Below are 42,150 nucleotides of genomic sequence, written 5' to 3'. Positions count from 1 at the left end.
TATTTTGGAAAATCCGGCATTCATGCCTTTTAATTCCGGTATGCGATGAAAAAGCGATGAGTTTATTTTTTTCCTAAAAAAACAAGAAAAAGTCATACATAATAAGGTCATTTATTGGTGAGTGCAAAATTGATCTTATTTTTTGTATTGAGAGTTTTTAGAGGTTCCCTAATGTATATATTAGAGAGAAATGAAATTATAGTTATTCATGAGAAGAGGTTTAAGGTCGTTTTACCCTTAGTAAAGGGGTACTGCTATGCAACTTAATAACTGTAACATTAACTTGCTGATTTTTATAATGACGCAAATCTGCCTCACCTTTTGTCTGCCACTCAGCCAAATTTTCGACTCAGTACAAAGAGAGCATCTGAAGAATTTTTTGCGGTTGATTCCTTTATTAACGGTATGGATGAGGGTATAGAGATTTTCACTATACCTTTTGCTTTCATATTTACAGGGTTACTTAATGTAACTGAGTGCGTATTTAATTGATTGATTTTTATGATGATCAAAAATCTTGACCATCTATAGGCGGTGGAAAATGGCGCGAAGAAAACAAAAGAACGCACTATCGATAGTCGTCATGGTCACAGGGAAATCTTTTTACTGGCAGAGCTATCAGTTCTATCACTCAATAACTATCCTACTGCTATATTTCCAGCATCTTGGAGTGGTTGGCCGCACCGCGTTCTGTCCAGAGCGTAAACTGACTTGTATGTTTACTAACCAACCCAAAACTATTGGGTAGCCTTTTAAGTTCTTGTTAACTGAACCTCTTAAAGAGGGGCAGTCCCTCTCTCTGTGACGATGGCAAAGTAATGCCGGCGTCTCTGGATGTGCCCGATGTGAACAAGATTACCGGATGTGATCTGGGCTTAACCCACTTTCTTATTCGCTCAGATGGCAGGAAGCTGGCAAATTCCTGCTATCTAATCCGTGCCAGCAACAATCTACGGCGCAAGCAAAAAGCACTTTCCCGAAAGCGAAAAGGGAGTAAAAATCGGGATAAATTGCGTTTAATTGTTGCTAATTGCCATGAAAAAGTTACTAACGCCCGTGCAGATTTCCAGCACAAATTGTCCCGACAACTCATTGACGAAAACCAAGTGGTGATAGTCGAGACCCTGAAAGCGAGCAATATGCTCAAAAACCGCAGATTGGCACGTCATATTGCTGATGCCGGATGGAACCGCTTTGTGACGAAGCTCGAATACAAAGCCAAAGCAGTGGCCTGTGAAGTGGGAAGCCTAGCCCGATAGAGGGTGTCGTAAAAGGGTTGAGGTCATTTTTTCAACGTATCAAATTGAACCCATATCCCCTTTTTTAGTGCCTGTTATTTGTACGAATAACAGGCTGAAAATCACCCATAATATCAGAGCCACTGCTCTTGGTAAGTTATAGGCCATTGCATGCAAGGTAAATTCCAGCTTTACTGCTGACAATCCCTTACGCCGAAAGCGTTCCAGCCCCTGAATTCCCCGCAATGCTGAAAATACCGGTTCGACTATGCTCTTTCGTTGACTCAATATCTGTTTTGACTCAGGGTTAGCCATATGTCAACGAAGTTCATCCCGCTTTTCATCTTCCGGATAGCGTTTTATTTTTCTCCCACCTTTGGCCTGTGTACATTGGACTTTTTGCCTGCATGGGACGCAATTGGCACGGCCATAAACCCAATAGCCTCGCGTTTTTTCCGATGTGGCCACGGTGCTTTTCAGGGATGATTGATGGTGGGCAGGACAGGTATCACTGTCTTGCTCAGCATTATAGATAAATAACGATTTGGGGTGGATTTTTCGGGGTTCTGTCGGTTGGTGTTTTCAGAGCAAAACATCCGGTTTTGATATTTTTGTGTCTCCGCAATCACCGCGTCATGGAAATAACCGGCATCCAATAACGATTTGTCCGGGTGATATCCCGATAAATTAAAATTCTGCGCCAATAAATCCGCGATAACCTGTGTTTCACTGGACGGATCTGCGGTCTTGGCGACGATAATACGCCCAGTGTTGACTAAAACAGACGGTTTATAGGCAGTTGAAAATCCCTTTCCCCGCTAGAGTTTCTGGACGACCGCGTCGATAGGGCGGGGAGCAGTCACCGATGTAATTGGCACAATAGTTCTATATTATTATTCAAGGCAGTTCCCCAATCTTTGCTTCTACAACTACTCCGATAATATGCACATGGTTATTCAGGGGAATCATATTATATTGGGTATTCAATGGCTTTAAAAAAGTATCATATCCCTCAGTGATCAATTGTTTGAAAGTGGGTTCTTTTTCACCATCAAGTTTTGCTACGACCAAGTTATTGGTTATAGGTTTCACTTCTGGGTCAACTAAAATGATCATGCCTTGTGGTACGCTTAATCCATTTGGCGACACCATCGAATCTCCTTTGACTTCCAACCAAAAAGCACGTTGTGAACATTCGATAGAAGCTTCGTAACTCTTTTCGATGTCGTTTGTATGATATTTAGGCGTTGGCTCTTCGCACCAATGATCTACATTTACCCATTCGAGTAGTGGATATTGTTTTTGAGGATTTGAATGAGCTGAAAATGCAACATTATCCCCATAAAGAACAGCTACGAGTTTCCTTGCCTGTTTATCCAGTGATGGACTGAAATCTGCAATTCTGACGCCCAATTTTTGGGCAAAATAGGTTGCCATCTCTAAATTAAGGGCATTGATGCCATTGAGATAGTGTGAAATCGCACTTTGAGTCTTGCCAATTTCTTCTGCAAGTATTTCTTGAGAGATGCCAAGTTGTTTTTTCTTAGACTCAAAGAGTGCTTTTAAGCGTGCGGCATCTGCAAGCTGTTCTGCTGTGAGTTTCTTTTTCATGAACTCATTTTAATACCAATGCTATTGAAATGATAAATACTAAAAGTATTGAAATATTTAGTACTTTAGATATTATTTTGAAATAGACAGGAGGAACGGTATGGAAAAAATTCCATTATCAGAATATGTAAAATTAAATGGCCAGGCCAAAACAGCACTTTTGGTTGGTGTTCATCAAACGGCGATTAGTAAGGCATTGCGAGCTGGGCGTAAAATATTTTTGATTCGTCAAGAAGATGGAACTTATAAAGCGGAAGAATGCCGTCCATTTCCGAGTCAAAAGCCGGCTGCACTACAGGAGAAAAAAATATCAAAAGTATAATTAATTCGTCTAAATTATAGGTTGGGCTTAGTTATTTCGCTGATTTTATTAAGATGTTTTTTGTGTATATTGCTCAGGAGAGAACATGAATTCTAACATTCGTCATTATTTCAGAGTGATAGGGAGTATTCTTGATATCATGCCCGCAAACGATTATCGCGATACTTTAAATATTGACTCAACCAGTGTAGATTTAATCGAGGATCAGGTGGTTTCTTGCTGTTCATCCTTCCCATCCCCTGATGCCTTAAAAAACTATGAGGCCATTCTACCTGGTTGTGCAGAAAGAATATTTTCTTTCAGAGAAAAAGAGCAGGCTTTTCGCCATGAAAAACAGAAAAAAGCAGTTGATGGCCTGATAAGCCGGGACAAAAGAGGGCAATGGATGGGCTTTTCTATCACCATGTTCATCTTAATTATTGCTACTGTTTTTGCATTGAAAGGAGAAATGTTATTTGCTGGCACTTTAATCACTGTCGATTTGGTCGGATTGGTTGCCGTTTTTGTTATTGGACGAAGAGCAAATATCAAATGATTTCAAGATAATATGATAATTTATTCAGAAAACATGTAATTATTTTTATTTGCCATTTTTTATGTTTGTTACTTTTATTCAAACTTATATTTTAAGTTCTTATTCCATATCAATAAAACTGCTGGGATATTCATCGACAAATATAAAAAAAATTGTATGATAGGAGCGTATTTATGTATTTAAGATAAATTAGCGCCTTATAGAGAGTTAATATGGATATTAAAACACTATGTGATTTATACCAATCAGGAAAAAAGCTGAAATATCTTTTTTTCTGGGGGCATAAAACCAATCATGCCAACCACATAACCAAGTCTTGTTTAAGCCAGTGGTATCCAGTTCAATTTACTGTTCATGATGTAAAATATGCAAGTGCAGAGCACTATATGATGGCAGGAAAGGCTCGCTTGTTTAATGATCTCGACACTCTGGAAAAAATTATCAATGCTAAAAATCCAGGTGCAGCGAAAGCATATGGCCGAGAAATCCGTGGTTTTAACCAATCGATTTGGGATGAACATCGATTGAAAATAGTGATTGAGGGTAACCTGGCAAAATTTTCCCAGAATAAACCACTGGCAGAATTTTTATTAAATACTGGGGATAAGATATTAGTTGAGGCTAGCCCTGTTGACCGTATCTGGGGAATCGGTCTGGCAGAAGATACGCCCAATATACAGAATCCCCTGATGTGGGATGGCCTGAATTTATTAGGATTTGCGTTGATGGCTGTACGTGAAAAATTGAAAACATAAGATAAACGGTAGAGTCCAACTGGATGGGCTCTATCGCCTTATATCTTTCATTCTGATTTTTTCCTTTAACTTCAGTTAAATGGCGCTGGCCCTCTTAGATATTCCCTCATTGACTGTCGTGTTGTAATTTTATATCTAACCAATAATTATAATTTAATCAATCTATTCTGTTATAGAAAAATAAATCAATAGTTATTACTCTGTATTTAATGAGTATCTTTCATTTTATCTTCTTTTCTCTTTGTAAAATAATATTGTCAAGGAGTTATGATATCGATAGAACAACTTAGTCCATTTCCTGTTAACATGAAGCGTCTCATTTATATAACTAGAGGAACTTGATTTTGTTTAATTCAGTTTTATTTCCTGTGATTAAAAGACCTGAAGCTGGAATGCAGTTGATATTTCTACACCATGCCGGAGGCTCTTGTTTTTCTTATGTGGAATTGGCTCGCAAATTGCCGGAATTTATTGAGGTCTATTGTCTTGAGCTTGCAGGAAGAGGAACACGTGCTTCTGTGTCTTTTCAAACAGATGCTGAAAGTGTACTGTCCGATATCCTTGCTTCGATAAAGCATTTGAGGCTAGGAGAGGATAAACCTTTACTTTTATTCGGACACAGTATGGGAGCAGAACTTGCCTATCAACTTGCTCATCGGCTTGAAAATGAAGCACCCGAAAGAAAGTTATCTCTTGTTATTTCAGCCCGAGGCTGCGCTGATCCTGAGGATTTGAAAAATAAGTCACATGAGGAATATTCTGATAATTATGTATTGAACATACTTGAACAATGCGGGGGAACGCCTTCAGACGTCTTAGCTGACCCTGAATTACGTAGCTACTTAATTGAAATAATGAGGAATGATCTGATTTTACTGGATTCTTTGTCTAAATTTCCCAAAGTAAAACTAAATGCTCAAATTTACGTAATAGGAGGCCGTCAAGATAAAAGAGTGCCTATTTCCCGATTAGCGGAATGGGAGCGGGTATTGCCTGCACCAATAAAACAACAGATTTTTACGGGAGGGCATTTTTACTTGTTTAATAATGATGAAGTGATCTCTTGGCTTGGAAAACAAGCCAGAGAGCTGGTAAGACAAGATTAGGCCTGTTACTTCTGATATTGTCTTAGGGTTAATGTTTAATTGATATTATTAATTTATCCGGTGATGCCAAACAAGGAAGTGGTCACAATGTCAAGGTTAAAACAGTCAATTTATCAGTCAGGTTTATCGCTTTGAATATCAGTGTCTTTGGTACACTTTCTTTTGGGAATATGTTGAGCGGTTTGTGTTTATTTTGATCAATTGTAAAAAGGAATAGTATTGACTTATATCAGTCACAACTTCTTAATAATAAGCTGTTTTATCTCCATTAATGGATGAATTTTTCAGTAAGGTAAGGTCAATGACAATAGCAACGACGAGCAGTCACGATTTGTTTACTGGCAAAAAAATAATTATTGTTCATGGACATACAGCATCACCTTCATCACATTGGTTTTCTTGGTTAAAGGAAACGTTAACTGAACAAGGTGCAGAAGTGAGTGTACCTGCGATGCCTGAATCATCAGCACCTCAACCTGAAGCATGGGCTGATATGTTGATGGATATCGTGCCAATGGCAGATAAGGATACGATTTTTATTGGTCATAGTCTCGGTTGTATCACTATATTGCGGCATTTGGAGGCGATAAGAGCGATATCCCCTTATGTTGGTGGATATATTTTGGTTTCTGGATTTGATTCTCCTCAAACCACTTTACCAGAGTTGAATTCTTTTACTGCCGAGCCATTGGATTATGCTTTTTTACGTGGAATGACAGAACACCGTGTTTCGATCATTTCTTCTAATGATGAAATTGTTTCACCGCAGTCATCCCATGCTTTGGCTCATTCGTTGCAGACTAAAGTGATTAATGTTGATAATAGTGGTCATTTTCTTGATAGAGATGGTTTCACTCGCCTGTTACCGGTTTATGATGCTCTAAAAATCATGGTATCAGATTCAGAATAGAAAGATGATGTTTCTCTGAACCTCCGGTTTATTAGTTTTAATCTGGGGGTTAGGTGTTTGTACATATTAAATATAAAAGACCAATGAGTTATTTTAAATAGAGAAGGGTGATTATAGAGTTTGACTATGATTTAAAATAGAGACAATATGAAAATATGTTTTGGAGAAGTGGTATTCTTCTTGAATTTGATTTTTGTTGTTTTAGTGTCTTATGTGGAAATAAAAATATATCTTATATAAGGAGTCAATTATGGCACCAAGGCATTCATCCTCTGTTTCCGATGCTAATAATACTGATTTAATTAATGTGGATTTTGAATATAAAGTAGGAAAATACACATCTAAAGATTTTAAATCTGATTGGGGAATCTCACCTACTTCATCATCTGGGCTTAATCAAGGTCGGTTAAATATTGTTATTGATCCGCAAGATGATCGGAACAAAGTATTAGAACTGACTTATCTTGCCAATACGGTTGGTTCTAAGGCCGGAACCTCATTCAATGCACCAATAAAAGGTAAGTATGAAGCATTATGGTTGCAATATGATGTAATGTTCAGTAAGGATTTTATGTGGATTAAAGGCGGGAAATTGCCGGGTTTGTCTGGCGGAGATCATCCTTCAGGATGCGTCGATAATGATAGTTTTGATGGTTTTAGTAGTCGCTTAATGTGGAGAAAAGAAGGGGAGTTATTTGGTTATCTTTATTATCCAGAAAAAGAATCCCAGTGTGGTGATTACGTGAAATTAAATACCTCTTTAAAGAAAGGAATTTGGTATACACTGACACAATATGTCAAGCTGAATAGTATCGGCAAACGTGATGGTATCTATATACAATATGTTGATAATAAGGAAGTGTTAAGACTGGATGATATTAAATTGAGAAACGAGAATAATGTTTTTATTGATGCGATAAAATGGAGTTCATTTTTTGGTGGCTCTACGTTGGATTGGGCACCACCAGTAGAACAATATGCTTATTTTGATAATTTTATTGTTAGTCTTGAAAAACCTAATAATGTTGAATAAAGCAATAAATAAGAAGATGCAAAATAAGTTTTATATTCTGATAATGTGTAAAAATAGGCTTATATTTTTTGGCTCACATGCCAGAGTATGTGAGCTGTTTGATATTTTTATTTGATGGTGAAAGATTTGATTTATTATTTGGAGAGTTTACACTATCCGTCTAAAATGAATTTTGCCGCCTGCATCCGAAATTAAAAGTAGAAATGCGGTTAGAGAACCATTGTGTTGATTTGGTTAATGAAGGCATCGATTTGGCAATTCGTACTGGCACGATATCAAATTCTAGTTTGATAGCCAGACCCATTTTGAATTCACGCTGAGTAATTGTCTGTTCTCCTGCTTATCTGGAAAAACATCCTCAACCACAGTCTGCGAAAGACCTTCTCGACCATAATGCCTGGCCTATACCCATCAAGAAAGTGATATTAGGTGGGATTGCGATGGTGCCGCGTGTCATTTAATCCCTAAAAATTATAATGTTAATTGAACATATTATGGCCTCTTATAAAAAGATCAGCCATTATTTCTAAAATCTTTCTCTGTTGAGTGGTTAATAACTGACAGAGATTATGTCATTTTTAGATATAGTCTATTGAAATTTCATGCCTAATTAATGTGAGGTATACGCTGCTTTATCTTAAATTTTTTTATATCTAACTGATTTTTAATGATTTAATCTTTTCGCTCAATGCAATTAAGGAACTGCCGATTTATATGATTTCTAGTTGTTAAAAGATCACAGCGTAGGAGCTTAGGAAAAGTTGTGATTATAATGGCATTGTTATGAAGAATTAACCTTTCAGCTACATTTCTTATTCTATAAAAATAGTTACCTGAGGATCCTATGCCCTTATTTTTCAGCATTGCTCCGATTGTCCTGTTGATTTGGATGATGACCAAACGTAAAGGTATTCCATCCTACATTGCTTTATCCCTGACAGCGATAATTGTTTATTTCATACAATTATTTTGGTTTGAAGCTCAACCTATCTTATTGAATGCCAATACTATTACAGCGTTGGTCTCTGTTTTTACACCTATTACGATTATTTTAGGTGCAATTTTGCTGAATAAATTGATGCAAATCAGTGGCGCTGAAGATGTTGTACGCAATTGGCTGGAAAATATCACTCCTAACCCCGTCGCTCAATTAATGATTATTGGTTGGGCTTTCGCTTTTATGATTGAAGGAGCCAGTGGTTTTGGTACTCCGGCTGCGATTGCTGCCCCCATATTGGTCGGTTTGGGGTTTAATCCATTGCGGGTTGCCTTGCTGGCTTTGGTGATGAACTCTGTACCTGTTTCTTTCGGGGCGGTAGGAACACCAACTTGGTTCGGTTTTGCCAATCTGGGGCTGACTGATGATAATTTTTTTGAAATCAGTAAATTGACCGCACTTATTCATTTTGTTGCCGGTTTTGTTATCCCGTTGTTGGCACTACGATTTATTGTATCGTGGCAAGAAATTCGTCAAAACATGCTGTTTATCTTCTTAAGTGTCCTGAGTTGTACAGTACCTTATCTGTTGCTGGCTCAGGTTAATTATGAATTCCCGGCCCTGGTCGGCGGAGCTATTGGGTTGGCTCTGTCGGTATTACTGGCTCGCATGGGTATCGGTATAAAACGCTACGAAAGAAAAAGTTCCGGGCAGGCTGTGCCTTTCAACAAGGTTGTCAAAGCCATGATGCCGACTTTGTTATTAATTATGATCCTGATTATTACCCGCATTCACCAATTAGGGATCAAAACATTGCTGAATAATGCTGAGGCCAATTGGCAATTTAATTTAGGTTGGTTAGGTGATTTAAGTATCAGTAAATCTTTAATTGTAAGTTGGCAACACGTGTTAGGAACATCTGCTTCCGCCAGCTATAAGACGTTATATGTACCGGCAATTATCCCATTTCTGTTGGTGGTATTGGTATGTATTCCCCTTTTTCGACTTAATTGCCACCAGGTCAGGCAGATGTTCTGTGAAACAGTCTCACGTATTTTTAAGCCATTTATTGCGTTGTTTGGTGCGTTAGTGATGGTCAATATGATGATGTTAGGGAATGAAAATGCACCTGTCATTATTATTGGTAAAGCATTAGCCACAATGACCGGGGAGAGTTGGCTTCTGTTCTCTTCATTTCTGGGAGCATTGGGTTCATTTTTCTCAGGTTCTAATACGGTTTCTAATCTGACATTTGGCGGGATTCAGCATTCCATTGCGTTGAGCAATGGGATGAATGTCAATTTGATGTTGGCACTGCAATCTGTTGGCGGTGCTATGGGCAACATGGTTTGTTTAAACAATATCATTGCTGTTTGCTCTATTTTGGGGATAGCGAATGCAGAAGGCCAGATTATGAAGAAGACGATTATACCTATGCTGGTCTATGGGGGAATTGCGGCTGTAATGGCTATAATTCTGGCATCTTAAAAAATGTGCGAATAACTTTTCAACATTAAGGTACATATTATGATTATTTCCGCTTCAACTGACTATCGGGCTGCAGCACAGGATAAGTTACCGCCTTTTCTGTTTCATTATATTGATGGCGGAGCTTATGCAGAGCATACCCTTAAACGCAATACCACTGATTTATCCGATATTGAATTACGCCAGCGAGTATTGAAAGACATGTCTGAATTAAGTCTGGAAACCAGCTTATTCGGGGAAAAGGTGTCAATGCCGGTGGCGCTTGCTCCTGTGGGATTAACGGGGATGTATGCACGTCGTGGTGAAGTACAAGCTGCACGTGCTGCGGCAAAAAAAGGAATTCCATTTACTTTATCAACGGTATCAGTATGTCCGATTGAAGAAGTTGCGCCAGCGATTGATCGTCCAATATGGTTTCAGCTCTATGTTCTGAAAGATCGTGGCTTTATGCGCAATGTGTTAGAACGGGCGCAGGCCGCGGGAGTCAAGAATCTGGTTTTTACTGTGGATATGCCTGTTCCTGGCGCACGTTATCGTGATACCCATTCTGGAATGAGTGGCCCGAATGCGGCGATGCGTCGTGTTTTGCAGGCAATGACTCATCCTCGGTGGGCGTGGGATGTAGGGTTATGGGGTAAGCCACATGATCTGGGTAATATCTCTGTGTATCGTGGCCAACCGACTAAATTAGAGGATTATATGGGGTGGTTGGGAAGTAATTTTGATCCTTCAATTTCGTGGAAAGATTTGGAGTGGATCCGTGATTTCTGGAAAGGGCCAATGATTATTAAAGGTATTCTCGATCCAGAAGATGCTAAAGATGCTGTGCGTTTTGGTGCAGATGGCATTGTGGTTTCCAATCACGGTGGACGCCAACTTGATGGTGTTCTGTCAACGGCACGTGCTTTACCTGCGATTGCAGATGCAGTCAAAAATGACATTACCATTCTTGCTGACTCCGGTATTCGCACTGGATTGGATGTGGTAAGAATGATTGCTCAGGGGGCTGATAGTGTTCTTCTGGGGCGTGCCTTTGTTTATGCGTTGGCGGCGGCAGGTGAAGCTGGTGTTTCCAATTTGCTGGATCTGATTGATAAAGAGATGCGGGTCGCGATGACTTTAACGGGGGCCAGATCAATCCGGGAGATTAATTCCGATTTGTTGGTTCGTCATCAAGATTAATGGCAAATTTCTGCCATTATTGGTCAGCAGAGGTTATTCTGCTGGCCGTATAGCGCGCTAATCATAACGAAGCACTAAACGATTATAGGCGATATAATTTTCATCTGTTGTGACTTCGTGTTGATTGTATTTTTATTAAAAATTAATGGGTTATATGTTTTCGAGTAATATTTTTCCATGCGAGAAGAGTTTCGCTTTACCTGTCAGATAAACACGATCACCATCTGTTCTGCATAATATTTCACCGCCTCGTTCGGATAATTGACGGGCACGTAGCTCATTTTTATTCAGTCGTTTTGCCCAGAAAGGAGCGAGCACACAATGGCTGGAACCTGTAACCGGATCTTCATTAACACCTTTAGCTGGTGCAAAAAAACGTGAAACAAAATCGGTGGGTGAATCACCGAGGGCGGTAATGATAAGCCCAGGCAAAGGAAAGGACACAATCTTATCAAAATCAGGTTGGGTATTGATGATTTGTTCTGCGGAATCTAAAACACAGACGTAGCGATCATGTGAGACGAACACTTCAGAAACCTTTTGCCCCAAAGCATCTTGCATGACAGGGATGAGAGTTTTTTCTTCATAACAATCAATGGCAGGGAAATCCAGTGTAAAAACATCATGTTCATGAGAGACGCGAAGCTCACCGGAAAGGCTCTTGAAGGTGAGCCGCTCATCTTGATTGTTGCGGTATTTTATAAGAACAAATGCAGTTGCCAGTGTTGCATGTCCACATAAACTTACTTCGATTTTCGGTGTAAACCAACGTAGATGGTTTTCTACCAGAAATGCAGTTTCTGGCAGGCCAATTTCAGCAGCGATGGAAATCAATGTTTCATCTGTTGGCCACTTATCTAACAAAACAACAGCAGCAGGATTACCGGAAAACGATTTTTCTGTGAAGGCATCGACATGGTAAATAGGGAATGAATACATCAGAATCTCATTTATTTTTTGTTGTGGGAAGTAGAACACAGAATGTTGAAAATACAATAAGTTGTAAAGAGTTATTTAAGGTGGTTGCAAAACACACAAAGATTCTAGTATTGACCTTAGGGGGCAATAGCTATTAAATAATAATTCTTTGTTATAGTTCCAATAAGGGAAGATATGAAAATCAAAGGACTTCATTGCCTATTTTTTCTTTTGTCAGCGTGTTGTTCTCAGGCTCTGGCATTAGATTTAAGCTACAAAAGCGATATACCTGCGGATAACAAGCCTTCAGAAGAGTATCTGAAAAAGAGAAGTGGGTTAGATCACGGGAGTTGGAATACAGAGAAGCTGGCTAAGGATAACGCCTTGGCTGAAAAACGAGAAGATGAACTTAAGGAATATAATAATAAATTTGAACAAAAAAACAGCTTGGCATTTTCTTATGATTGGTATGATAAGCAGTTTAAGGCGAATCCCCATATGAAAAATACCTACTCTATGCCGCATTTCCACGAGCAGATTAAACGTTGGTGTTATAGAGAAGCTAGACAGAAGCTAGAGAAAGAGCATGGAAATGGATATTCCTATGCTGATATTTCTGATGCCTGCGGTTATTAATTGTACTATCTGCATTCATAGTAGAGTAGTTCATAGTAGAGCATGGCATGCGTAAAACAAGGCTAAATTCATCTCTGAAACTGCATACCAGAATGATGTAGTAGCGTACAAGGATGCTGGAGAATAGCGAAAGGATTCGCAAATTTAATGGCAATCATTGTGAGTTAGTCTTGAGTTATAGTCATTCTCTTTGTTGCGTTTACTGTTTCATATCGGTGTATAGCGTTTATCATCGGCATGTAAACTCATCGTCATGGCCTTTTCCTAAAAATGACTAATAAATAGGTTAATTGCTAAAGCTATAAATATCAAACTCGTGATTTTATTTAAAATGGTTTGTATTGATGGCTTACTGGATATAACATTGTTCAAAAATCCAGATAAATAAGAGATAAGTGTAAATAAAACAAAAACAATAATGACAAACGTTAAGCCTAAATAAAATAATTGTAATGAAACTGGAATGGAGCTTGCGCTGTTAGTGGTAAATTGTGGTAAAAAAGCCATAAAGAAAATAATAATTTTAGGGTTTGATAGGTTCATTATCAGCCCTTTTTTAATGAACATCTTTGTATCGTGAAAATCGCTAGCATGTTCTTGAAAGCCAATAGGTTTTGCATTGAAGGCTCTCCAGGCTAAATGACTTAAATAACAAACCCCAAGTACTCGGATAATTTCAATTGCTACAGTACTTTCTCGTAGTATTGCTGCAATACCTAATGAGACTAAAGACGTATGTATCAGCAACCCAATACACAGACCAATAGTAATTGATATTCCGGTTTTACGTCCATTTATTGCGGATTGACTTAATACAAAAATATTATCAGGACCTGGTAAAAGGCATAAAAAGAATGAAATGCTGATAAAGGCAATGAGTATTTCTATAGATAGCATATTTATTATCGTGATTATATTAAATAAAAGTTGAGAATATGTGGATGATATAATTTTGGATTACAAATCACACAGTTAATTTTCTTTTGTACAAGTGGTGATGATATTAATACAAATCAATTGGGCACAGAATACCCCAAAATCTACTGATGGATATGAATTAATTTCATACCTTGTTCGATAGTTTTTTCAAGATGTTTTTTAATTAGAGGGAAACAGATCTCTCTGAACCATCTATGTTCCAGATCTTGGTGATGTTTAGCATGCCACAACAAATAGTACTTTTGTGCTTTGATATTGATAGGTAAGCGTTTTATCTGCAAATCATAATGTTGGGCAAAATCAGCAGCAATATGAAGCGGTATGGTTAGCATGGTGTTCGTTTTTAACAACAACTCAATAGCGGCTTGGAAAAAAGGAACTGTTGAAAAAATATGACGATTGAGGTTCATCATTGCTAAAACTTGATCAACAGGGCTGCTTTTATCTCCACCGCCACTAATCAGAATATGTCTGGCATTTATATAGTCGTTAATAGTTATATCATTATCTGACTTAGAATGCGTATTTCTGAATACAACAGCAAGTTGGTCTTCAGCCATCATCTTACCGTATAAATTATCAGGTATAGCATCGGCAATAGTTGCAACTAAATCAACATGTTGTTCAGCAAATGTATTGAGATTTTCTTTATGCCATAATTTATATTCAATACTGACGTTAGGAGCCTCGCTTTCAATATTATAAGATATAGACGGTAAGATAGCTTGGGCGACATAGTCGCTAGAAGCAAAGATAAATTGTCTTTGACAAAGACTTGGCTCCATTAATTCAGGTGCATATAGGTTATCTAATTGCTGGAGCAATACCGGAAGCTGTTCTTTCAGCTTTTCTCCTTTTTTGGTGAGGATGAATTTATTTGCTTCTCTTACAATGATCTTGTCATGAAAATCTTCACGAAGCTGGTTTAATGTTTTACTTATTGCAGATTGTGTAACGCCTAACTGTTTTGCGGATTCAGTTAAATTACGTGTTTGTAGTATTGATACTAAAGCTGGTAATAATTTGTAATTATTCAAAATGTATTTTCCGTATGTAAATTGTGGTGTCGATGCTTTTTATCATTTATTGCTTCCGCAATGGTAACAATCGTGTATTCCATCAATGGGTAATAGCATGTTGAAGATAGCATATCTTGTATAAAGAGAATAAACCGCCACCGAATACCCCCAACTTAGAAATGGAGATGCAGTGACGGTTTAACCAAAATTTAAACTAATTAATGGGTTAGTTTATCGTAATGATGCCATCGTCAGGACTTTGCTTCTGCCTCATGCAGGCTGCTCGTCAAACGACGGATAGGTACGATAAGAACAAGTAAAATCGCGGAACAAATTACCAACGACAGTGAAACATTGGAGAATAGCTGAGGCAGGCTATCCAGTTTATCTGCACGCACATTGCCGCCAATTAAGCTAGCAGCGAGGTTACCCAATGCACTGGCACAGAACCATAATCCCATGACTTGTCCCCGTATGCGGGAAGGGGCTAATATTGTCATTGTTGCCAGCCCGATTGGACTAAGGCAAAGTTCACCAAGAGTCAGAAAGAGAATACTGAAAACGATCCATAGTGGTGAAACTGTACCACCAGTCGCCAGTACGTTTTGGGCGGCGAACATCATGACTGCAAAACCACCGGCAGCAAGCAGCATACCAATTAAAAACTTGCTAATACTGCTTGGGTTCATGTTGCGTCTTGCCAGCGCAGGCCATAACCAACTAAAGATTGGAGCTAGCAAGATAATATACAGTGGATTGATTGACTGGAACCAAACAGCCGGAATCTCATAACCCAGAATGACGCGGTCAGTATAGTCATTAGCAAATAAGTTAAATGATGTTGGTTTTTGCTCGAATGCTGACCAGAATAAAGCGGCTGAAACTAGCAGGATGAAACAGATGAACAGGCGGATTTTCTCATTGCGGTTTAGTCCTGCAAACAGGAATAAATAGGCAAAATAGAGAATAACACTGGACGAGATGACATAAACCAACGTATTGGCAACTTTAACGGGGTTAAATGGAATAGCTCCCACAATCACTAATGCAGCAATCGCAGAAACTGTTATTGCAATTGCACAGACCCATTTGCCAACGTGTTTGCGTTTTACCATTGGGTGATCCCAACTGGAATCCAAACCGGCTTCTTTATCGTAACGACGCATCAGAGGAACAGTATAAAAACGAAAAATCAGCAGGGCGGCCAGCATACCTAATCCACCGACACCAAAACCCCAATGCCAGCCATAGTCTTTCACCAGCCAGCCCGTGATTAATGTTGCGATGAAGGAACCTAAATTAATGCCCATGTAAAACAGGGAGAAACCACCATCACGACGGGGATCATCTTTTTTATACAGGGTTCCTACTATAACGGTGACACACGTCTTGAACAGGCCCGTACCGAGAGTAATGAGCAGCAACCCAATAAAGAACAGATTGTTACTCCAAATGGCGGATAGGGCGATGGAGAGATGTCCCAGGGCGATAATAATCGAACCATACCAAACAGCAAGCCGTTGACCTAGCCAGTTGTCAGCTAACCAGCCACCGGGTAGTGATGTCAGGTAAATACTGCCCGCAAAGATCCCGACAATCGCTGATGCTTGATCACGAGGAATGCCCATACCTCCATCAAAGATGGCCGCAGACATGAACAAAATCAGAAGAGGGCGGATACCATAGAACGAAAATCGTTCCCACATTTCTGTCATAAAGAGGGCGCTAAGTGGATAAGGGTGCCCAAAAAAAGTTCTATTTTTTCCGTTGTTGATTGAAGATTGCATCTAATAATTCTTCCTAAAAATCCATCTTTATGATGGTGATGTTTTACAAGTCAAAATGAAAAGGTTGCTTTATAATCATGCTAAACAAAATTATTAACATATTTTTATAAAGATTCTTACTTAATTGTTGGTGTATTTTTAACATGTTCTTTGCTTTTTTCATTAACAAGAAGCACATTTTTTACTTTATATTCCATTTTTTAGAATGAAAGTCGATAAGAATCTCAGTTTTAGAATTTAATAGCAGGTATGTGATGGGGATTATTGACTTAGATATTTTTTATTATCAAAAATATTTTTTGTTAATCCACTTATAAAACAATGAATTAATTTTTAACTAATACAGATGGTGATATTTTTGCGTGTTATGATGTGCACTTGGGTTTTAAACAGGCTGAGTTTACATAAAGACAGTGAATTTCTTCCTGTTTTAGTCGGGAAGATTGTAAAAGACCAAATTATTTTAAGAATAAAAAGGCTGAAAAAAGCAGTTTAAAAAAACACTGATCCTATGCGGGAAATGGCAATAAAAACAAATTTATTTAATAATTCTATAACATTTTTCAGGGAGATGTGGGTAAAAGGCATTGGCTGCTATTTATAAATAGCAGCCATATGATTTTTATTTGTGAATATTATCGTTATCACTATACAAGGATGGCATGCCTTCAGGACGTGTCTTAAAACGGCGGTGTAGCCACATGTATTGCTCAGGTGCCTGCATAATCTCTTTTTCAATCACCTTATTCATGAACGCAGCAGCCTCTACTTCATCTTTTAGAGGAAAATTTTCTACGGCGGGTTGAATAATTAATTCGTAACCTTTCCCATCGGGTAATCTGCGAGGAGTAAAAGGGAGCAATGCCGGATTGGACAAACGGACGAGAATTGAGGTTCCAGTCGTAGTTGCCGCATGTTCAACAGCAAATAGCGGGGCGAATACGCTGTTACGTGGGCCGTAATCATGATCAGGCGCATACCAGACAATTTCACCGTTTTTCAGGCAGCGGATCATACCCTTCACATCTTTTCTATCCAGCATGTATTTATTGGAACGGAGCCGTCCCCATGTTTGTAGCCAATCCATGACAGGGTTGTCATTTGGGCGATACACTCCAATTCCCGGATTCAACATACCAAAGATACGCGCGCCTAATTCCAGCGTCAGAAAATGCACTCCAATAACAATAATTCCCTGGCCTTTGGATTGCACTTTTTGAATATTTTCCCGTCCAGTGATGTTGAACCAGCGCCTGATTCTCCAGTCAGGCCAGAACCAGGCCATTCCTGTTTCAAATAAACCCATGCCAACAGATTCAAAATTTTTGACCAGCCATTCATGCCGTTTTTCTGGAGGCATATCAGGGAAACAAAGTTCCAAGTTGCGTTCAGCGACTTTGGCACGCTTTTTCAAAAAACGTTGTGATAGCCGGCCAAGGCGAGTTCCTATCCAGTAAATCGCTGGATAAGGGAGTAAAACCAGTAAATAAAGTATGCCGATACCTAACCAGGTCAGCCAGTAACGGGGATGTAAAAATGAATGACGAAAAGGAGGTGCTTGTATCATGTGTTTTCAGTGTGTTATTTGTCATTTTGAATTGAAGCTGTGTCGAAAATCTTTACATATTTCATCGTTAGTGAACGATTTGTACGCTCAGTTTCTTAATACAACTTGTGTTCAAATTATCTGCAACAATAGACGCCTATTGAGTAGGCTTTAAGAGTCATTTTGGTGCATTGTGACATTTTTTAATGGAATATCGAAATATTGGGGCATTAAGTACCTAATTGGGCGATAAATTGTGCGATTAACCGCTCCTGCTTGATAGCATGTTACCATGCGATAGTCTTGTTATAACCATTCTTTGTATGATATTGGCATAATTATGCTATTCCCGTATACGATATTCAAATACTTGCTATACATTGTCAGGACACAAGCCACTATCGTCAGGACACAAATCACTATCCGCTAAAGCGCATTTTCGCTATGATATTCGGCCATCAATGGGGCAACCATTGAATTTTTTATTTTTTAATCGAAATTCAGGAAAGTACACCATGCCAGTGTTACATAACCGTATTTCTAATAAAGAGCTGAAAGAACGTATGTTGGCTGAAGCCGAGCCGCGCACGACCATCTCTTTTTATAAATATTTTACCATTTCCGAACCACAATCTTTCCGCGATAGCCTGTATCAAGAATTTACTGAACTATCTGTCTTTGGGCGGGTTTATATCGCCAAAGAAGGTATCAATGCCCAAATTAGTGTACCTTCCAGTAACGTTGATGCTTTGAAAACATTATTGGATGAAACTGATCCTGCATTACGTAACCTGCGCCTTAATATCGCTCTGGAAGATGACGGTAAGTCATTCTGGGTATTACGTATGAAAGTGCGTGAACGCATCGTTGCTGATGGTATTGAAGATGAAACTTTTGATCCATCAAAAACAGGCGAATATCTCAAAGCGGCTGAAGTTAACCAAATGCTGGATGATCCTGATACCGTCTTTGTCGATATGCGTAACCACTACGAATATGAAGTAGGGCATTTCGAAAACGCAATTGAAATTCCTTCTGATACGTTTCGTGAACAACTGCCAATGGCAGTAGACATGCTGAAAGACAATAAAGATAAAAATATAGTTATGTACTGCACGGGTGGAATTCGCTGTGAAAAAGCGAGTGCTTATATGCTGCATAATGGTTTTAACAAAGTCTATCATGTAGAAGGTGGCATTATTGAATATGCCCGTAAAGCGAAAGAAAAAGGGCTGCCAGTTCGCTTTATCGGTAAGAACTTTGTCTTTGATGAGCGTATGGGCGAACGTATTTCTGAAGAAGTCATTGCGCACTGCCACCAGTGCGGAGCGACATGTGATAGCCATACCAACTGCAAAAATGATGGTTGCCACTTGTTGTTTATCCAGTGCCCATCGTGTGCAGAGCGTTTCGAAGGTTGTTGCAGTGATGCTTGTAGTGAAGAGATGAGACTACCGGAAAACGAACAGCGTTCTCGTCGGGCAGGAAGAGAGAATGGGGCTAAAATTTTTAATAAGTCCCGCTATCGTTTAAATGATGGTTTGAATATTACATCTTTGCAATCCATTAAGTGATGTATACCCGCCGTCTTTCAAGTTACAACTTTGTTAGTTGCAATTTGAAGCCGGTGGGCATAAATATTCTTTAACTCATTAGTCCACAGCACTGATGAATTAGCGTAAATAATTAAATATCATTTAGGCTAAAGAAGTTTATTTAAATGACTTAACAAAAATATTTAAATATATTGTAAATAAAAAGTAACTCTATTTTATTAGAAACGCCTGTTTTTTCTATAATATGCCTTTTGTGAGAATAGACTGTACTATTGCTGACTTTTAGTATTTGGGCAATTTTATGAGTGTTGATTTCTAACATCCAATAATAGATGACACGGTTTTCCTGATGGCTAAAAATAGAGCTATGGATATTGAAATTAGAGAAATAACGTTGAATATCAAATGATGTCATTTCCTTTAGGCGATTAAGCAACATCATCAGATTTTTTTTCGATAGAATAAAATCATTATTTGTCAATTGGATAGGTGTTTTTTTGAAAGGATAGGGTTTGTCAATATAAGTATAAATACGTGCTTCATTAACTAATGAAATAAATAATTCCAGTTGTTCGCAATAATAACTATAGTGACCATAGTTTGTTAAATTCGCCAGAATAACATCCGGGGAAAAGACAGGCAGAATATTGATAGCATCTTGAATTGATGTTGCTTCTTTAAGAAAAATATCCGTATATTCTTTCAGAAACTCAATGATTCCTAAGCGTGTATAATGGCATTCCTCAATGACTAATAATTTCATTACTTGAACATCCTTGTTCTACTATGGTTATTTAAAAAATAGATTATTTAGAAAATTAGTTTAACAATTAAGCTATTGCTGGATGAAGAAGGTCGTATAATACAGGATTATAAAGAATAGTGAACTAGGTGGATAATTTTATTGATTAGTATTTGTTCGCTTGTCTATCTTGGACACTCAGTACATTGAGTGCCCAAATGGGTTGAAGGGAAGTGTTTGAATTCATTGTTAATGTTTAATGTGATCGAGTTGACTGTATTCTGATGCTTCTATTTTTTCAATTCCGGCTTGTAAAATGAGGATAAGTTGTTTGGCCACCCCTGTTGTTAACCACAATGTTTTGTCGACGCTAACATTCTCTGGATTTTGATCTTGAGAGGATGCGTAATGAAGACGTATCATCATGGCGTCATAGGCATCAACGGTGCTGATATCCCAGCCTACAACAGGATGAGTTTGGATTATTTCATTTTTATTGTCCATGTAACCTCCTAATCAGACTACAGCATCATTATTGATATAATTGACTAAGAGCAAAAACACCCATCTAGGATGAGCAAGTAGCAGTATAAACCTTTTTGCCAATCTAAGAAGTGAAAAGAACGGAATTTTTTCATCATTACTGATGGAAATGATTATAAGCTATTCGATTTTTTTTATAAAACAGATAATTGTGCGGAAATAAAGGATAATTTCCGCACGGTCAGCAGTAAAAAAATTACTCACATAAGTTAACATCCCATCCGGCATCTTCCCCGGCAAGGAATGGAATCAACTTTTCATCACCGCACTCAACATACTCGACAGCAGGTGTCGGCTTACGCGTAAGTTCAATAAAACCGTCATTAACTGGAAGATCATAAAATGCTGGGCCATTCAGGGAACAGAAAGATTCAAAATGTTCCATGGCTCCGATTCCTTCAAAAACAGTAGCATAAGCAGCCAGAGCGGTAGGGGCATTGAAAACCCCGGCGCAACCACAAGACGATTCTTTGCGGTGTAATACATGGGGGGCTGAATCTGTTCCCAAGAAAAAGCGATTACAGCCACTGGCAACTGCTGCCCTCAATGCCTCTTGATGAATGTTGCGTTTTAGCACTGGTAAGCAGTAAAGATGGGGGCGAATGCCACCAACTAGCATATGGTTGCGGTTGAACATCAAATGCTGTGGTGTCAGAGTAGCACCTAATTTATCGTTACCTTCAAGAACGTATTCTGCGGCTTCTTTAGTTGTAATATGCTCAAAGACAACTTTGAGTCCGGGGAACTGCCTGCGTAATGGTTCCATCACTTGTTCGATAAATCGTGCTTCACGATCAAAAATATCGATATGGGAAGCGGTGACTTCACCATGAATCAGCAGGGGCATGCCTATTTTTTCCATAGTTTCCAATAATGGGTAGATCTTTTTGACATCGGAAACACCGTGGCTGGAATTTGTTGTTGCATTGGCGGGATAAAGTTTACAGGCGGTGAAAATACCTTCTTTATAGCCCGTTTGAATTTGCATGCTGTCTGTTGAATCAGTCAGATAACAGGTCATAAGAGGCTGGAAATCGTGATCTGGCGGAATAGCTGCGATGATCCGCTCCTTATAGGCTTTGGCGCTGGCAACATCTGTTACTGGGGGGACGAGGTTGGGCATGACGATAGCTCGGCCAAAGAAACGGCTGGTATGGGGAACGATAGTTTTTAGCATATCACCATCGCGGAAATGGACATGCCAGTCGTCAGGGCGGCGGATTTTAATTGTGTATGATTCAGTGGTCATGGAACCGGCTCCAGAATAAAGGTGAAAAAATGATGGATGCTGATTCAGCACTCCTTAAAGCCGGAGGAGAATGATAAAACGAAAATAGCTAAATAGCTATTATTGAATGATAAAATCCTGTGAATTTTGGAAGATTAGAATTTTAAATTTATGTTTGCTAGGGTATTCAGAGGAAATACATCGTATCAAAAAAGGAAAAAATAGAAGTAACAACACGAGGGTGAATTGAATTTGGCTCCTCCAGCTGGACTCGAACCAGCGACATACGGATTAACAGTCCGCCGTTCTACCGACTGAACTATGGAGGAACTCCTTCAAGACGGGGTGCATATTAACGGCACTTTTTACGTTTGTCAAAGCAGAAAATAACAATAACTGTTTGTTTGCTGGTAATGTGTACTGCGTGTATCTTTTTCGGACTTTTCTGCCTGTTTTAGAAGAAATCCTGCCGTGAGAACTTATCAGTAGGGCCAGAAAGTAAGCAGGAGAAAAAACAGGAGGGTGAAAAGCAAAAAGCCTGATTAGCAAAACTAATCAGGCTCTTCAGAATTTTTGGCTCCTCCAGCTGGACTCGAACCAGCGACATACGGATTAACAGTCCGCCGTTCTACCGACTGAACTATGGAGGAACTCCTTAAGACGGGGTGGATATTAACGGTACTTTTTATATTTGTCAAAGCAGAAAATAACAATAACTGTTTGTTTGCTGGTAATGTGTCCTTATTGGTTTCTTTTTGAACTTTGTTGTGTTTTGTGAGCGATCAATCGCGTTAATGTGAGCATATTTCAGGAAATATAGAGTAAAGCTGGCAAAACAGTCGGTTAACAAAGTAAAACCGTAAGATAAAAGATAAGCATTGTAATAAAGAGGGGAAAAATAACTAACGGGTAAGCAATGGATTGATAAACGAACAACCAGTCGAGAAACAAATAATTAGCGGGAAGCAAGCAAATAGCCAGTAGAAAATAGATAGTAAAAAGCCCGGTTAGCAGAACTAATCGGGCCTTTCAGAATTTGGCTCCTCCAGCTGGACTTGAACCAGCGACATACGGATTAACAGTCCGCCGTTCTACCGACTGAACTATGGAGGAATTGGGTTGTTCCTGAGAACGGAGCGAATGATACAAGGAATGCTTTGGGGTTGTAAAGTAAAAAAAATAAAAATAAGGTTAATTGGTTAATGTGTGATCTTAATGGTGTTTTTTTGTTATTTTTTGATGAAAATATAGTTCATCTGGCAGGCTTTTATTGATTTTATAGTCAGTAATTATATGCTGTTTATTAAGGGAAAATTGTATTTTTTTTGTAATTATTGCGTTTATGATGAATTTTTCATGTTCATCGAGCAAGTGAGTACGGAATCTGGTGTTTCAAAATAATACTTGGCATACTCAATGCAAATGCAAAAACGGCCTCCCGTTTGGGAGGCCGTTGTAAACGGTTTAAACTAGATTATTTAGTTTAAGCTCAACACCTCGCAACGTTAACAGAGCGGAGTGTTCTGAATTTGGCTCCTCCAGCTGGACTCGAACCAGCGACATACGGATTAACAGTCCGCCGTTCTACCGACTGAACTATGGAGGAATTGGGTTGTTCCTGAGAACGGGGCGAATATTAGCGATGAACTGGGATCATGTCAACGCAAAAATTCTTTTTTCTTACCGTTTGCTCATCATGTGAGCGTGTTGTGTCATGAAACTGCTATTTTGTTGAATTTATGCACTTTTGTTCGCCATGTTAAGAGGTTGAGCATAAGGTGATTGCTCTGAACAGGCGAGCATAAATACATCATAAAAACAAATGCCGTGCTTTTTCTTCATAATGTGTTTGATGTCATCTTTGATTTCATTAGGTACTCGAGGATGATTGAGTATTCTATTAATGGCATTTTTGGAGACTTGTTCGTTGACGAACCACTCTCCGTTATAACAGACACGTAAATCGAGCACGTCAATATCTTCGAAATGATAAACTGGCTTAATATCAAATAGCAGAACAGCGGCCATAGCAATAAAAGCTACAGTAAATGCAAAAATAGACCAAGCCCCAAAATAGGGCGCATACCACATGAGCGTAGCAAGAAAAGCATAAGCGATAACCATCGCCAGACATAGATAGGGATGATGGTGAATAAAAATGCTGTTGAAGTGCACTTTACCGTCACGATGCTCTTTAAGATTGATCCGCTCAAGATCTTGAATCAATATCTGTTTGATGATGTTCATAATGCTAACCCACTTATTTGTAGAAAAGTGTTGTAAAAAGCGCGATCGAATTGAAAGTTTTACCATTTTCAAGGTTAGCATGTCTGCAACCCACATCTGTATAGCAATTGATTTAATTTATTTGGAAAATTGTTATTGTTGGCGAGCAATAATCAGTATTTCTGCTGAGACAAAAGTTGAATTAATCAAATAAAATTATAAATACACCTTTTTATTATGTTATTCTGTTCTAATATTGAGCGTATGTGGTTTTTTTAAATCGATAATACATAAAAAGGTTGCTATTCGTGTGCGGTCATGCGTTAATGCGCTTGGCCTGATTAACAGACCTACTTTATGTACGACATCTTGAGTTAATGAGTTATGTGTAAGTGCTATCTTCGGTAGCCTTTGTTGACCGTTTCCTTCTTAGTGCCTCCATAAGTAATAGCTGATACTGGCCAACACATGCCCGAGGTGGCGAGTTTTTTTTGATATATAGGAAAGTCAAATGTCTGACAAAATGAAAGGTCAAGTGAAGTGGTTCAACGAGTCTAAAGGCTTTGGTTTCATCACTCCAGCTGATGGTAGCAAAGACGTATTCGTACACTTCTCTGCCATTCAAGGTAACGGCTTCAAAACTCTGGCAGAAGGCCAGAATGTAGAATTCACCATTGAAAATGGTGCCAAAGGCCCAGCAGCAGCAAACGTCTCTGCTATCTAATTTTCGCCTTTATGCCTTACTTAAGCTCGCCAGGCCAGAACGCCGTGGCGGGCTTTTTGTTTTTCTGTTTTATAAATCTATTGCCGTAAGTTTCTAGGCTATAAATTTCTGGATTGATTTATTTATATGGTAAAAATAACGGAATGAAAATAATGTATTATTTATCATCGGATAAAATCAATTACAATTAAATGACAAAGTATTTATAGCACTGTTGCTTTTTAATGAGGCAGGCAACACATAGATTTTTTTGTAAATGGTTCTTGCAAAACAGCCTCTCTAACCGAGTCTTTACTTATTAATTAAGTCTGTTTATACTCACCCGCAAATTCTCTTGGAGAGCGATCAATTGGACAGTCAAAGTTTTAGATTAAATAGAAAATAATCCGGTAAGCTGTTCATTTCTCTTCGATTTGCTGCTTACCAGTAATGGTGGGCGGTACTACTTTAACTTCATGAGCTGTACCCACCCGAATAAAGATCATTTGATACTGTGGATCTACTGAGTTGGATTCTTAACAAAGTATTAGCTGAAGGTATATCGGGGTATACATGATGTGGTCATATATTCACTCCTTATTCCCTCCGGGAACATGCAAATAATCAACTCGAATTTATTTCATGTACGATGAAGAATTATCTCTTCAGGCTCTCTATTGTGTGTTCGTTGAATAGCAGATGGTTTTAAGGTTAACCGAACCAGAACAGGCTGTAATGTACATGATTCTCTATACCCAATAGATCTTAAGTGACTTATGGTCAATTTAAAAATTGAACAATTAATAACTTGAACACTTAAGGGGTTATTTATCCATTTGATGTTATGGAGAATACTATGTTGTTAACATCTATTGCCATTCATTTACTATCCGCGCTGTGCTTTGGCGCTCTGATTGGGGCTGAACGTCAGTGGCGCCAACGTATGGCTGGGTTGAGAACTAATGCTTTGGTATCAACTGGCGCAGCGGTTTTTATTATTTGTTCAATGACGGCTTCTGCGGATAGCCCCGGGCGTATTGCTGCACAAATTGTATCTGGAATTGGTTTTCTTGGTGCCGGTGTCATTATGCGTCAAGGAATGAATATTCGTGGCTTAAATACAGCAGCAACATTATGGTGTTCGGCAGGGATCGGCGTGTTATGTGGGCTGGGTCAATATTGGTCAGCCAGCATAGCAACAGCCATTATTCTTTGTGCGAACATTTTATTGAGGGAAGCAGCACAGCGAATTAATACACAGCCTCCTCAACAAGCCCTGGATTTAGAACAACGTTATAAAATCCATATTATTTGCGCTATAGATGATGAAATTTTGGTAAGGACTTTGATCTTGCAGGCTCTGAATGGGTTAGGTGTTAGATTACAGTCGTTGAGCAGTGCAGATGCTATTCAGTCCGGCCGACTTGAAGTTTGTGCGGAAATATTAGCTACGCCAGCAGAGCAAAAAGAAATTGAGGCGATTGTTTGTCGGGTTAGCCTGGAAAAAAGCGTCACCTCAGTAAATTGGAAAATTGCTTCTGAGTTGCCGGCTTAGAATTATTTTTTATTTATAATTTCATAGCATTATATGGATAAAACGCGAGCGGGGGAGATGCCCTCCGTTCCCCATGACAGTTATCGTACTGATTATTTATTGTCATTATTGAATGGAGATGAGACTGAACTAACTTAATTTATTATTTTTTTTATAATCACACAAGGTAAGTTGCTTCGGCTTTGGTTGGGATATCAAACCAATCAGGTGATCCTGAGGAAGTGATTCTGAAATACGATGTGATGGCTTATGTGAAGGCTAAGCTACTTGTTCTGAAAGTGTATCTGAAACAGAGTTACCTGCACATTTTTAATGGTTACAAATGTAACTGATGGTATAGCAATGGTGCTCATCATAGCAGCAGAAAAGTAACCATGGAGGCACTATTTACCGATAAAACGAAGATTTTGATTCAAGACAAAATTATTCTCCAACACTTTTGAAATACAGAGGGTAGGGATACCTTATTAGGTTTGGCTAAACCACTTTTACCAAAGTACTGGCAGAAACTTAATGGATCAAGCGATAGTCAGGTATGGAAACGGGAATTCAGGCATTGATTTTCTCAGCAGCTACAGAAAAATTGATGAGTTGCCGTTTGATTTTGCCAGTTTCAGGTTATCAATTTGTGTACGAAATTTGTTTAAAAACCATCAATTAGTCTGCAAAGATACTTCTGAGGAAATGCTATCAGTTTGCTCCTATATAGGGATAAAGGAGAAAATTATTCCTCTCACTGAAGAAAGTCGTAACAATGTAATAGAACTGGTTAGTAGCCATAACGAGCAAGGTTTCAGGGTGTTAATCTTAGTGACACTGGAGTTCAGTGTTGATGAAGTGAAACTTCAGCCTTCTCTTGCTGATAAAAGAGAGGCGGAACTACAAGGTTTATTAACATTTTTATATTCACCAAGAGAGAGCATTGCAATGGCTATTGTGGTATTAAGAAGAAATATCATTTAGGTTAAGGTGATTACCGGAGATAATCCTGTCATTACGGCTAAAGTTTGTCATGATGTGGATTTAGATTCTGGAAATATTCTTATTGTCCCTGATATTGAACTAATGAGTGATGAAAACCTTTCAAAAGAAGTGGAATTAAGATCAATCTTTTGTCAGTTAACCCTAACAAAAGTCATACATTTTAAAATCATTGTAAAATAATAATCATTTGATTGGTTTTCTTGGTGATGGAATAAATGATGCACTGGTATTGCGCTATGCTGATGTTGGAATTTTAGTTGATACAGGAGGCGTATCACAGGAGTGCCAGCAGAATCATTCTGTTTGAGAAAAATTTGAAGGTATTAGAGGAGAGAGTAATAAAGGGAAGGAAAACGTTTGGTAATACCGCCGAGTATTTAAATAGGTCGGCTAGTGCAAATTTTAGAAACGTATTTTCTGTATTGATTGTCAGTGCATTTATTCCACTTTTACCGATGTTAGCCATTCATTTTCTTGTACAAAATCTAATGTACGATATTTCACAACTGTCTTTACCGTAGAGCAAAATCGATAAAGAGTTTCTGAAAAAAAACTATAAATCTGCTATAAAGGACATAGAACGTTTTATGTTCGGGGCGTCCCTGTTTGACATCACGACATACGCTGTGATGTGGTATGTGTTTGCAGCGAACAGTTGAACATCAAGCCTTATTTCAATCATGGGTCATCATGGATAGTTGTGGGAAAGAGATTGTCACAAGTATTGATTGTACACATGTTGTACGAACATTGTACGCATGAAAAATTCATTTTGTGCAAAGTACAGTTGCTTTACCTGTTTTATTAATGACACTAATAATGGTATTGGGTATTTACATTCAGTTTTTTTCTGTTGATACCCTAATGGGGTTATCACTGCTGCCATAGAAATATTTTCTATGGCTAATTGGGATACTAATAAGCTACTGTATCATTGCTCAAAAGATTAAATGATTTCACATTCATCGATTTGGTGGATGGTTGTGAATAATTCTCATTAATTACTATCTTATTCTGTATGGGTTAAGAAAAAATCCATACTAAAAGTATGCCATTGAAACTATCATCATAACAAAATTTCTGTAGATATTTAGAATAGGTATTGATGTTATTCTTTGAATATGAACCTCTATCACAATAGAAATGAATTTAATGAAGTAATAGAGTTATATTTACCTGTTATTTTATTTATTTGAAACGCCAATTTAAATCACTCATTGTAATTTTTATTTAAAGTTAAGTAGGATAAATTTCTTTTTAATATTTGTTTTTATGTCTAGATTAATTTTTCCTATTCAAAATATCCATTCTTCTTTTAATTGGGTTTTATGTAATAATAAATCGTTGCCAAATTTGCATTTGGGAATGATTTTATATCTATATTTTTTGTTATTTAAGTAAATTAATTTTTAGTCAATAGGCTATTTTCCTATTGAATTTGGCTATCAGATTGCATGCTTCGGAAAACCCTTTAAATCATTTGTTATCCTTATCATTTATGGGTTGGTCGAAAAATATATTGATTATTTTTATTTATGTTTTGTGCGCATAAGCTAGCCAATGAGAGGAAATAATCACCAAAGAAAATTTCGTTAAATTTATGTCACAGAAAGGCTGTGCGCGTACTTTTTTAGTTTAGATAAACTTATTAGTGATCGTAACTAAGAATGGCTTTAAGCACTCTTGAGAGGCGTGTATTTCGTTGAATTAGCAAAGCATTGCTGGTTGTGTTTACTGAGGGATTTGGATGCAGATGTTTTTTTATTTCAATATCATACTGTATTTTATCTTATTTTTGTGATCTGTGTGATATTTGACTTCAAAGTGGGTGAAGTATCCCTCTTTCTTCTGTGTGAAAATGATACGATCATAAACTAAAAATGATCAGACTGGTAGCTTTTTAATAACTAGTATTCACATATAATTAATAAATTTGGCATAACTATGATCTAAATCAAGTTATAGTGGAAGATGAGTACCTACCTACATTATCAGGAGGCAAATTTTATTAAGATATTGGTAATTTTACTAAAGGAAAGATTTTTTATCGTTATTTTGGATTTATAAGTTTAATAGATCGTACAAAACAAAAAACAGTCACTAATATTTTTATTTAGATAATTTAACTTATTAATTGTAGACTATTTCTCGTTTTTTGTTGCTTGAATAGTTAATGAGCTAGAATCATAATAAAAACTGTTAGTTTTGTGATCGGGATCACATAGTATTTAAAATGACATATATTCTCCGTTGTATAAGTTGATGATTCAGGAGTAAAGTTAATTAGCATTAAGAATATTCTTAATCAATTGTGGCAAGTGCATTACCCAGATGACGCAATAATACTTTCACAACCCATTACCGAAATATTTTAGAAATTGGGCGATCCCAAGAGTAATACAAAGGACAGTTACTGCTCTGGCTAAAGATGTATATTTCAGTTATGTCGGAGATTATTGAATCTCATGCTACTGGTAATTTTGTCGTGAGTGATTCTTTGATCACTTAATTTAATTTTTTCATGTAATCGGACGGGATATATAGAAATGAGTACGGTTGAATTGCTCAAACATATTTATGACATAAATTTATCGTATTTGCTTTTAGCACAACGGCTAATTAACCATGAGAAAGCATCTGCGATGTTCCGTTTAGGTATTAGTGAATCGATGGCTGATACGTTGGCCGAGCTGACATTGCCTCAGTTAGTAAAATTAGCTGAAACAAACCAACTAATTTGCCATTTTCGGTTTGAAGACCACGAAACTGTACAGCAGTTAACGAAGGAATCGCGAGTGGACGATCTGCAACAAATTCATACAGGTATCTTGCTGTCTACTCATCTTTTTCAGCAGTTATCCGCTCAGGATGACACTTCAATCAAGAAAAGAGCATAACGATGGTTGAAAAAAGTATTGTTCAGGAAGCGAAAGATATTCAGCTGGCAATGGAACTCATTACTTTAGGCGCGCGATTGCAGATGCTTGAAAGTGAAACGCAACTAAGCAGGGGCCGATTGATCAGGTTGTATAAAGAGTTGCGGGGAAGCCCTCCGCCTAAAGGGATGCTCCCCTTTTCGACGGACTGGTTTATGACTTGGGAACAGAATATTCATTCGTCAATGTTCTACAATGCTTACCGTTTTCTATTGAAAAGTGGACATTGTGAAGGTGTGGAGGCTGTTGTAAAAGCCTATCGGTTGTACCTTGAGCAATGTCCTCCAGGGAGTGAAAATGGACCTGTTTTGGCATTGACCAGAGCTTGGACACTGGTTCGTTTTGTTGACAGTGGTATGTTGCAGCCAACAGAATGTCGCTGTTGTGGTGGGACTTTCATCACACATGCTCATCAACCGGTGAACAGCTTTGTTTGCAGTCTTTGCCAGCCACCTTCACGGGCAGTAAAAAAACGTAAACTTTCCTCTCAACCTGCCGATACTAATTCACAACTGCTGGATGGATTTGCTCAGCAAGCTATGTGAATTTAAATGAGAAAGTAAAATCTAGGTTACAGGTTTGGATGTGAAGCCTGTAACCTGCTTCCACACCCTTCTTCATTTATCAATTCGCCCTGTTCAAATCCCATCTGCTCACCAACTTAGCTAAAGGATATCGCGTGTTAGTACTTTTAGGATATATCGTAGTTTTTGGTGCGGTAATTGGTGGCTATCTGCTTGTCGGTGGTCGCATGGGCGCACTTTATCAGCCAGCGGAATTTTTGATTATTGCAGGTGCGGGAATTGGCGCTTTTATCGTGGGCAATAATGGCAAGGCGATAAAGGCAACATTGCGTGTCTTACCAAAAATATTACGCAGATCAAAATACAACAAGGCGATGTACATGGATCTTATGGCATTGCAATTCCGCCTGTTATCCAAATCCCGCCAGCACGGGCTCCTTGCTTTGGAAAGGGATATTGAAAACCCACAACAAAGCGACATTTTTACACAGTATCCCCGTTTGTTGAAAGATCAGCATTTGATGGATTTCATCACTGATTACATGCGCCTGATCATCAGCGGCAACATGAACTCTCATGAAATCGAAGCGTTGATGGATGAAGAGATCGAAACTTACGAACAAGAGAGTGAAATTCCTGCCACCAGTTTGGCGATGGTCGGGGATTCATTGCCTGCATTCGGGATTGTTGCTGCTGTAATGGGCGTCGTTCATGCCTTGGGATCTGCGGATCGCCCGGCAGGAGAACTCGGCGCTTTGATCGCACATGCGATGGTAGGAACATTCCTTGGGATCTTATTGGCTTATGGTTTTATTTCTCCTTTGGCGACATTACTTCGTCAACGCAGTAGTGAACAGATCAAAATGATGCAATGTATCAAGGTAACACTACTTTCCAGTTTGAATGGTTATGCACCACAAATTGCGGTTGAGTTCGGTCGCAAAACGTTATTCCTCACAGATCGTCCTTCATTCACAGAACTTGAAGAGCATGTTCGTCGGGTTAAAGCTCCTGTACAACAAGAAGTTGAAGAATAATTATGAGAGCGAATAATGTTTCTGTCGTCAGAATAAAAAAACGCAAAAAACATGGTTCGGGCCATGGCCATATTGGTGGATCATGGAAAATTGCATATGCTGATTTCATGACTGCAATGATGGCATTCTTTCTGGTTATGTGGCTGATATCGATCGCCAGTCCGCAGGAGTTGACCAGCATTGCAGAATATTTCCGCACTCCCTTACAGGTAGCGATCAACAAGGGGCAAAAAAGCAGTGATAGCACCAATCCAATCCCGGGGGGAGGGGATGATGTTTTCCAGCAGGATGGGGAAGTTTTGCGCCAAACCAAGTCGGTTGAAGCCAATGAGGAAACTCATCGCCTGAATCGGTTACGCCAGCAACTTGATCAACTGATTATCACCGATCCCCGCCTTAAAGAACTGCGTCCTCATTTATTGATCGACATGATGGATGAGGGGTTGCGCATTCAAATTATCGATCAGGCAAACCGCCCAATGTTCATGATTGGCAGCGCAAAAGTTGAGACTTATATGAGTGATATATTGCGGGCAATTGCGCCGATCTTGAATGGTATTCCAAACAAAATCAGCCTTTCTGGTCATACCGATAATTTACAGTATGCCAATGGTCAGCGAGGCTACAGTAACTGGGAACTTTCCTCTGATCGTGCCAATGCGTCAAGGCGAGAATTGCTGATTGGTGGTTTGGATGAAGCTAAAGTCCTGCGAGTGGTAGGCATGGCGTCCACTGTGAGTATGCAGAAAGGCATCGATCCGAATGCACCAGTTAACCGTCGTATCAGTATTATTGTATTGAATAAAGATGCAGAAAAAAGGATTGAGCAGGAAAATAGTGGCGGTAACGCCATGACAGCCAATAATAGTATGGATATGCAGGAAGTCATCAGAATGGATTCGAATGAGGGAGCACCTGCTCAGCAACCCACCGAACAATCCCATGTGATCATAAAACATGAAATCACAATATCGGATCAGCCAGCGGCTGAACCGCCGAGTGATACTAAGATGACAGAGTAAGTAACGATGGATATTACCGCGTTTTATCAGACTTTCTTTGATGAAGCAGATGAATTATTGGCTGATATGGAGCAGCATTTATTGTTGCTCAATGCCGACGAACCCGATCATGAACAGTTAAACGCAATATTTCGCAGCGCCCACTCTATTAAAGGGGGCGCTGCGACTTTTGGTTTTACCAAGCTGCAACAAACCACGCATGTTTTGGAGAATCTGCTCGACAGTGCCAGACGTGATGAAATACGCCTGACCATTGACATTATCAACCTGTTTTTAGAAGCGAAAGACATTATGCAGCAACAATTGGATGCCTATAAAAGTTCTCAGGAGCCGGATGAAGATACATTCAATTATATCTGCGAAACACTGCGTCAGCTTGCATTGGAATTACAGGAAGAGCGGCAGGAAGAGAACTTTTTCGCGGCAACATCTGCAACTCAGGCTGAAATTGTTACAGAAGACGTTGCAAATGAAACTGAAGAAAAACAGGCGATAGAGGCAGCACCGGCAAAAGAAAATCAGTCAGAAGAGAAACATTCTCCGGCAGACAAATCCCATCATGGTCAGATTCGTGTTCATTTGTCCGGGCTGAAAGAACGCGAAGTCAGTTTAATGAAGGATGAACTGGGACATCTTGGTGAGCTTTATGATGTTGAACAAACTTCAAACAGTATTGAAGCATCTTTAGTCACATCCGCGACAGAAGATGATATTACGGCTGTTTTGTGCTTTGTAATTGAGCCTGAGCAAATCACTTTTTTGCCTACGAATGAAGCTGATACAGAAAATACAGCGACTGAAACAAAACAAGATGCTGGAGTAAAAACAACAGCAGAAGAGAATACGACAGACAATACCGCAACAAAAAATACAGCGGCAGAGACTACCGTAGCTATAACCACGGTAACTGCGAATAATCCGCAACCCTCGAATGCCCCGAAAAAAACGGATGTCCGTGAAATTGGGCGTCCGGCGCCACGTCCAGCGGCGGGCTCACCACGCCAACGTGCGGAATCTTCCAGTATTCGTGTTGCCGTTGAAAAAGTTGATCAACTCATCAACTTAGTGGGTGAATTAGTTATTACCCAATCTATGCTGGCACAACACTGTAATAGTTTGGAACCGACAAAACACAGCGAATTGTTGAGTTGTATGGCTCAATTGCAGCGAAATTCCCGTGACTTGCAAGAATCTGTCATGTCAATCCGCATGATGCCGATGGAATACGTTTTCAGCCGTTACCCACGTTTAGTACGTGATCTGGCCGGAAAGCTTGATAAAAAAGTGGAACTGACACTGATCGGTAGCTCGACCGAATTGGATAAGAGTTTGATTGAGCGGATTATTGATCCTCTTACACACTTGGTACGCAACAGCCTCGATCACGGTATCGAAAGCCCGGAAAAACGCCTTGCAGCCGGAAAATCAGAAACGGGTAATTTAACGTTGGCGGCTGAGCATCAGGGGGGAAATATCTGTATTGAAGTCATCGATGATGGCGCGGGCTTAAACCGTGAGAAGATCTTGGCAAAAGCGCAATCTCAAGGATTGAGTGTCAGTGAAAATATGAGCAATGAAGAAGTGGCTATGCTGATTTTTGCTCCCGGATTCTCGACAGCAGAAGTTGTAACGGATGTTTCTGGTCGTGGTGTCGGTATGGATGTTGTAAAACGCAATATTCAAGATATGGGCGGACAGATTCAGATCAACTTCCAGGCAGGGAAGGGGACGGTCATTCGCATTTTGCTACCACTGACACTGGCAATACTGGATGGCATGTCTGTCAGAGTTAATGATGAAGTTTTCATTCTGCCATTGAGTGCGGTAGTCAGCTCATTACAGCCACAAGATGAAGATATTTACCCGTTGGCGGGTGACGAAAAGCTGTTGCAGGTGCGTGGTGAATATTTACCGCTGCTTGAACTGTACCGCATATTTGATATCCCGAATGGGGAAACTGACCCAACGAAAGGCATTGCTGTCATTGTGCAGAGTGCCGGACGTCGTTATGCACTACTGGTGGATAAACTGGTGGGGCAGCATCAGGTTGTTGTTAAAAATATTGAGAGCAATTACCGCAAAGTGCCGGGAATTTCGGCGGCCACTATCATGGGGGATGGTAGTGTGGCACTCATCATTGATATTCCTGCTTTGCAGGCACTCAACCATGAACAACTGGCTGAGCGCAAAGTAGAACTGGTGAATAACAAATAAGATAGTCATCTCACAGCAAAAGGTAACATCATGTCAGCCATAGAAGAATTCAATAAATTATCGGGGGAAACGACCGGAAGGGAATATCTGGTTTTCACCTTGGGTGACGAAGAGTATGGAATTGAAATACTGAAAGTACAGGAAATTCGTGGTTATGACCAAGTCACTCGCATTGCGAACACACCCGCTTTTATAAAGGGAATCACCAACCTGCGTGGAGTGATTGTTCCTATCATTGATCTGAGGATCAAATTTTCACAGGAAGATGTCACTTATAACGATAACACCGTTGTTATTGTCCTGAATTTGCTTAACCGCGTCGTCGGGATTGTAGTTGATGGCGTGTCTGACGTGCTGTCTTTGAAAGAAAATCAAATCTGTCCTGCCCCAGAGTTTGCGGTGACATTATCAACAGAGTATCTGACAGGGCTTGGCTCTCTTGATGAACGGATGTTGATTCTGGTTGATATCGAAAAACTTCTCAGCAGTGAAGAAATGGCATTGGTAGATTCAGTCGCTAAAGGCTGATTTTTTTAAGGCTAATGTTTTAGGGCTGTTGCAATAAAAAACAACAGCCCTTTTGTTCTGGATCAAAAAAATGCTGTAAAAAATCAATTTTTAGAATTACGCATAAAGTTCCCTTTAAGCGTGCCGATAACACTGGCATAGAAATTTATTACAAAAGGGAAGTCATGTTTAACCGAATGAAGATAGTGACGGGACTCATCTCAGTCATCATATTATTTGGTGCTCTGCAACTTATATCCGGGGGATTGTTCTTCAATGGGTTGAAGAACGATACAGAAGCGTTCGACCTGACGGATCAATTGCGTGAGCGGCAAAAATTATTGGATGAAAGCTGGGTTAACCTGCTTCAGGCCCGCAATAATTTGAACCGAATTGGTTTGGTTCTGATCATGAAAGAGCGTGATATTGACAGTGAGTATGCCATTGATGATATCTGGGCAGAGGCTAAGGTCAACCTTGCCCGCGCGGAGCGCCGTTTTGAACAGTTTGAGAAGATGCCAAAAATGTTGTCACGTGACACAGAGCGTTTTCAAATGTTGATACAAACTCATCATGATTACCTCAATGCCTTAAAAGGGTTAGACATGATGCTGGCAAAAAAAGATTACAAAGCTTTTTTTGCACAACCGACCACTGGTTACCAGAACGCTTTCGATACGGAATATGGATATTATCTGGATCAGAATGACAAATTGTATGAAAAGATATCCGATGAAGCGGATGCTGTTTATCGCAATATTATTATCAGCCTGATCTCTGTATTTATACTGCTAGTTGCGGTAATGACCATAAGCTGGATTGGATTGCGTAAGGTATTGATTGATCCGCTGCACAAGCTGCTGGATAGTATCAAAGCATTTTCGAAAGGTGATTTGACCCAGACGATCAGTGTATCTGGTACTAATGAAATGGGGATGCTGGCGGTTGGCCTGAGACATATGCAGGAAGAACTGATCCAAACCGTCAGAAGTGTCCATCAAAGTACCGAAACCATTTATACCGGTACCAGCGAAATTGCCGCAGGTAACAACGATCTTTCCTCTCGAACCGAACAACAGGTAGCTTCTCTGGAAGAAACCGCTGCCAGCATGGAACAGTTGACTGCAACGGTAAAACAGAACGCTGACAACGCCCGTCAAGCCAGCAATCTGGCTGACAATGCCTCCGATATCGCTCGCCAGGGCGGCAAAGTAGTGGCGAATGTTGTACAAACCATGCACGAAATTGCAGACAGCTCCCGCAAAATCTCTGATATCACAGGCGTGATTGATGCCATTGCCTTCCAGACCAATATTCTCGCCCTTAACGCTGCGGTGGAAGCTGCCCGTGCCGGTGAACACGGACGTGGTTTTGCTGTAGTTGCCGGAGAAGTTCGCAATCTGGCACAGCGCAGTGCGGAAGCGGCCAAAGAGATCAAAGCACTGATTGAAGATTCGGTAAACCGTACTGACACCGGTTCCGTGTTGGTGGAAAGTGCTGGCGAAACCATGAACAAAATTGTCGATTCTGTTACCCGCGTGACTGACATCATGGGGGAAATTGCATCGGCTTCTGATGAACAAAGCAGGGGGATCACGCAAGTTGGTGTCGCTATTTCCGAAATGGACAGAGTTACCCAACAAAACGCGTCATTGGTTGAACAGTCTGCTGCCGCAGCCGCAGCATTGGAAGAGCAGGCCAAAGTTTTGACCAAAGCAGTCGCGTTGTTCCAGTTACCGGAGCAGGCAGAAAGGATACAGCCTGAAAAAAGAAAACATGACGTTTCATTGACGAGTAAATCGTCAACTCCTCCAGCTAATAAGACGAATTCTCCCGTACTGAAGAAAAGCAGTAATGTGGAAGACCCATCTAATTGGGAAACATTCTAAAAAAATAATAGCGATAATCACGGCTGCATTATGCAGCCGTTAAACGAGGTGATTACATGTTAGGCAGGTTTCGCATATCAACCAGTTTGTATCTGTTATTGATGATGTTTTGTGTTATGCAAATTATTTCGAGTGGTTTGTCTCTGGGAATAATTCATACAGACCAGTCATATATCGAAAGAATTGATCTGGGAACTCAACGGAGAGATACCCTTGGCCTGAGTTGGGCGGCATTATTGCAAACACGTAACACTCTGAACAAAATCGCAATTGCCCAAAAAGTGGGGCAGTCACAAACGCAGATAGATACAATGGAGGCGTTACTTAAAAGCTCATTAAATGAAGCGGACAGAAGTTTTGCCAAATTCAGTGCATTACCCCGGATGGAACAAACGGATAATGGCGCAGAATTATTAGTTACGGTTGAACATGCTTACCAAGAATATATCAACGCGTTGAAAGAGCTCAAAACTTACCTCTATGAAGGAAACTTTCAGGCTTTCCTTGATCAACCTACAGAAGACTATCAGCGTAAGATGGAAATTGCATATAACAATTATATGCAGTACCTCGGGGCTAACATTAGCTCAGCGGTTTCTGATGGTGCGTTTTACTACAAAGTTTCCATTGCCATGTTCTTTGGCTCTATTCTAATGGTGCTTGTTGTTTCCATTTCAGCTCATTGGTGGCTACGACGTAACCTGCTAAGACCATTCTCAAACATGAGAGCTTGTTTTCAGGACGTGGCAGAAGGTCGCTTGGATAAAGAAGTTGCCGTTACGACCAATGATGAAATTGGCGATATTTTCAGAAAACTGCGCGACATGCAGAAATCATTAATCAAATCCATTGCTGCTGTGCGTGAAAATACCAACCAGATGTATTCAGGTATTCAGGAAATCACACAGGGCAATACAGACTTATCATCACGTACAGAAGAACAGGCGGCATCATTGGAAGAGACGGCTGCCAGCATGGAAGAACTGACCGTAACCGTCAAGCAGAATGCTGAAAATGCACGTCAGGCGAGTGAACTGGCAGTATCTGCCTCCGAAACGGCTTCAAAAGGTGGTGAATTGACCATCAGTGTTGTGGCAACCATGGATGCAATTGCCAACAGTTCAAAGAAAATCAGCGCCATTATCAGTGTCATCGATGGTATTGCCTTCCAGACCAATATCCTGGCATTGAACGCAGCCGTAGAAGCGGCACGTGCAGGTGAGCAAGGACGTGGATTCTCTGTGGTAGCAGGTGAAGTACGTGATTTGGCACAACGAAGTGCTGAGGCAGCAAAAGAGATCAAAACCTTAATCGATGAATCTGTCCACCGTGTTAATCAAGGCTCAGAGCTGGTGAATAACGCGGGCCATACCATGGATGAATTAGTCAGAGCGGTTAACCGCGTGACTGATCTGATGGCTGAAATCGCCGCTGCTTCTGATGAACAAAGCCGTGGCATTCATCAAGTTGCCCAAGCGGTTAGTCAGATGGATCAAGTCACACAGCAAAATGCGGCCTTAGTGGAACAATCTGCGGCAGCGGCGGCGGCACTTGAAGATAAGGCAGACATTTTGGTGAAAACAGTTGCTCAATTTGAACTGCCCAGAGGTTTGGAAGATGAGTATGATCATCAGGCCTCTTCTGCATCAAACATGACCGATGAGTATGTTGTAAGTCAATTACGCTGAGGTCAGATGAAATCCAACTTAATAGCTTCAGTTACTGATGCTACCGCACCGCTGAATTTTATGTTTCAGCGGCATGCTTTGTCAGATGCGCAATTTGAGCGTATCTGCCAGTTTATCTATCAACAAGCTGGCATTGTACTGGCAAAAAATAAACGTGAGATGGTTTACAACCGCTTAGTCAGGCGGCTTCGTGTATTGGGACTCGATAACTTTGGTGAATACCTGTCGATTCTGGAACAAGATAGCCGCAGCAGCGAATGGGAATCATTTATCAATGCGTTGACCACTAATCTCACGGCATTTTTCAGGGAAGCCCATCATTTTCCCATTCTGGCAACACATGCCAGCAGGAAAAATGGAGGAACATACCGCGTTTGGAGCGCAGCCGCTTCAACGGGGGAGGAGCCATATTCTATTGCAATGACCTTGTGTGATGCACTGGGGCATCGGTCAAATCGGATAAAAATCATTGGCAGCGATATTGATACCAGTGTGCTGGAAAAAGCACGGCAAGGTGTTTATCGACTGGAAGAATTACAGTATCTGAGCGAGAGCCAAAAGAAAAAATACTTTTTCAAAGGTGTTGGTCTCTTTGAAGGATATGCCCGGGTTCGCCCTTTACTGGCTGAAATGGTGAGTTTTCAGCACCTGAATCTCTTGGATTCAGAGTGGGCGCTCGAAGGTAAATTTGATGCGATATTCTGCCGCAATGTCATGATTTATTTTGATAAAAAAACGCAGGAACGGATCTTGCGCCGTTTTGTCAATTTCTTAAAACCGGATGGTTTGCTCTTCGCAGGGCATTCCGAAAATGTCACTCAAATCAGCCGAGAATTCTACTTGCAAGGACAGACCGTTTACGGTGTAGGTCGGGCAAGGAGGGGGTCATGAATAAAATAACTGTTCTTTGTGTGGATGATTCGGCGCTGATGCGCCAAATCATGCGGGAAATTATCAATAGTCACCCAGATATGGAAGTGGTGGATTGTGCGCCGGATCCATTTGTTGCCCGTGATTTAATAAAAAAACACAACCCGCAGGTATTAACATTGGATGTTGAGATGCCGCGCATGGATGGCATTGATTTTCTGGAAAAACTGATGCGATTACGTCCTATGCCTGTCGTGATGGTTTCTTCTCTGACAGCAAAAGGTTCGGAAATTACATTGAAGGCACTGGAACTGGGGGCAGTGGACTTTGTCACTAAACCCCAGCTGGGCATCCGCGAAGGTATGTTAGCTTATAGTGAGATGATTGCCGAGAAAATCCGTGCGGCGGCGCAGGCAAAAGTCAGTACCATGACACCTGAACCTGTGAATACAACACCATTGAATTTCAAGCCGTTATTATCCAGTGAAAAACTGATCGCCGTCGGGGCTTCGACAGGAGGAACCGAGGCCATCAAGAACCTGTTGCAATTCCTGCCAGTTACCAGCCCGGCGTTGCTGATTACACAACATATGCCCCCAGGTTTCACCCGATCATTTGCAGAAAGGCTCAATAAACTGAGTCAGATCACAGTTAAAGAAGCAGAGGATGGTGAGCGAGTTCTGCCGGGGCATGCTTACATTGCTCCAGGGGACTGCCATATGGAGCTTTGCCGCAGTGGTGCCAATTACCAAATCATGATAACCAATGCTCCACCGGTTAATCGCCATCGTCCTTCCGTTGATGTTTTGTTTCGTTCCGTCGCCAAATATGCGGGGCGTAATGCCGTGGGGGTTATCTTAACTGGCATGGGCAGTGATGGAGCCGCAGGTTTATTGGAAATGAAACAGGCAGGTGCTTATACACTTGCTCAGAGTGAAGCGAGCTGTGTGGTATTTGGTATGCCACGTGCCGCAATCCAACTGGGAGCGGTGGATGATGTCATGGATATTCAAAAAATCAGCAAAGCTATGCTGGCAAAAATCAGCGCAGGGCAGTCGATTCGTATTTAGTCGTTGTTATTTGATATTAATTTTTGCAGCGCCGTTTTTGCAGAACGGTGCTGTCAGGTAAGTGAAATTCCAAGGAGTTTTTATGGCAAGTAAGGATCTGAGATTTCTGGTGGTTGATGATTTTTCAACTATGCGCCGAATTGTGCGTAATCTACTGAAAGAGTTAGGCTTCAATAATGTCGATGAAGCGCAGGATGGGGCAGAGGCGTTGACCAAACTTCGTACTACTGAATTTGATTTCGTTATTTCTGACTGGAACATGCCAAACATTGATGGTCTCGAATTGCTGAAAACGATTCGCAGTGAGGAAAAACTGGCTGCCTTACCTGTTTTGATGGTGACGGCAGAGGCGAAAAAAGAAAACATTATTGCAGCAGCACAGGCCGGAGCCAGCGGTTATGTCGTGAAACCGTTTACTGCGGCTATTTTGGAAGAGAAACTCAATAAAATATTTGAAAAATTGGGGCTCTAAGGAGACAAAATGAGTGAAAATCCAGTCATGCCGAGAGATGAGGCGATCTCTACCAGCGAAATAATCAGTCGTATCGGGCAGTTAACGAGAATGCTGCGCGATAGTCTACGTGAACTGGGATTGGATCAAACTATTGCTCAGGCGGCTGAGGCGATCCCAGACGCGAGGGAGCGATTGAATTACGTTGTCCAAATGACGGCACAAGCGGCTGAAAGGGTGCTGAACTGTGTTGAAGTAGCGCAGCCCCGTCAGAACGAATTGGAGGCGTCGGCAAAAGATTTGTCCCAACGTTGGGATGAGTGGTTTGCAAACCCGAACAATTTGGAGCTGATGGATGCCCGCTCATTAGTCACAGACACGAGAAATTACCTGAATCTTGTGCCTGATTATGCCTCGTTTACCAATGCCCAATTGCTTGAGAT

At 40.1% G+C, this 42,150-nt stretch carries 37 protein-coding genes, 4 tRNA genes and 3 pseudogenes (1 of these 44 running past the window's edge); 29 read left to right on the top strand and 15 right to left on the bottom strand.

Annotated elements, in window-relative coordinates; all coding sequences use genetic code 11:
* Positions 1-541: 541 nt before the first annotated feature.
* Together Xmir_RS23480 and Xmir_RS12270 are read left to right on the top strand one after the other, a co-directional pair.
* Positions 542-748, top strand: a complete 207-nt coding sequence (locus Xmir_RS23480; protein WP_145956894.1) for a hypothetical protein — start codon at positions 542-544, stop codon at positions 746-748.
* 49 nt (positions 749-797) lie between these two features.
* Positions 798-1,220 (top strand): annotated as a pseudogene (locus Xmir_RS12270) (RNA-guided endonuclease InsQ/TnpB family protein); the annotation flags it as partial.
* Positions 1,221-1,298: 78 nt separating this feature from the next.
* On the opposite strand, the pseudogene Xmir_RS28875 reads toward Xmir_RS12270, so the two are convergent.
* A pseudogene (locus tag Xmir_RS28875) lies at positions 1,299-1,772 on the bottom strand (transposase).
* A gap of 363 nt (positions 1,773-2,135) precedes the next feature.
* Positions 2,136-2,849 (bottom strand): LexA family protein, encoded by a 714-nt coding sequence (locus Xmir_RS12260; RefSeq protein ID WP_099114521.1) that lies wholly within the window; start codon positions 2,847-2,849, stop codon positions 2,136-2,138.
* 100 nt (positions 2,850-2,949) lie between these two features.
* Here Xmir_RS12260 and Xmir_RS12255 point away from each other — a divergent pair, with 100 nt between their 5' ends.
* The 9 genes and pseudogenes from Xmir_RS12255 (at position 2,950) to lldD (ending at position 11,117) form a co-directional block, all read left to right on the top strand.
* Positions 2,950-3,171, top strand: a complete 222-nt coding sequence (locus Xmir_RS12255; protein WP_099114520.1) for a Cro/CI family transcriptional regulator — start codon at positions 2,950-2,952, stop codon at positions 3,169-3,171.
* 85 nt (positions 3,172-3,256) lie between these two features.
* Positions 3,257-3,706 carry a DUF2335 domain-containing protein gene (locus tag Xmir_RS12250; RefSeq protein ID WP_099114519.1) on the top strand — a complete coding sequence of 150 codons (450 nt, stop codon included), beginning with the start codon at positions 3,257-3,259 and terminating at the stop codon, positions 3,704-3,706.
* A gap of 212 nt (positions 3,707-3,918) precedes the next feature.
* On the top strand, positions 3,919-4,461 hold the full coding sequence (locus Xmir_RS12245) for an NADAR family protein (protein ID WP_099114518.1): 543 nt from the start codon (positions 3,919-3,921) through the stop codon (positions 4,459-4,461).
* Positions 4,462-4,805: 344 nt separating this feature from the next.
* Entirely contained in the window at positions 4,806-5,567 is a 762-nt protein-coding gene (locus tag Xmir_RS12240) for a thioesterase II family protein (RefSeq protein ID WP_099114517.1), read from the top strand.
* Positions 5,568-5,868: 301 nt separating this feature from the next.
* The gene (locus Xmir_RS12235; RefSeq protein ID WP_099114516.1) at positions 5,869-6,477 is read left to right on the top strand and encodes an RBBP9/YdeN family alpha/beta hydrolase; all 609 of its coding nucleotides are present in this window, start codon (positions 5,869-5,871) and stop codon (positions 6,475-6,477) included.
* A 250-nt stretch (positions 6,478-6,727) separates the two neighbouring features.
* Positions 6,728-7,510: a polysaccharide lyase gene (locus Xmir_RS12230; RefSeq protein ID WP_099114515.1), complete on the top strand. Its 783-nt coding sequence runs from the start codon at positions 6,728-6,730 to the stop codon at positions 7,508-7,510.
* 167 nt (positions 7,511-7,677) lie between these two features.
* Positions 7,678-7,931 (top strand): annotated as a pseudogene (locus Xmir_RS34025) (LysR substrate-binding domain-containing protein); the annotation flags it as partial.
* A gap of 423 nt (positions 7,932-8,354) precedes the next feature.
* Positions 8,355-9,935, top strand: a complete 1,581-nt coding sequence (locus Xmir_RS12220; protein ID WP_099114514.1) for an L-lactate permease — start codon at positions 8,355-8,357, stop codon at positions 9,933-9,935.
* Positions 9,936-9,974: 39 nt separating this feature from the next.
* On the top strand, positions 9,975-11,117 hold the full coding sequence (gene lldD / locus Xmir_RS12215; protein ID WP_099114513.1) for an FMN-dependent L-lactate dehydrogenase LldD: 1,143 nt from the start codon (positions 9,975-9,977) through the stop codon (positions 11,115-11,117).
* A 150-nt stretch (positions 11,118-11,267) separates the two neighbouring features.
* On the opposite strand, the gene Xmir_RS12210 is transcribed toward lldD, so the two are convergent.
* A complete protein-coding gene (locus Xmir_RS12210) occupies positions 11,268-12,056 on the bottom strand; it encodes a PhzF family phenazine biosynthesis protein (RefSeq protein WP_099114512.1) in 789 nt (262 codons plus the stop codon).
* Positions 12,057-12,230: 174 nt separating this feature from the next.
* On the opposite strand from Xmir_RS12210, the gene Xmir_RS12205 reads away from it, so the two are divergent.
* Positions 12,231-12,671 carry a hypothetical protein gene (locus Xmir_RS12205; protein WP_099114511.1) on the top strand — a complete coding sequence of 147 codons (441 nt, stop codon included), beginning with the start codon at positions 12,231-12,233 and terminating at the stop codon, positions 12,669-12,671.
* A 264-nt stretch (positions 12,672-12,935) separates the two neighbouring features.
* Here Xmir_RS12205 and Xmir_RS12200 read toward each other — a convergent pair whose 3' ends face one another.
* The 4 genes from Xmir_RS12200 to Xmir_RS12185 all read right to left on the bottom strand — a co-directional run bounded on the left by Xmir_RS12200 (position 12,936) and on the right by Xmir_RS12185 (position 17,983).
* Positions 12,936-13,568 (bottom strand): LysE family translocator, encoded by a 633-nt coding sequence (locus tag Xmir_RS12200; RefSeq protein ID WP_099114510.1) that lies wholly within the window; start codon positions 13,566-13,568, stop codon positions 12,936-12,938.
* 143 nt (positions 13,569-13,711) lie between these two features.
* The gene (locus Xmir_RS12195; RefSeq protein ID WP_099114509.1) at positions 13,712-14,647 is read right to left on the bottom strand and encodes a LysR family transcriptional regulator; all 936 of its coding nucleotides are present in this window, start codon (positions 14,645-14,647) and stop codon (positions 13,712-13,714) included.
* Positions 14,648-14,880: 233 nt separating this feature from the next.
* Positions 14,881-16,416, bottom strand: a complete 1,536-nt coding sequence (locus Xmir_RS12190; RefSeq protein WP_099114508.1) for a peptide MFS transporter — start codon at positions 16,414-16,416, stop codon at positions 14,881-14,883.
* 622 nt (positions 16,417-17,038) lie between these two features.
* Positions 17,039-17,983: a Kdo(2)-lipid IV(A) acyltransferase gene (locus Xmir_RS12185; protein WP_099114507.1), complete on the bottom strand. Its 945-nt coding sequence runs from the start codon at positions 17,981-17,983 to the stop codon at positions 17,039-17,041.
* A gap of 494 nt (positions 17,984-18,477) precedes the next feature.
* Here Xmir_RS12185 and trhO point away from each other — a divergent pair, with 494 nt between their 5' ends.
* The gene (gene trhO, locus Xmir_RS12180; RefSeq protein ID WP_099114506.1) at positions 18,478-19,536 is read left to right on the top strand and encodes an oxygen-dependent tRNA uridine(34) hydroxylase TrhO; all 1,059 of its coding nucleotides are present in this window, start codon (positions 18,478-18,480) and stop codon (positions 19,534-19,536) included.
* Positions 19,537-19,687: 151 nt separating this feature from the next.
* Here the strand turns inward: trhO and Xmir_RS12175 are convergent, their stop codons facing one another.
* The 8 genes from Xmir_RS12175 to Xmir_RS12140 all read right to left on the bottom strand — a co-directional run bounded on the left by Xmir_RS12175 (position 19,688) and on the right by Xmir_RS12140 (position 24,278).
* Positions 19,688-20,281 (bottom strand): response regulator transcription factor, encoded by a 594-nt coding sequence (locus tag Xmir_RS12175; RefSeq protein WP_099114505.1) that lies wholly within the window; start codon positions 20,279-20,281, stop codon positions 19,688-19,690.
* 228 nt (positions 20,282-20,509) lie between these two features.
* The gene (bssS, locus tag Xmir_RS12170; RefSeq protein ID WP_099114504.1) at positions 20,510-20,764 is read right to left on the bottom strand and encodes a biofilm formation regulator BssS; all 255 of its coding nucleotides are present in this window, start codon (positions 20,762-20,764) and stop codon (positions 20,510-20,512) included.
* A 235-nt stretch (positions 20,765-20,999) separates the two neighbouring features.
* Positions 21,000-22,052: a dihydroorotase gene (pyrC, locus tag Xmir_RS12165; RefSeq protein ID WP_099114503.1), complete on the bottom strand. Its 1,053-nt coding sequence runs from the start codon at positions 22,050-22,052 to the stop codon at positions 21,000-21,002.
* Positions 22,053-22,284: 232 nt separating this feature from the next.
* Positions 22,285-22,360: transfer RNA gene (locus tag Xmir_RS12160), tRNA-Asn, on the bottom strand.
* Positions 22,361-22,605: 245 nt separating this feature from the next.
* Positions 22,606-22,681 (bottom strand) — tRNA-Asn (locus tag Xmir_RS12155).
* Between the two features lie 387 nt (positions 22,682-23,068).
* A tRNA-Asn gene (locus Xmir_RS12150) sits at positions 23,069-23,144 on the bottom strand.
* A 417-nt stretch (positions 23,145-23,561) separates the two neighbouring features.
* Positions 23,562-23,637, bottom strand: a tRNA-Asn gene (locus Xmir_RS12145).
* 131 nt (positions 23,638-23,768) lie between these two features.
* Positions 23,769-24,278 (bottom strand): YlaC family protein, encoded by a 510-nt coding sequence (locus Xmir_RS12140; protein WP_099114529.1) that lies wholly within the window; start codon positions 24,276-24,278, stop codon positions 23,769-23,771.
* A gap of 490 nt (positions 24,279-24,768) precedes the next feature.
* Here Xmir_RS12140 and cspE point away from each other — a divergent pair, with 490 nt between their 5' ends.
* The 16 genes from cspE to cheZ form a co-directional block, all read left to right on the top strand.
* Complete coding sequence (gene cspE, locus Xmir_RS12135) at positions 24,769-24,981, top strand: transcription antiterminator/RNA stability regulator CspE (RefSeq protein WP_047965154.1); 213 nt, start codon at positions 24,769-24,771, stop codon at positions 24,979-24,981.
* A gap of 823 nt (positions 24,982-25,804) precedes the next feature.
* Positions 25,805-26,515, top strand: a complete 711-nt coding sequence (locus Xmir_RS12130) for an MgtC family protein (RefSeq protein WP_099114502.1) — start codon at positions 25,805-25,807, stop codon at positions 26,513-26,515.
* 513 nt (positions 26,516-27,028) lie between these two features.
* Positions 27,029-27,478, top strand: coding sequence for a hypothetical protein (locus Xmir_RS12125; protein ID WP_099114501.1), 450 nt, complete (start codon positions 27,029-27,031; stop codon positions 27,476-27,478).
* Positions 27,479-27,484: 6 nt separating this feature from the next.
* Positions 27,485-27,679, top strand: a complete 195-nt coding sequence (locus tag Xmir_RS12120; protein ID WP_099114500.1) for a magnesium ABC transporter ATPase — start codon at positions 27,485-27,487, stop codon at positions 27,677-27,679.
* Positions 27,680-30,045: 2,366 nt separating this feature from the next.
* Positions 30,046-30,396 (top strand): flagellar transcriptional regulator FlhD, encoded by a 351-nt coding sequence (gene flhD / locus Xmir_RS12110; RefSeq protein ID WP_010847229.1) that lies wholly within the window; start codon positions 30,046-30,048, stop codon positions 30,394-30,396.
* Between the two features lie 2 nt (positions 30,397-30,398).
* The gene (gene flhC / locus Xmir_RS12105) at positions 30,399-30,980 is read left to right on the top strand and encodes a flagellar transcriptional regulator FlhC (RefSeq protein ID WP_099114498.1); all 582 of its coding nucleotides are present in this window, start codon (positions 30,399-30,401) and stop codon (positions 30,978-30,980) included.
* A gap of 134 nt (positions 30,981-31,114) precedes the next feature.
* On the top strand, positions 31,115-31,996 hold the full coding sequence (motA, locus tag Xmir_RS12100; RefSeq protein WP_099114497.1) for a flagellar motor stator protein MotA: 882 nt from the start codon (positions 31,115-31,117) through the stop codon (positions 31,994-31,996).
* A 2-nt stretch (positions 31,997-31,998) separates the two neighbouring features.
* Positions 31,999-33,018 carry a flagellar motor protein MotB gene (gene motB / locus Xmir_RS12095; protein WP_099114496.1) on the top strand — a complete coding sequence of 340 codons (1,020 nt, stop codon included), beginning with the start codon at positions 31,999-32,001 and terminating at the stop codon, positions 33,016-33,018.
* Between the two features lie 6 nt (positions 33,019-33,024).
* Positions 33,025-35,232: a chemotaxis protein CheA gene (gene cheA / locus Xmir_RS12090; RefSeq protein WP_099114495.1), complete on the top strand. Its 2,208-nt coding sequence runs from the start codon at positions 33,025-33,027 to the stop codon at positions 35,230-35,232.
* A gap of 30 nt (positions 35,233-35,262) precedes the next feature.
* The gene (gene cheW, locus Xmir_RS12085) at positions 35,263-35,760 is read left to right on the top strand and encodes a chemotaxis protein CheW (protein WP_099114494.1); all 498 of its coding nucleotides are present in this window, start codon (positions 35,263-35,265) and stop codon (positions 35,758-35,760) included.
* A 164-nt stretch (positions 35,761-35,924) separates the two neighbouring features.
* The gene (locus Xmir_RS12080) at positions 35,925-37,628 is read left to right on the top strand and encodes a methyl-accepting chemotaxis protein (RefSeq protein ID WP_099114493.1); all 1,704 of its coding nucleotides are present in this window, start codon (positions 35,925-35,927) and stop codon (positions 37,626-37,628) included.
* Positions 37,629-37,684: 56 nt separating this feature from the next.
* Positions 37,685-39,316 (top strand): methyl-accepting chemotaxis protein, encoded by a 1,632-nt coding sequence (locus Xmir_RS12075; RefSeq protein WP_099114492.1) that lies wholly within the window; start codon positions 37,685-37,687, stop codon positions 39,314-39,316.
* Between the two features lie 6 nt (positions 39,317-39,322).
* On the top strand, positions 39,323-40,207 hold the full coding sequence (cheR, locus tag Xmir_RS12070) for a protein-glutamate O-methyltransferase CheR (protein WP_099114491.1): 885 nt from the start codon (positions 39,323-39,325) through the stop codon (positions 40,205-40,207).
* On the top strand, positions 40,204-41,256 hold the full coding sequence (locus Xmir_RS12065) for a protein-glutamate methylesterase/protein-glutamine glutaminase (RefSeq protein WP_099114490.1): 1,053 nt from the start codon (positions 40,204-40,206) through the stop codon (positions 41,254-41,256). The genes cheR and Xmir_RS12065 overlap by 4 nt, the downstream gene beginning before the upstream one ends.
* Positions 41,257-41,338: 82 nt before the next feature.
* Positions 41,339-41,728 (top strand): chemotaxis response regulator CheY, encoded by a 390-nt coding sequence (cheY, locus tag Xmir_RS12060; protein WP_047965001.1) that lies wholly within the window; start codon positions 41,339-41,341, stop codon positions 41,726-41,728.
* Positions 41,729-41,737: 9 nt separating this feature from the next.
* Positions 41,738-42,150: the 5' portion of a protein phosphatase CheZ gene (cheZ, locus tag Xmir_RS12055; protein ID WP_047965002.1), read on the top strand. It continues 244 nt past the right edge of the window; 413 of the gene's 657 nt are visible here — the first part of the coding sequence; the start codon lies at positions 41,738-41,740; the stop codon falls past the right edge of the window.

The organism is Xenorhabdus miraniensis, assembly GCF_002632615.1.
The sequence above is the reverse complement of the archived record's forward strand: the minus strand, read 5'-3'. Positions and strand labels throughout refer to the sequence as shown.

Excerpts from the sequence above, each read along its gene's own strand:
- flhC (WP_099114498.1), top strand. The coding sequence starts at position 30,399 with ATGGTTGAAAAAAGTATTGTTCAGGAAGCGAAAGATATTCAGCTGGCA.
- Xmir_RS12250 (WP_099114519.1), top strand. The coding sequence starts at position 3,257 with ATGAATTCTAACATTCGTCATTATTTCAGAGTGATAGGGAGTATTCTT.
- Xmir_RS12190 (WP_099114508.1), bottom strand. The coding sequence starts at position 16,416 with ATGCAATCTTCAATCAACAACGGAAAAAATAGAACTTTTTTTGGGCAC.
- Xmir_RS12235 (WP_099114516.1), top strand. The coding sequence starts at position 5,869 with ATGACAATAGCAACGACGAGCAGTCACGATTTGTTTACTGGCAAAAAA.
- cheW (WP_099114494.1), top strand. The coding sequence starts at position 35,263 with ATGTCAGCCATAGAAGAATTCAATAAATTATCGGGGGAAACGACCGGA.
- Xmir_RS12255 (WP_099114520.1), top strand. The coding sequence starts at position 2,950 with ATGGAAAAAATTCCATTATCAGAATATGTAAAATTAAATGGCCAGGCC.
- Xmir_RS12260 (WP_099114521.1), bottom strand. The coding sequence starts at position 2,849 with ATGAAAAAGAAACTCACAGCAGAACAGCTTGCAGATGCCGCACGCTTA.
- Xmir_RS12140 (WP_099114529.1), bottom strand. The coding sequence starts at position 24,278 with ATGAACATCATCAAACAGATATTGATTCAAGATCTTGAGCGGATCAAT.
- Xmir_RS12185 (WP_099114507.1), bottom strand. The coding sequence starts at position 17,983 with ATGATACAAGCACCTCCTTTTCGTCATTCATTTTTACATCCCCGTTAC.
- Xmir_RS12205 (WP_099114511.1), top strand. The coding sequence starts at position 12,231 with ATGAAAATCAAAGGACTTCATTGCCTATTTTTTCTTTTGTCAGCGTGT.
- Xmir_RS12230 (WP_099114515.1), top strand. The coding sequence starts at position 6,728 with ATGGCACCAAGGCATTCATCCTCTGTTTCCGATGCTAATAATACTGAT.
- Xmir_RS12210 (WP_099114512.1), bottom strand. The coding sequence starts at position 12,056 with ATGTATTCATTCCCTATTTACCATGTCGATGCCTTCACAGAAAAATCG.
- trhO (WP_099114506.1), top strand. The coding sequence starts at position 18,478 with ATGCCAGTGTTACATAACCGTATTTCTAATAAAGAGCTGAAAGAACGT.
- cheA (WP_099114495.1), top strand. The coding sequence starts at position 33,025 with ATGGATATTACCGCGTTTTATCAGACTTTCTTTGATGAAGCAGATGAA.
- cheR (WP_099114491.1), top strand. The coding sequence starts at position 39,323 with ATGAAATCCAACTTAATAGCTTCAGTTACTGATGCTACCGCACCGCTG.
- Xmir_RS12245 (WP_099114518.1), top strand. The coding sequence starts at position 3,919 with ATGGATATTAAAACACTATGTGATTTATACCAATCAGGAAAAAAGCTG.
- bssS (WP_099114504.1), bottom strand. The coding sequence starts at position 20,764 with ATGGACAATAAAAATGAAATAATCCAAACTCATCCTGTTGTAGGCTGG.
- motB (WP_099114496.1), top strand. The coding sequence starts at position 31,999 with ATGAGAGCGAATAATGTTTCTGTCGTCAGAATAAAAAAACGCAAAAAA.
- Xmir_RS12065 (WP_099114490.1), top strand. The coding sequence starts at position 40,204 with ATGAATAAAATAACTGTTCTTTGTGTGGATGATTCGGCGCTGATGCGC.
- Xmir_RS12175 (WP_099114505.1), bottom strand. The coding sequence starts at position 20,281 with ATGAAATTATTAGTCATTGAGGAATGCCATTATACACGCTTAGGAATC.
- cheY (WP_047965001.1), top strand. The coding sequence starts at position 41,339 with ATGGCAAGTAAGGATCTGAGATTTCTGGTGGTTGATGATTTTTCAACT.
- Xmir_RS12080 (WP_099114493.1), top strand. The coding sequence starts at position 35,925 with ATGTTTAACCGAATGAAGATAGTGACGGGACTCATCTCAGTCATCATA.
- Xmir_RS23480 (WP_145956894.1), top strand. The coding sequence starts at position 542 with ATGGCGCGAAGAAAACAAAAGAACGCACTATCGATAGTCGTCATGGTC.
- Xmir_RS12130 (WP_099114502.1), top strand. The coding sequence starts at position 25,805 with ATGGAGAATACTATGTTGTTAACATCTATTGCCATTCATTTACTATCC.
- pyrC (WP_099114503.1), bottom strand. The coding sequence starts at position 22,052 with ATGACCACTGAATCATACACAATTAAAATCCGCCGCCCTGACGACTGG.
- Xmir_RS12220 (WP_099114514.1), top strand. The coding sequence starts at position 8,355 with ATGCCCTTATTTTTCAGCATTGCTCCGATTGTCCTGTTGATTTGGATG.
- cspE (WP_047965154.1), top strand. The coding sequence starts at position 24,769 with ATGTCTGACAAAATGAAAGGTCAAGTGAAGTGGTTCAACGAGTCTAAA.
- Xmir_RS12075 (WP_099114492.1), top strand. The coding sequence starts at position 37,685 with ATGTTAGGCAGGTTTCGCATATCAACCAGTTTGTATCTGTTATTGATG.
- flhD (WP_010847229.1), top strand. The coding sequence starts at position 30,046 with ATGAGTACGGTTGAATTGCTCAAACATATTTATGACATAAATTTATCG.
- Xmir_RS12200 (WP_099114510.1), bottom strand. The coding sequence starts at position 13,568 with ATGCTATCTATAGAAATACTCATTGCCTTTATCAGCATTTCATTCTTT.
- Xmir_RS12125 (WP_099114501.1), top strand. The coding sequence starts at position 27,029 with ATGGATCAAGCGATAGTCAGGTATGGAAACGGGAATTCAGGCATTGAT.
- lldD (WP_099114513.1), top strand. The coding sequence starts at position 9,975 with ATGATTATTTCCGCTTCAACTGACTATCGGGCTGCAGCACAGGATAAG.